Below are 57,671 nucleotides of genomic sequence, written 5' to 3' on the forward strand. Positions count from 1 at the left end.
GGCCGTTCCCCCCTCCTCCCCATCTTTTAAGTATTCCTCTGCACCCGGGTTTTGGGGGTTTCTCTCACTCCCCCACCTCCCACCCCACCGCCATGTCCGCATACGTTCGTCCCGCTGCGAGCCGCCGGGTCAACGGCGGCTCCCCACACGGGAGATCGGGAGTGCGGTCGTGCGCATAGGACTGCTTACGGAGGGTGGCTATCCGTATGTGAGCGGTGAGGCCAGGCTCTGGTGCGACCGGCTCGTGCGCGGGCTCGGACAGCACGAGTTCGACATCTACGCGCTGAGCCGCAGTGAGCAGCAGGAGGACGAGGGCTGGATCCAGCTCCCCTCCCAGGTGAGCCGGGTGCGCACCGCCCCGCTCTGGACGGCGAACGAGGACGGCGTCGCCTACGGGCGACGGGCCCGGCGTCGATTCGCCGAGTGCTACGGGGAGTTGGCGGCGGCCATGTGCGCGCCCGACGCGCTCGGCGCCGCCGCGCCCGATGCGGTGTCCGGTCCGGCATCCGGCGCGGCATCCGGCGCGGTGTCCGACATGGCGTCCGATGCGGCGTCCGGGGGCTTCGCCGGAGCCGAGGGGCGCGCCGAGAGGTATGCCGAAGGGCGGGGTGAAGGCCGGGGCGAGGGTCGGGTCGAGGGCCGGGGTGAGGGTGCCTCGGCCGGTGCGGCGGACCGTTTCGGCAGCGCGCTGTACGGGCTCGCCGAACTGGCCCGGGACGAGGGCGGCATGGTCGGCGCCCTGCGCTCCGAGGCGGCGGTGCGCGCCCTCGAACGCGCCTGCCGCGCGCCCGGCGCACTGCGCGCCGCGCGCACCGCCTGCGTGCCGGATCTGCTCACCGTCGCCGCCCATGTGGAACGCGCGCTGCGCCCCCTCTCCCTCGACTGGTACGGCGACGACGGGCTCGGCTCGGTCGACCTGTGTCATGCCACGTCCGGCGGCGCCGCGGCCCTGCCGGGCCTGCTCGCCCGCCACTTCTCGGGCGTACCACTGCTGGTCACGGAGTACGGAGTACAGCTGCGGGCGCACTACCTGGGCCCGCACGAGGACCTTCGGGGGAACGCCGCGTCGGCACCGGCGCGCGCCCTGCTCGCCGCGTTCCACGGCCGGCTCGCCGCGGAGGCCTACCGGCAGGCCGCGGTCATCACGCCCGGCAACACGCACGCCCGCCGCTGGCAGGAGCGCTGCGGCGCCGACCGGACCAGGATCCGTACCGTCTACCCCGGCATGGAGGCGTCCCGCTTCTCGGAGGTGGGTGAGAGCGCCGAACACGCCGACCCGTACACCCTCGTGTGGGTCGGGCGCATCGAGCCCGCCAAGGACCTGGTCTCGCTGCTGAACGCCTTCGCGGAGATCCGCAAGGAGGAGCCGAAGGCACGGCTCCGGATCGTCGGCGCGCCCGCCGAAGGGTCGGAGGGCGCGACCTATCTGGCGCACTGCAAGGCGCTGGCCGCGCAGCTCTTCCCCGACAGGGCCGACCGTGTGCAAGCCGTCGGCGACAAACCGGTCTCCTTCGAGGAGATCGGCGGACCGGACGTACCCACCCTCCCCGAGGCCTACGCGGCGGGCGCCCTCGTCGTCCTGTCCAGCGTCGTCGAGGGCTTCCCCATCAGCCTCGTCGAAGCGATGTTCTCCGGCCGCGCCACAGTGTCCACGGACGTCGGCGCGGTCGTCGAGGTCATCGGCGGTACGGGCCTCGTCGTCCCGCCGCGCAATCCACGGGCGCTCGCCGAGGCCTGCGTCACCCTGCTGCGCGCCCCGGAGCGCCGGTCGCGCCTCGGCGCCGCGGCCCGCGCCCGGGCCCTCGAACTGTTCACCGTCGAGCAGAACATCACGGCATTTCACGGCATTTACCTCGATATCGTCTCGCATTGCCCGGTCCGGCGGGACGTGGTCGACGCGTCGGGCGAACCCCTTCCGTTCGCCATACCCGTCGAGGCACAGGTGCCGGGCCGGTGGCCGGAACCGGGGACACGGCCGGCGGCCGGGAGACCGAGCCCGGGCTGGGCGGCAGCACCGCCGGTACGGGGTGTCCCGCTGGGTCTCGCTCCGGGCGAGCCCGTGCCCGCGGGGGAGGGGTCGTGGTGAGGGCGCGACGGATCGGAGCGGCGGACCGGACCACCGGCGGCGCCACCGAGGACACGAAGGCCGGGCTGTCGGGAGACCCCGGGGACGTGCGGGGCATGAACGCCGAGGTGGGCGAGATCAAGGTGGTGGACATCCAGCCCGGCGAGATCCGCGTGGTCGACGTCCAGCTGGGCGAGTCGAGAATCGCGGACGCCCGCCCGGGCGAACCGGGATCGACGGCCCCACGGCCCAGTTGGGCGAAGGACCCGGCCACCGGGCCCGACGGGACGCGTGTCGCGCGGGCACGGCAGGAGCCTCAGCGGGCATCGCAGCGGGGAACCCGTCCGGGGCCCCATCCCGAGTCTCAGCAGGGATCGCAGCAGGGATCCTCGACGGCGACGTACGCCCGGCTGGCGTGGGACGCCGTGACGGTCGGGGCGGAAGCCTCCCCTCCGGCTGCGGACCGACAGGCTTCCGACGAGCCGGTTTCCGACCAACTGCTTTCCGACCAGCCGGTTCCCGACCAGCAGGTCTCCGAGCGGTCGGCTGCCGGCCAGCAGGCCTTCGACCGGACGATGTCCGACCGGCGGATTTCCGACCGGCAGGCTCCCGGTCCGGTGGATGCGGTCGCCGCCCTCGGTCCGGTTCACGACCAGGTCGGCGACCAGGTCGGCGAACAACTCGGCGAGCCGGTCGTCGCCGACCGCACGCCCGCCGCCCCCGCCGCCCCCGTCGGCGCCGACCCGGTGAAGGCCCTGATGCACCGCCACCGGCAGTTGTGCGAGCGCGCGGTGGACCCGCTGGAGATCGCGGCGGCCCTGGAGGCGCACGGTGTGACCGACCGGACCGCCACCCACTTCCGGCACCGGGACGTCTTCTCCCTCGCGGAGGAGATGTACGCGCGAGTACCCCGCGCCGGCGACACGGCACCCCGGCCCGAGACACCCGACACGCCCAAGGCGCACGCCGACTGGGCCGTGCTCACCCTGCTGCCGGGCGCCCTGTGCGCGGCGGTCGTGACCGGCCTGCGGTACACCGAGGGCCGGCCGCGCCTCGCGGTGACCGTCGTCGGCGTACTCGCCGTGGCCCTCGCCGTACGCGCCGCCCGCAGCCGCGGCCCCCTGCACGCCACGCGGCCGTGGTCCCCGACACCGTCCACCCGCGCGTGGACCTACTGGCTCGTCGCCTACGCCCTCCTCGGCGACGGCCTGCTCGCCGCCGCCGTCGAGGGCGGCCCCGACGGACCGCCCACCGGCAGCCCCGACAGCTCCTGGCCGATCGCCCTCGCGTCCGTCATGGCCCTGAGCGCGGCCTGCGCGCCGGCGGCCTGGTGCGCCCACCTCTTCACCGTGCGCGCCCGCCGCCGCCTCGCCACCAGCCGCGCCCTGGAGGACTTCGCATCCTCCGTGAAACCCCTGCTCCTGGGCGTGTTCGCACTGTTCCTCTGCGTCCTCGGCGGCCTGCTCGCCCTGAGCGGAGCAGTACTGGACGAGCAGGCCGCGTACGCCGGGGCCGGCGCCCTCGGCGCACTCCTCCTGCTCGCCCGGCTTCTCACCGTGCACGGATTCAGGCACGCCCCCGCCGTCATGCTCGCGGCCGCGGGCGTGGCCGAGGCGCTGGCCCTCCTGAGCGTCTTCGCAAGCCGCCTCCCCGGCTGCGCGGCGCTGGCCGTGCCGGTCGAGACGGTGGCCGACGCCTGGGGAGTGGGCGCGATCCCGGCTCTCGGGTGCGGGGCCGCGGCGCTCGTCCTCCTGCTCCACGCGACCAGGACCCTCACCCGGGCCTCCGCCCACGCGGTTCACGGAGACATGCCGTGACCCGCCACCGACTCTCGGCTCCAGGGGATTCGTGATGGATCTCCACGCCGAGCACCCCCCTTCCCGCGGGGCCGACACCGCGGGCCTTCCGTACGACCCGAGGCACCACCCTGAAGGAGAACGCCAGATGATCACCCTCCGCATCGGAGAGTCCGCCCCGGGAGCCGCCCGATGAGGGTGCTGCTGATCGGAGCCAACGGATACCTGGGTCGCTTCGTCGCCGACCGTCTCCTCGCCGACCCGGCCGTGCAGCTCACCGCGCTCGGCCGGGGCGACGACGCGGACGTGCGCTTCGACCTCGCCAGCGGCAGCCCTGGAGCGCTCACCCGCTTCCTGGACGCGGTGCACCCCGGGGTCGTCGTCAACTGCGCCGGTGCCACCCGCGGCGGCGCCCGCGAACTCACCCGGCACAACACCGTCGCCGTCGCCACCGTCTGTGAGGCACTGCGCCGCAGTGGGTGCGGGGCCCGCCTCGTACAGATCGGTTGCGGCGCGGAGTACGGACCCAGCCAGCCCGGATCCTCCACGGCCGAGGACGCCGTGCCCCGCCCCGGCGGCCCCTACGGCGTGAGCAAGCTCGCCGCCACCGAACTGGTCCTCGGCTCCGGCCTGGACGCCGTCGTCCTGCGGGTGTTCTCGCCGTGCGGACCCGGCACCCCGGCCGGCTCCCCGCTCGGACGGCTCGCCGAAGCCATGCGCCGCGCCATGCAGGCCGGCGACGGCGACCTCAAACTCGCCGGCCTCGGTGTCCAGCGCGACTTCATCGACGTACGCGACGTCGCCCGTGCCGTCCATGCCGCCTCCCTCTCCGCCGCGCAGGGCGTCATCAACATCGGATCCGGTCGTGCCGTACGCCTGCGTGACGCCGCCTCCGTCCTCGCGCGCGTCGCCGGCTACGGCGGAGCCCTCCACGAACTCGACGGAGTTCCCGGCCCCGCCCGGCCGTCCATCGGCCACCCCCGCTCCGAAACAGAGCACACGGCCCCCGCCGCGTACCCCTACCCGGACGGCTGCGGCAGCTGGCAGCAGGCCGACGTGCGCACCGCACGCGACCGGCTCGGCTGGCGGCCCCGGATCAACCTCGAGGAATCCCTCGCCGACATCTGGATGGAGGCCGCATGCCGTATCTGACCACCACACCTACGGGCACCGCGAGCACGGACCTGAGGATCGGCTTCGGCGTCCCCGGCTATGCGCACCCCCTGGTCGCCCCGGTCGAATGGGGCGGCCTCACCCGCCCCGGCACCCCCCTGCACTGGGTCGTCCTGAACGTCTCCGACGGCCCCGGCGCCCGCCCCGACCCCCACTGCCTGGAGGCCGCCGGACGCCTGCGCAACGCGGGTGTCCGCGTACTCGGCCACCTGGACGTGACCTACGGCGCCCGCGCCTTCGGCGAACTCGTCTCCGAGGCACACCGCTATCTCGACTGGTACCAGATCGACGGCTTCCTCCTGGACCGCTGTCCCACGGAGCGGACAGCGCTCCCGGAGGTCCGGCGCACCACCGACACCCTGCGGGCGCTCCTCGGCGACGGCCACATCGTCCTCGGCCACGGCACCCACCCGTATCCCGGCTACGCCGAGACCGCAGACCAGTTGGTGACCTTCTCCGGCCCCTGGAGCGACTACCGCTGGTCGCAGGTGGCGGAGTGGACCGCGGAGTACCCGCCGGAGCGCTTCTGCCACTTCGTCCACGGCATGCCCCGCGGCCATCTCGACGAGGCTCTGCGCATCGCCCGCTGGCAGGGTGCCTCGACGATCTACTTCACCGACCGCACGGACCGCGGAGGTTCGGCCGGCCCCTGGGAGAGTCTGCCCGGCTACTGGGACGAACTCGTCTCGCGGATCGGAACGGGTGTCTCGGAATGAAGAAGGGCGTGGCAGTGTTACGGGGAGAACAACTGTAGTGATTGACCGACCAACGGAGTCCCCGTGTCGCTGCCACCCCTGGTCGAGCCAGCTGCTGAGCTCACCGTAGACGAGGTCCGCAGGTACTCCCGCCACCTGATCATCCCCGACGTGGGCATGGACGGGCAGAAGCGGCTGAAGAACGCCAAGGTGCTCTGTGTGGGCGCCGGCGGCCTGGGCTCGCCGGCGCTGATGTACCTCGCCGCCGCGGGCGTGGGCACCCTCGGCATCGTGGAGTTCGACGAGGTCGACGAGTCGAACCTGCAGCGCCAGATCATCCACAGCCAGGCGGACATCGGCCGCTCCAAGGCGGCGTCGGCCCGCGACAGCGTGCTCGGCATCAACCCCTATGTGAACGTGGTCCTTCACGAAGAGCGGCTCGAAGCCGAGAACGTGATGGACATCTTCAGCCGGTACGACCTGATCGTCGACGGCACGGACAACTTCGCGACCCGCTACCTGGTCAACGACGCGTGCGTGCTGCTCAACAAGCCGTACGTCTGGGGCTCGATCTACCGCTTCGACGGCCAGGCCTCCGTCTTCTGGTCCGAGCACGGGCCCTGCTACCGCTGCCTCTACCCGGAGCCCCCGCCCCCCGGCATGGTCCCCTCCTGCGCCGAGGGCGGCGTCCTCGGTGTGCTGTGCGCGTCCATCGGCTCCATCCAGGTCAACGAGGCCATCAAGCTCCTCGCGGGCATCGGCGAGCCGCTTCTCGGCCGCCTGATGATCTACGACGCCCTGGAGATGCAGTACCGCCAGGTCAAGGTCCGCAAGGACCCGAACTGCGCGGTCTGCGGCGAGAACCCGACCGTCACCGAGCTCATCGACTACGAGGCCTTCTGCGGTGTCGTCTCCGAAGAGGCCCAGGAGGCGGCCGCCGGCTCGACGATCACTCCCAAGCAGCTCAAGGAATGGATCGACGACGGCGAGAACATCGAGATCATCGACGTCCGCGAGATCAACGAGTACGAGATCGTCTCGATCCCCGGCGCCAAGCTGATCCCGAAGAACGAGTTCCTCATGGGCACCGCCCTGGCGACCCTGCCCCAGGACAAGAAGATCGTCCTGCACTGCAAGACCGGTGTCCGCAGCGCGGAGGTCCTCGCGGTCCTCAAGTCGGCCGGATTCTCCGACGCCGTGCACGTGGGCGGCGGCGTGATCGGCTGGGTCAACCAGATCGAGCCGGAGAAGCCGATCTACTAGCGACACCCCGTAGGGACAGACCCTGCAAGGACAGACCCCGTAGGGACTGATCCTGTAGGGACTGATCCTGCAGGGAGAGGGGCTCGGCACCGTGTGTGCCGGGCCCCTTCCCGTCGTCCGGGCAGGGGTGGCCGGGTCCGCTAGGAGCAGACCTTGCCGTCGTCCGGTACCGATCCGTCGAGCAGGTAGTCGTCCACCGTGCTGTCGACGCAGTCGCTCCCGCTCCCGTACGCCCCGTGTCCCTCGCCCTTCCAGGTGAGCTGCACACCGACGCCTTTGCCGAGCTCGTCGGCCATCTTGCGTGCGCCCTCGTACGGTGTCGCCGGGTCGCCGGTGTTGCCGACCACCAGGACCGGGTCCGCGCCGGGCGCGCTCACCTCCGGCGTCTCGTACTGCCCGGCCACCGGCCAGTCGTGGCACCACCCGGCCGTGTCCCAGCCCATCGAGTCCCCGAACACGGGCGAGATCTTCCGGAACGCGGGGAGCCGCTTCTTCGCCTCCTCGGGCGTCGGCCGCTCCTTGTCGTCCAAGCACGATATGACCCGTTGGGAATGCGTGGTCGTGCCGTAGCGGCCCGAGGCGTCACGGTCGTTGTAGCCGTCGGCCTGCGCGAGCAGTTCCGTGCCGTCGCCGTCCTCGGCCGCTTCGAGCGCGCTGGTGAGGGCCGGCCAGGACGACTTGCTGTAGAGCGGGTAGATGATGCCGGTGAGGGCGAGCTGCTGGGTCAGATCGCGGCCGCTCGTGGTCGCCAGCGGCTTCGAGTCGATCCGCTTGAGCAGGTCCGCGATCTCCTGGGAGCCCTGCTCGGGGTCCCGGCCCGTGGATTCGAGGTAGTCCTCAAGAGCGCGCTGGAAACCCCTGGCCTGGTTCTCCGCGTGGCCCACCGTGCCGGCGCTCGGGTCGACGACCGCGTCCAGGACCAGCCGCCCCGCGTTCTTGGGGAACAAGTGGGCGTACACACCGCCCAGTTCGGTGCCGTACGAGATGCCGAAGTAGTGCATCTTCCGGTCGCCGAGGACATGCCGCATCAGGTCCATGTCCCGGGCCGTGTCGGTCGTCGAGACATGTCCCATGAGCTTGCCCGCGGATTTCTGGCAGCCTTTGCCGAAGTCCGCGGCGTCCTTGAGGAACGCGATCTCCTCGGCGGAGGTGTCCGGGGTGGTGTCGACCGCCTCGGCCGCCTGGACCTCCTTGTCGCTGCGACAGCGCACGCCTTCGCTGGCGGCGACCCCGCGCGGGTCCCAGCTGACCAGGTCGTACCGCTCGTGGAGCTTCGCGAACGTCGGCCCGAACGGCGGCAGATAGTCGACGCCCGAGCCGCCGGGGCCGCCGAAGTTGAACAGCAGCGAGCCGATGCGGTCGCCCGAGGATCCGCTCGACTCGCTGCGGATCAGGGCCAGTCCGATGGTCTCGCCCGCCGGCTTCGCCCAGTCCAGCGGCACCTTGAGCGTCGTACACCGCCACTCCCCGCCCGGCGCGGGACCGGTCTCGGTGGCCTTGCACCTGCCCCAGTCGAGCTTCTGCGAGGTGAGTGAGGCGGGCAGCCCCCGCATGGCGCCCGCGGAGGATGCCGCGCCCGGCGACCTGCCCGCGTCGTCGTTCTTGTCGTTCTCCCCGTCGCCCCCGGACGAGCCGCTGCAGCCGGCCACCAGCAACGCGGCGGCGGCCAGTGCCGTCCACCGTGCGATACGCGCCATGAACTTCCCCCCTTGCATCGTCGTCCGCCGGATGTCGCGGATGACAGTCAGGCCATAGTAGGCAGATCGCCGCGAGCACAGCGGAGCCCTGTGGATAACTCTCTGACCTGCTGCTTTGTGAGGTTGTTCAGGAGCAGACCGTTCCGGTCGAGGGGACCCTTCCGTTCAGCAGATAGCCGTTCACCGCGCCGCGCACGCACTTGTTCCCGCTGTCGTACGACCCGTGCCCCTGACCTTTGTACGTCAGCTCGACACCGACCCCCTTGCCCAGTGAATCCACCATCTTCCGCGCGCCCTCGTACGGGGTCGCCGGGTCGCCGGTGTTCCCGACCACGAGGATCGGAGCCGCTCCGGGCGCGTTCACATCGGGGTGGTCGGCGTCGCCCGCCACCGCCCAGTCGGTGCAGCCGACCATGCCCCACGCCAGATAGTCGCCGAAGACCGAAGAGGCCCTGCGGAACTCAGGGAGCTTCGCCGTCACGTCGGCGGCGGTGTAACGCGGTTTGTCGTCCGCGCAGTTGATGGAGACGTTGGCGGCACTGATGTTGCTGTACTCGCCGTCCTGGTTGCGCCCGTTCATCGAGTCGGACAGCAGCATCAGGACCTTCCCGTCACCGTCGTACGCCTGCTGGAGCCCTTCGGTGAGGTACTCCCAGAACTCCTTGGAGTACAGGGACTGCGCGATGCCGCTCGTGGCGGCGGTCTGGGTGAGCCGGCGCGGGAAGATGCCCGGGATCGGCTTGCCGTCGAGGTCCTTGAGCAGGGTGGCGATCCGGTCCTTGACGTCCTGCGCGCTGTCGCCGAGCGGGCACTCCTCGGCCTTGGAGGCGCAGTCCTCGGCGAAGTTGTCCAGCGCCAACTGGAAGCCCTTGGCCTGCCCGAGGGAGCCCTGCTCGGAGTTCTGCGTCGGGTCCACGACCGCGTCGAAGACGGCCCGCCCGACCTTCTCGGGGAACAGATGCGCGTACACACCGCCCAGTTCGGTGCCGTACGAGATACCGAAGTAGTGCAGCTTGTCGTCGCCGAGGACCTGGCGCATCAGGTCCATGTCGCGGGCCGCGTCGGTGGTGCGCACGTGGGGGAGGAGCTTCCCGGAGTTCTTCTCGCAGGCCTTGTTGAAGTTCTTCGTGCTGTTCAACAGCGTCCGCTGCTCGGCTTCGTCGTCCGGGGTGGCGTCCTGCTGGAAGTACTCGTCGAGCTGTTCGCTGTCCTCGCACTTCACGCCGGCGCTGCGGCCGACACCGCGCGGGTCGAAACTGACCAGGTCGTAACGGGTACGCAGCGCGTCGTAGTCCTTGCCGAACGCGGGGAGCGTGGTGACGCCCGAGCCGCCGGGACCGCCGAAGTTGAAGAGCAGCGAACCGATGCGCCGGTCCTCGGCACCGCTCGCCTGCGCGCGGATCAGCGCGAGACCGATCGTGTCCCCCTTGGGCTTGTCCCAGTCCAGGGGCGCCTTCAGAGTCGCGCACTTCCAGCCGTCGCCGTCCGGCAGGGGCGACGGAGCGTCCCCGCCACCCTCGGACTCGGACGGTTCTGGGCAGTCCTTCCAACTGAGCTTCTGCGCCGACAGGTCCTCGTCCGCGGAGCCGCCGTCGGCGCCGCATCCGGCGAGGGCCGCCAGCAGCAGGAAGGCGGTGGCGGTCAGAACGGCGGCGCGCGGCGGGGAAGGATTCGGCATAAACCCATCCTGGGGTCGCACAGGACGAGCCGCTCGGGGCGCGGGCCGTGCGGGTGAGAATTCCCCGCCCTTTCCCGGGACCTGCCGTGACGACAGAGCCTAGAGCGCGCCCTTGCGCGTCAGGTGGTTGAAGAACAGCCATCCCGGCAGCACGGGCAGCCACAGCGTGAGAAGGCGGTACAGGAGCACGGCGGGCGCAGCGACCTCCTTGGGGAGCCCGACGGCGATCAGACCGACCGTCAGGGTGGCCTCGACGGCGCCCACGCCGCCCGGGGTGGGCGCCGCGGAGCCGAGCGCGTTCCCGGCGAGGAAGACGACGGCCACGCTGGCGATGCTGATCGCGGGCATGTCCTCGCTGCCGAACGCCCGGATCGACGCGTCGAGGCACATCACGAAGCAGGCCGTCAGCAGAAGCATGCCGCCGATGCCGGTGATCAGCTTCTGCGGACGCTGGAGCACGTCCAGCATGCGCGGGATGACACCCGCGAAAAGCGACCGCACGCGCGTGACCACGAATTTCCGCAGGAACGGCACCGAGGTCACGACGAGGACGAGGACCGCGACGGTCAGCAGACCTGCGATGACCGTCCGGGACGGCGACAAGGAGGGCGTCTTCTCGGTACCGGTCAGATAGCCGAACGACAGCAGCATCAGGATGTGGCAGCCGAGCCCGAACAGCTGCGACGCGCCGACGCTCGCCACCGCCAGCCCCGGCCGTACCCCCGCACGCTGCAGGAACCGCGTGTTGAGCGCGACACCGCCCACCGCCGCGGGCGCCACGATCTTCACGAAGGACCCGGCGACCTGCGCCGCCACGGCCCGCATGAACGGCACCCGCTCGGGCACGAAGCCCAGCAGGCTCATGGCCGCGGCGAAGTAGCTCAGCAACGAGAAGAGCGCCGCCGCGGCGACCCAGCCCCACTGGGCGCTCTCGAAGAGCGTGCCGAACTCGATGTGCGTGAGCTGCGTCAGCAGGAAGTACGCGCCGAACGCGCCCGCGATGAAACTGATCAGGGTGCGCGGCCGGATGCGCTCAAGACGGGCCGGCTCGACCGGTGCCTGCGGCCTGATCAGCAGCACCTGGTGCCGGATCTGGGTGAGCAGGTCCTCCTCGCGGGCCTCGTCCAGCGCCTCGTCGATCGCCCGCTTCTCGGCCCGCTGCTCGGCCCGTACGGTTTTCTTGTCGGGCTTCTCCAGGACGGGCCTGGTCTCCTCGGGCGTGGCCTCGTGCTCCGCGGCGCGGGCCAGTTTGGCCTGCCGGGAGGCCTCCAGGACCGCCTCGCGTTCGCGCTCCGAACGCTCCCGGGCCAGTTTGCGCAGCGTCGCGCGGTGGGAGCGGGTGAGCGCGATGGGCTGCAGCATGGGCAGGCAGTCGGCGACCGCGTCCGGGCCGAGCACACCGACGGCCGAGGCCACCGCGCGCTCCGCGCCGACGCGCAGGCCCAGCGTGGTCACCAGCTGGGCGACGTCCATGCGCAGCATCAGCTCACCGGCCGCGATCTCACCGTTGCGCAGGTCCGTGAGGATCACCGTGCCGGAACGATCCACCAGAATGGCGTCACCGGCCAGCCTGCGGTGGGCGATGCGCCGCGACTGAAGTGCCTGCACCTGGTGCCAGGTCTCGCGCAGCAGGTCGTCGGTGATCTCCTCGTCCGGCAGCGTGTCGAGGGTGCGCCCGCCGATGTGTTCGTAGACCAGCATCACGGCGTCCGGACCCAGCTCGGAGGTCGCGATCAGTTTCGGCGCGTTGGCCCCGGCCGCGATGGCCGCGTACGCGAGGAGCGCCTCCTGTTCCAGGGCCTGGCGCAGCGACTGGAGGCTGCGGCGCGTGGTGATGCCGCGCAGGGTCAGCCGGCGCCACACGCGGTAGAAGAACCCCTGCGCCTGCTGTTCCCGGTCCACCACCGTCACATCCAGTGGGGCACCGTCCTGGAGCGTCACGAAGTACCGGCGGCCGCGGTCGCCGTCCGCGGCCTCCGGGGTCTCGTCGCGCGCCGCGCTCACCGGGTGGAAGCCGACGTGCCGCAGCCCGGCCATCAGGGTCCGGCCGGTGGGCCGTACGTTCGGTGAGCCGACCGCGTACAGCGTTCCGTAGGCCACGGTCCAGCCGATCAGCACCGTGAGGATGATCGAGAAGGGGGTCGTGTAGCCGGTGACCAGCATGGAGAAGGCGTCGAGCATCAGCACGACCCACAGGACCGCACGCCAGCGCGGCCGTCGCGACATGCCGACGGCCGTCATGTAGGCGATGACCGGCGCGAGGTAACCGTGCACCGGATCGGTCAGGGCGTGGATGTCTCCGGGGGAGGGCTGGGTGAGCGCCTTCTGGATCGAGTCCGGGGCGCCTTTGGCGACCCACAGATCAGTGGCGAGCGTCACACCGTGGGCGAGGACCGCGGCCAGCACACCGTCGGCGATCCGCAGCCCGTCCCGCTTGATCAGCCGCTCGATGGCGAAGGCGACCGGCACCAGGAGGATCGCGATGCTCGACGCGAGCCCGGCGATCTTGATCAGCAGGTCGGGCGCCTCGTCGGTGCCCTTGTTGATGTCCTGCGCCAGCCCCGACGTGGTGCCGTGCGCGAACGCGGCGATCGACAGCAGCACGGTGATCGCGAGAACGCCCACGAGCAGGCGCATCAGGTCGGAGGGACGGTGCACGCGCGCGGGGAGCAGCGGTTCGTCGCCCTCGACCGCTTCGGCCGGGGCGTCGTCGCAGGCCACGCCGTCGGTCTCCGCGGCTTCGCTCTCCTTGCGCATGTCCTTCTTCTGGGACGTGTCCGGACTCCCGGACGTCACGCCTGTCCCGGACGCGACGTCCGGCACTGGCGTCACAGGCGCCTCTGTCTTCTCCGGAAGGCTTTCGTCCGAATCGTCGCCGGAATCCGGGCGCGACGAAACCTCAGAGGTGCCCTCCGCGTCTTCGGGGTGCACACCCTGCTGTTTCATCGTCTCTTCTTGGTCTCGTATCACCAGTAACCGCCCGCACGATGGTGGCATGCCCCGCTGACACAGGGGGGCATCAGGGTGCAATGCGGGGGCGCACAGTCTGCCCGAAGCGCTGTGCCGGAGCGAGGGATACACACAGTCGCCGCCGCGTCACGTTGTCGGAGGGGTGGTGCAGGATGGACCGGATGAGCGAGCAGAGCCTCCCGGCGGACGCCTTGCCGGAGTACGCGGAGCGGGTCCTCGACGTCGCCGAGCAGATCCCGCCCGGGCGCGTCATGACGTACGGAGATGTCGCGGAATGGCTGGAGGAGGGCGGTCCGCGACAGGTCGGACGCGTGATGGCCCTCTACGGAGGAGCCGTTCCGTGGTGGCGGGTCGTCCGCGCGGACGGGACCTTGCTCCCCGGCCACGAACTGGACGCGCAGGAGCACTACCGGGCCGAAGGCACGCCCCTCAAGGGTGCGAGCAGGGCCTCCGAAGGCCACCTTCCGCGCATCGACATGAAACAGGCCAGATGGGACGGCGGTGATCGCGCGGAGGGTCACACCCGACAGCTTCCGGCATCGAACCGCCAGGAGGGCGACGGGTGACCCGTTCGAGGGAATGCGGGCACGCCCGGGACATGCCGTACGTTCGTGATGCGGGAGACACCGGTGCCGGGAGGGAACACGGGGAAGCGCCGCTTCCACGGCATCCACCGGCGTAGCGTCGACGGCACGCGTCCCGTTCATCCCGCGGCCACCGCCCGCCTCGCGCCGCCGATCTTCCACCCGTCGCCCGAGCACGATCCCTCACCGACGGCGTCCCGCGCCGACAGTGACAATCCCCAGCACACCCACCAGGACCGGCGAACCACGTGAGCTCCTCTTTCTCCACCAGGCGCCTGTCGTACCCCCAGGGTCGACAGGGGACCCGTGGCGCTTACCGGCTGGTGCGTACCCCGCCGGTACGGGTGGCTCCCCCTCTGCTGGACGCAGCCCAGCGTGCGGCGGTTGACCACGAGCGGGGCCCGCTGCTCGTCCTCGCAGGTCCGGGCACCGGCAAGACGACCACGCTCGTCGAGTCCGTGGCGGCCCGGATCGCCCGCGGCGCGGACCCCGAGCGCATCCTGGTGCTGACGTTCAGCCGCAAGGCCGCCGTGGAACTGCGCGACCGCATGGCGCTGCGCATAGGAGCGGCCCGCGCGCCCCGGGCGACGACCTTCCACTCCTTCTGCTACGCCCTGGTGAGGGCCCACCAGGACACCGATCTGTTCGTGGAACCGATGCGGCTGCTCTCCGGCCCCGAACAGGACGTGGCGGTACGGGAACTGCTCGCGGGCCAGCCCGGCCTGGAGCGGCTCGGTCTCGCCCATGTGCGCTGGCCGGACGAACTGCGCGCGTGCCTGACGACGCGCGGCTTCGCCGACGAGGTCCGCGCGGTCCTCGCCCGCAGCCGTGAACTGGGCCTCGGCCCCGACGCCCTGCAGACCTTCGCCCGGCGCATCGGCCGCCCCGACTGGCTGGCCGCCTCCGCCTTCCTCGCCGAGTACCTCGACGTGCTCGACATGCAGGGAGTGCTCGACTACGCGGAACTGGTGCACCGTGCGGTGCTGCTCGCCCGGCGCCCCGGCGTGGCCGAACGGCTCGCCGAGCAGTACGACGCCGTCTTCGTGGACGAGTACCAGGACACCGATCCGGCACAGCTGCGGCTCCTGGACGCGCTCGCGGGCGGTGGCCGCACACTGGTGGCGTTCGGCGACCCCGACCAGTCGATCTACGCGTTCCGGGGCGCCGACGTGAACGGCATCCTGGAGTTCCCGGACGTCTTCCCGCGCGCGGACGGCACACCGGCCCCGGTCGAGGTCCTGAGGACGTCCCGCAGGTCGGGCGCGGGCCTGCTGGCGGCCACCCGGCTGCTGACCCAGCGCATGCCCCTGACCCGCCTCCCGGCGGAGAAGGTACGCGCCCACAGGGAACTCGCCCCCGTACGGGACGGCGGTCAGGTGGAGGTCTACACGTACCCGACCCCCGGTACGGAGCTGGACAACATCGCGGACATCCTGCGCCGTGCCCACCTGGAGGACGGCGTTCCGTGGAAGGACATGGCCGTCCTGGTACGTGCCGGCTCCCGCACCATCCCGACGATCCGCCGCACGCTCACCGCGGCCGGCGTCCCCCTCGACATCGACGGCGACGACCTGCCGCTGCGCCGCGAACCGGCGGTGACGCCCTTGCTGACGGCCCTCAAGGCGGTGGCCGCGGCGGAACTGGGGGAGCCGCCCGCCCGCGAGAGCCCTTCAGCCGAGCCCCCTTCCTCCGAGACCTCTTCCCCTGAGATCACTCCCTCCGGAGACGCGACTTCAGAGGCGACTTCGGAAGGGCCCCTCTCCGAAGAGCCCACCTCGGGCGAGGCGGCGTCGGATGGACCCGCCTCAGAGAAGCAGTCCGGCCCAGTGGAGCGGGCCACCTCGGAGGAGCGAGTCGTCCAGGAGCAGCCCCTCCAGGAGCAGCCCCTCCGGGAGGAGCCGTCCGTCCAGGAGGAGCAGGCCGTCCCGGAGAAGCCGTGGCTCGACGTCGAGACCGCGCTCACCCTCCTCGCGTCCCCGCTGGCCGGCATGGACGCCGCGGACCTGCGCCGTCTGGGCCGTGCCCTGCGCGAGGAGGAGCGCGCCGCGGGCAACCACGTGCCGCCGCCCTCCGACGAGCTGCTGACACGGGCCCTGGCCGAGCCCGAGCGGCTGGTCGCCCACGACCCCTCGTACGCGCGCGGCGCCCAGCGCCTGGGCGCCCTCCTGCGCAAGGCAAGGGAACGCCTGGCAGGCGGCGGCACGGCCGAGGAGGCGCTCTGGGAGCTGTGGGACGGTACGCCCTGGCCGCAGCGCCTGGAGCGGGCCGCCCGGCGCGGCGGCGCGGCCGGCCGCAACGCGGACCGCGACCTCGACGCCGTGTGCGCGCTGTTCGCGACCGCGGCCCGTGCCGAGGAACGCACCGGCGGCCGAGGCGCCCTCAACTTCCTGGAGGAGGTCGACGCCCAGGACATCGCCGCCGACACGCTCACCCGAAGGGCCGTGCGCCCCGACGCCGTACGTCTGATGACCGCGCACCGCTCCAAGGGCCTGGAATGGCGCCTGGTCGTCGTCGCGGGCGTCCAGGAGGGACTGTGGCCCGACCTGCGCCGTCGCGGTTCCCTCCTGGAGGCGGACCGCATCGGACGGGACGGTCTCGCGGAGCCGCTCACCCCCGGAGCGCTCCTCTCCGAAGAACGCCGCCTGTTCTACGTGGCCGCCACACGCGCGCGTGAACGGCTCGTCGTCACCGCAGTGAAGGCCCCCGCGGACGACGGCGATCAGCCGTCCCGCTTCCTCACCGAACTCGGCACGGAGCCCAAGGACATAACGGGCCGCCCCCGCCGCCCCCTGTCCGTCGCCGCGCTCGTCGCGGAACTGAGGTCCACCACGGTCGACCCCCGCGTCTCGGCCACCCTCAGGGAGGCGGCGGCCCGCCGCCTGGGCAGACTCGCCGCGCTCGGCGACGAGGACGGCCGCCCCCTGGTGCCGTCCGCGCACCCCTACCGCTGGTGGGGCATGTACGAACCCACCGAGAGCAAGGTGCCGCTGCGCGACCGCGACCATCCCGTCGTGCTCTCCGGCAGCGCCCTCGACCAGCTCGCCAACACCTGCGCCCTGCAGTGGTTCCTGGGCCGCGAGGTGAAGGCGGACGCCCCCGCGACCGCCGCCCAGGGCTTCGGCAACGTGGTGCACGTCCTGGCGGACGAGGTCGCCTCCGGCCGCACTCCCGCCGACCTCGCCGTCCTCATGGAGCGGCTCGACTCCGTGTGGGAGGCGCTCGCCTTCGACGCGCCCTGGAAGTCGGCCCAGGAGAAGGAGCACGCGCGCGTGGCGCTCGAACGCTTCCTGAAGTGGCATGTCATGGACCGCGCCGAACGCACTCCGGTGGCCAGCGAGCACGACTTCGACGTCACCCTCGAAGCGGGCTCCTACGAAGTCCGCATCCGCGGCTCCATGGACCGCGTCGAGCGGGACGCCGAGGGCCGCGCCTATGTGGTCGACTTCAAGACCGGCAAGCAGGCACCGAGCGCCGCTGACGTGGCCCATCACCCGCAGCTCGCCGTCTACCAGCTCGCCGTCAGCGAGGGCGCCGTGGACGAGGCCTTCGACGGCGAACGCCCCGAGCCCGGCGGCGCCGAGCTCGTCCAGTTGCGCCAGGGCGCCCCCAAGAAGGACGGGGGCGAGACCCTGCCCAAGGTGCAGGCCCAGGAGCCGCTGGAGGGGGAGTGGGTCGGCGACCTCCTCGCCACCGCCGCGGGCAAGGTCCTCGACGAACGGTTCACGCCGACGACCGGCCAGCACTGCACGCACTGCGCGTTCCGGGCCTCGTGCAGCGCCCGCCCGGAAGGACGTCACGTCGTCGAGTGACGGGACATGGTGACCCCGGGCAGCCGTCCGCGGGGTGTCCGCCGCATCTGCTGCGATCCGCGCCGAAGTGTCCGCGGCAATCCGCTCCAAAGGGTGTCTGCCGTGTACGAAGCGCCGCGAAGTGACATACAGCACCACGTGTGCTGACCTGCGCATCCTTCGGCCCCGCCGTCGAATCGGCACCGACTGTCAGTGGGCGCGACTAGCCTCTCTGACGTGCCAGCCCGTATCTCCGATCCCGAGCAGCTCAAGGAGCTCCTCGGCATCCCGTTCACCCCGGAACAGACGGCCTGCATCGTCGCCCCGCCCGCCCCGCAGGTGATCGTGGCCGGAGCCGGGTCCGGCAAGACTACGGTGATGGCCGCGCGCGTGGTGTGGCTGGTCGGCACCGGACAGGTCGCCCCCGAGCAGGTCCTGGGCCTGACGTTCACCAACAAGGCGGCCGGCGAACTCGCCGAGCGCGTACGGAAGGCCCTGATCAAGGCCGGAGTCACCGACCCGGACGTGATCGACCCGGACAACCCGCCGGGCGAACCGGTGATCTCCACCTACCACGCCTTCGCCGGCCGCCTCCTGACCGATCACGGGCTGCGCATCGGACTCGAACCCACCGCGCGCCTCCTCGCCGACGCCACGCGCTACCAGCTGGCCGCCCGGGTCCTGCGCGAGGCACCGGGCCCCTACCCCGCGCTCACTCGCTCCTTCCCCGACCTGGTCGGCGACCTCCTCACCCTCGACTCCGAGCTGGCTGAACACCTCGTACAGCCCGAGGAGCTGCGCGCGTACGACGCACGGCTGCTGCACGAGCTGGAGGGCGCCAAGCTCAGCAATGCCGACCTGCGCAAGGTCCCGGAGACCGCCGCCGCCCGACGTGAACTGACCGAGCTGGTGAGCCGCTACAGGAAGGCCAAGCGCGAGCGCGACCTCCTCGACTTCGGCGACCAGATCGCCCTCTCGGCGACCCTCGCCCGCACCCGCTCCGAGGTCGGCGGCATCCTGCGCGACGAGTTCCGGGTCGTCCTCCTGGACGAGTACCAGGACACGTCCGTGGCCCAGCGCATCCTCCTGGCCGGTCTGTTCGGCGCCGGCACGGGCCACCCGGTGACCGCCGTCGGCGACCCCTGCCAGGCCATCTACGGCTGGCGCGGCGCCTCCGTGGCCAACCTCGACGACTTCCCCGAACACTTCGCGCACGCCGACGGGCGCCCGGCGACCCGCCAGTCGCTCAGCGAGAACCGCCGCAGCGGAGGCCGCCTCCTCGACCTCGCCAACGGCCTCGCGGAGCCCCTGCGCGCCATGCACGCGGGCGTGGAGGCCCTCCGCCCCGCCCCCGGCGCCGAGCGCGACGGCATGGTCCGCTGCGCCCTGCTGCGTACCCACGCCGAGGAGATGGACTGGCTCGCCGACTCCATCGCCCATCTCGTACGCACCGGCAAGGCCCCCGGTGAGATCGCCGTCCTGTGCCGCACCGCGACCGACTTCGCCCAGATCCAGGGCGCGCTCGTCGCCCGCGACATCCCGGTGGAGGTCGTCGGACTCTCCGGGCTGCTGCACCTGCCCGAGGTCGCCGACCTGGTCGCCGTCTGCGAGGTCCTCCAGGACCCCGGGGCCAACGCCTCACTGGTCCGTCTGCTCACCGGACCGCGCTGGCGCATCGGCCCCCGCGACCTCGCCCTCCTGGGCCGCCGCGCCCGGCTGCTCGTGTCCCACGCACGCGTGGGCGCCGACGACGACCCCGACCTGCGGCTCGCCGCAGCCGTCGAAGGCGTCGACCCGGCCGAGGTGATCTCCCTCGCGGACGCCCTCGACACCTTCCTGGAGACACCCCTCGGCGATGACGGGGACGACGACGGGCTGCCGTTCTCGGCCGACGCCCGCGTACGGTTCGCGCGCCTCGCCACCGAACTGCGCGATCTGCGCCGCTCGCTCGCCGACCCGCTCATGGACGTCCTGCACCGGGTGCTGGCCACCACGGGCCTGGAGGTGGAGCTCTCCGCGTCCCCGCACGCGCTGGCCGCCCGCCGCCGCGAGACCCTGTCCAACTTCCTGGACGTCGCCGCCTCCTTCGCCGCGAACGAGGGCGAGGCCAGCCTGCTCGCCTTCCTCGGCTTCCTTCGGACCGCGGCCCAATATGAGAAGGGCCTGGACAACGCCCTGCCGGGCGGCGAGAACACCGTCAAGGTGCTCACCGCGCACAAGTCCAAGGGCCTGGAATGGGACGTCGTCGTGGTCCCGGGACTCGTCACCGGCACGTTCCCCAGCGGCCAGGGCCGCGAGAAATGGACCGCCCAGGGCAAGGTCCTCCCGCACCAACTGCGCGGCGACGCCGACACCCTGCCCGACATCGACGCCTGGGACTCCCGCAGCATGAAGGCCTTCCACGAGGCCATGAAGGAGCACCAGCACACCGAGGAACTCCGCCTCGGCTACGTCACCTTCACCCGCCCCCGCTCCCTGCTGCTCGGCTCCGGCCACTGGTGGGGCCCCTCCCAGAAGAAGCCCCGCGGCCCCTCCGACTTCCTGCACGCCCTGTACGAGCACTGCGCGGCCGGGCACGGCGAGATCGAGGCCTGGGAGGACGAACCCGAGGAGGACGAGGAGAACCCCGCGCTGCTGGCGGCCGGTGGCGACCACGCCTGGCCGCTCCCGCTCGACGACCTGGCGATGGCCCGCCGCCGCGAGGCCGCACGGACGGTGCTGGCCTACCTGGAGTCCGGCCACTCCCACGAGACGGCCCACCCCTCCGCTCACGACGACCCGGGCCCGTACGACGACCCGGACTGGCCACCGCCGGAGGAGGACGAGCCTCCTTACGAAGAGGCCGATTTCAAGGACGAGGCCCCGGACGACTGGGACGCGTGGACCCCGGAGCGCCCGGTGACCCCCGACCGCCCGACAGTCCCGCACCCCAGCCCCGCCCCGGACGCCCGCGCGCACCCTCCCGAGACCTCGCGCCTCACCCTGGAGGAAGCCCGCACCATCGCCTCCTGGGACCGCGACCTCGACGCCCTCACCGGGGAGCTCCTGCGCGCCCGCGAGAGCGTCACGGACGTCCCCCTGCCGGCCTCCCTGACCGCGTCCCAGCTGCTGCGGCTGGCCGCCGACCCGGAAGGGTTCGCCCAGGAACTGGCGCGCCCCATGCCGCGCCCGCCCCAGCCCGCCGCCCGCCGCGGCACCCGCTTCCACGCCTGGGTCGAGGCCCGCTTCGAAGAGCTGCGCCTCCCGATGCTGGAGCCGGAGGACCTGCCCGGCAGTGAGGCCGAGATCGCCGACGAACGCGACCTGGAAGCCCTCAAGGACGCCTTCGACCGCACCCCCTACGCCCACCGCACGCCCTACCGGGTCGAGACCCCCTTCCAGCTCGCCATCGCCGGCCGCGTCGTACGGGGCCGGATCGACGCGGTCTACAAGGAAGAGGTTTACGAAAAAGGGGCTCACAGGGAAGGGGCCGACGAGCACGGAGCCGGGCGGGCGACGACGACGTACGAGATCGTCGACTGGAAGACCAGCCGCACCCGCACCGCCGACCCGCTCCAGCTCGCCGTCTACCGGCTCGCCTGGGCCGAGCAGCGCGGCGTCCCGCTGGAATCCGTACGGGCCGCCTTCCTGTACGTGCGCAGCGGCGAGGTCGTACGCCCCAAGAGCCTGCCGGACCGGGCCGCGCTGGAACGCCTCCTCCTGGAAGAACCACCCGAAGGGGTTCCCGACGAACCGCCGGACCAGCACGCGCGCGTGGACGGATAGGCTCGTGACCATGAGCAAGACTCCGGACAGCGCCGTCCGCGCGTACACCGAGCAGCACCGCGCAGCCTTCCTCGACGACCTCGCCGAATGGCTGCGCATCCCGTCCGTCTCGGCCCAGCCCGAGCACGCCGCGGACGTACGGCGCAGCGCCGACTGGCTCGCCGCGAAACTGCGGGAGACGGGCTTCCCGACCTGCGAGGTCTGGTCGACCCCCGGCGCACCCGCGGTCTTCGCCGAATGGCCCTCGGACCACCCGCAGGCGCCCACGGTCCTCGTCTACGGCCACCACGACGTACAGCCCGCCGCCCGCGAGGACGGCTGGGACACCGACCCCTTCGAGCCCGTCGTCCGCGGAAACCGACTCCACGCGCGCGGGGCCGCCGACGACAAGGGGCAGGTGTTCTTCCACACACTCGGTGTCCGGGCCCACCTCGCCGCCACGGGCCGCACGAGCCCCGCGGTCCATCTGAAGCTGCTGATCGAGGGCGAGGAGGAGTCCGGCTCCCCGCACTTCCGTGACCTCGTCGAAGCCCGCAAGGACCGGCTGACCGCCGACGCGGTGATCGTCTCCGACACCGGCATGTGGTCCGAGGACACCCCCACGGTGTGCACCGGCATGCGCGGCCTCGCCGAGTGCGAGATCCAGCTGTACGGGCCCGACCAGGACATCCACTCCGGCTCCTTCGGCGGCGCCGTGCCCAATCCGGCCACCGCCGTCGCCCGCCTCGTCGCCGCCCTGCACGACGAGCACGCGCGCGTGGCGATCCCCGGGTTCTACGAAGGCATCACCGAACTCACCGACCGCGAGCGGGAGCTCTTCGCCGAGCTGCCCTTCGACGAGGAGCGCTGGCTGCGCACCGCCCGGTCCACGGCCACGCACGGAGAGAGCGGCCACACCACCCTGGAGCGCGTCTGGGCCCGCCCGACCGCCGAAGTCAACGGCATCGGCGGGGGCTACCAGGGCCCCGGCAACAAGACGATCGTCCCGTCCTCGGCGATGGTCAAACTCTCCTTCCGGCTCGTCGCCGGACAGGACCCCGACCACATCGAGAAGGCCGTCCGCGCCTGGGCCGCCGAGCAGCTGCCCGCCGGGATCCGCCACGAGATCACCTTCGGCGCCGCCACGCGCCCGTGCCTCACACCGCTTGACCATCCCGCCCTGCAGTCCGTCGTACGCGCCATGGGCCGAGCCTTCGAGAAGGAGATCCGCTTCACCCGCGAGGGCGGATCGGGGCCCGCCGCGGACCTCCAGGACGTCCTCGCCGCCCCGGTGCTGTTCCTCGGCATCTCGGTCCCGTCCGACGGCTGGCACGCCCCGAACGAGAAGGTCGAACTCGACCTCCTCCTCAAAGGCGTCGAGACCTCCGCCTACCTGTGGGGCGATCTGGCCCGGAACTGGCGAGATGCACACTGAAGAAGCCCCGCCGCACCCGTCCTGCCGTACAACCGGACATCCGGCTGAACAGCCCGCCGAACCAACCGTTTCACCGGGGGAGTTGGAAGCACCCGTGACCACCTGGACCGACCGCACCGCCGACCGTCCCATCTCGCTCACCGCCCCGAGCGGCATCGACCGGGCCGCCCACCACCGGCTCGACGAGGCCTGGCTCGCCGCGGCGTGGAGCCACCCCACCACCCGGGCCTTCGTGGTCTCCGGCGGTCAGGTCCTCATCGACGAGACGCCCGACGGCACCACCGAACTCGTCATGACCCCGTCCTTCGAAGCGCCCCTCACCGAGGCGCACCGCTACTTCCTCGGCACCGACGACGACGGCGTGAGCTACTTCGCCCTCCAGAAGGACACCCTGCCCGGCCGTATGGACCAGTCCGCGCGCGCGGCGGGTCTGCGCGAGGCGGGCCTGCTCCTGTCACCCCGTGACGCCGGCCTCATGGTGCACGCGGTCGCTCTGGAGAACTGGCAGCGCCTGCACCGCTTCTGCTCCCGCTGCGGTGAACGCACGGTGATCGCCGCGGCCGGTCACATCCGCCGCTGCCCCGCCTGCGGTGCCGAGCACTACCCGCGCACCGACCCGGCCGTGATCATGGCCGTGACGGACAACGAGGACCGCATCCTGCTCGGCCGCCAGGTGCACTGGCCCGAAGGCCGCTTCTCCACCCTCGCGGGCTTCGTCGAGCCCGGTGAGTCCATCGAGCAGTCGGTCCGCCGCGAGGTGTTCGAGGAGGCAGGCATCACCGTCGGCGAGGTCGAGTACGTCGCCAGCCAGCCCTGGCCGTTCCCCTCCAGCCTCATGCTGGGCTTCATGGCCCGCGCGACCTCGGCGGAGATCAATGTCGACGGCGAGGAGATCGAGGAAGCGCGCTGGTTCTCCCGCGAAGACCTGCGGGCCGCCTTCGAGTCCGGGGAGGTCCTGCCTCCGTACGGCATCTCGATTGCGGCCCGTCTGATCGAGCTCTGGTACGGCAAGCCCCTGCCGACGCGCGGAGCGGCCACCTGAGGCGGCCGACGCCCGGGACCGGGGACAGGTCCTAGGCGCCGATCTTCTGCTTCACCTGGGCCAGCGAAGGGTTCGTCAGCGTCGAGCCGTCGGGGAAGAGGACGGTGGGAACTGTCTGGTTTCCGCCGTTCGCCTTCTCGACGAACTCCGCGGACGCCGGGTCGTGCTCGATGTTGATCTCGTCGTACGTGATGCCCTCGCGGTCCATCTGGCTCTTCAGCCGACGGCAGTAGCCGCACCACGTGGTGCTGTACATCGTCACAGTGCCCGGCATGTCTCTCGTGCTCCTTCGCTGCAGGGAGGTGCGTGTTCGCAGTGAGGGGAACGTACGCGACCGGTCTGCCATTCCCGTGTGCGGGCGGGCAGGGGCGACGCGGGGACGGGCGGCGCCTGCCGTATTAGTACGACTGCAGGCGGCTGCCTGTGGACAACCGGCGCATCCGTCCCGGCCGACCTGGCAGCATGGCGGGGTGACAGCAGCATCGCACTCCACCCTTTTCCCGCAGGGCACCCACGGCTCTCAGTACCCGGCACCGCCGAGTGGGGCCGACGCGGTGCTCGAAGGGCTCGACCCCGAGCAGCGTGAGGTCGCCACCGCCCTGCACGGCCCGGTCTGCGTGCTCGCGGGAGCCGGCACGGGCAAGACCCGTGCCATCACCCACCGCATCGCCTACGGGGTGCGGGCAGGGATCCTCCAGCCCTCCAGCGTGCTCGCCGTCACCTTCACCGCACGGGCCGCGGGCGAGATGCGCGGCCGTCTCCGCCAGCTCGGCGCCTCCGGGGTCCAGGCCCGCACCTTCCACTCCGCCGCCCTGCGCCAGCTCCAGTACTTCTGGCCGAAAGCGGTCGGTGGCAGCCTGCCCCGCATCGTCGACCGCAAGATCCAGCTCGTCGCCGACGCCGCTGCCGCCTCCCGCATCCGTCTCGACCGAGGCGAACTGCGGGACGTCACCGCCGAGATCGAATGGTCCAAGGTCACCCAGACCATCCCCGCCGACTACGCGGCGGCGGCCGTGAAGGCCGGCCGCGAGGCCCCCCGCGACCGCGCCGAGATCGCACAGCTCTACGCGGCGTACGAGGACATCAAGCGGGGCCGCGGCGTCATCGACTTCGAGGACGTCCTGCTGCTGACCGTCGGCATCCTTCAGGACCAGCACCACATCGCGGAGGCGGTCCGCGCCCAGTACCAGCACTTCGTGGTCGACGAGTACCAGGACGTCAGCCCCCTCCAGCAGCGCCTCCTGGAACTGTGGCTCGGCGAGCGCGACAGCCTCTGCGTCGTCGGCGACGCCAGCCAGACCATCTACTCGTTCACCGGCGCCACCCCCGACCACCTCCTCGACTTCCGTACCCGCCACCCCGGCGCCACGGTCGTCAAGCTCGTCCGCGACTACCGCTCCACCCCTCAGGTGGTCCACCTCGCCAACGGCCTGCTCGCCCAGGCCCGCGGTCGCGCCGCGGACCACCGGCTGGAGCTGATCTCCCAGCGCGCCGCGGGCCCCGAGCCCGGCTACGCGGAGTACGCCGACGAGCCCGCCGAGGCCGAAGGCGCCGCCCGGCGCATCCGCGACCTGATGGCCTCCGGCACCCCCGCGAGCGAGATCGCGATCCTCTTCCGTACGAACTCGCAGTCGGAGATCTACGAACAGGCCCTCGCCGATGTCGCCGTGCCCTACCAGCTGCGCGGAGCCGAGCGCTTCTTCGACCGCCCCGAGGTCAAGCGGGCCATCCACGCCCTGCGCGGCGCGGCCCGCTTCGGGGGCAACGACTCACTCCTCGACGACGCCCCCGACCTGCCCTCGCAGGTGCGGGCGGTGCTGTCCGGGGACGGCTGGACCCACCAGCCACCGGCGGGCTCCGGAGCCGTCAGGGAGCGCTGGGAATCCCTCGCCGCCCTCGCGAACCTCGCCCAGGACTTCGCCGCCGCCCGGGCCGACGCCACCCTCGGCGACCTCGTGGCCGAACTCGAAGAGCGCGCCGGCGCCCAGCACGCCCCGACCGTCCAGGGCGTCACCCTCGCCTCCCTCCACTCCGCCAAGGGCCTGGAGTGGGACGTCGTCTTCCTGGTCGGCGTCGCCGAGGGCATGATGCCGATCTCCTACGCCAAGACCGACGACCAGATCGAGGAGGAGCGCCGCCTCCTCTACGTCGGTGTCACCCGCGCCAGACAGCACCTCTCCGTCTCCTGGTCGCAGTCCCGCTCACCCGGTGGCCGCGCCAACCGGCGGCCCAGCCGCTTCCTCGACGGCCTGCGACCCGGCTCCGTCACCACCGCGGGCCGCAGGGGCGCGACCGGCCCCGGCGGGCCCGGCGGCATCGAGCGCGGGGCCGTGGGCAGCGTCCCCGACGCACCCCGGCGGACCAGCCGCACCCCGGCCCGCTGCCGGGTCTGCGGTCGGACCCTCAACGACGCCGGCGAGATGAAGCTGATGCGCTGCGAGGACTGCCCCTCCGACATGGATGAAGGGCTCTACGAACGGCTGCGTGACTGGCGTGCGGTCCAGGCGCAGGGGAGCGGGCAGCCGGATTTCTGCGTCTTCACGGACAAGACGCTGATGGCCATCGCGGAAGCGGTGCCGTCCACTCCGGTTGAGCTGGCCCGCATCCCGGGCGTCCGCGCCCGCAAGCTCAACCGCTACGGAACCGACGTACTCGCCATCTGCGCAGGTCAAGAGCCTGATACCGGTGAAGACGAGGAATGATTCAAACTCGTCGAGAAAATAGTTTGCGCATGCCCCAGCAATCCCCATAAGTTCTAGAGCACGGAAACGGCGGCCTTCTCGAAGGCCCAGGTTTCGTGCTGTACTTAACAACCGACGGACCGGCTCGCCCGGTCCCAGAGACGCCGAGAGGAGGCGATTCCAGTGATCAGCATCACCACCAGCTCCGCCAGCACCGCCAAAATGACCGATCGCTCGGTCGTCTCCACGTGCCTGCTCGGCTTCTCGAACCTGGGCACCGGTCTGTCCGGCATCGCTGCCATTCGGCCGGCGTCCCCCGTGTCTCTCGCGACACTCCCTGTCCGCGAGCGCAATGAGCGACCGATGAAGGCACTGGAAGCAGTAGAGGCACAGGCGAAGGCCTATGCCTTTGAGGCGGCCGGTGCCGGAGCCAACCAGCAGACGCATCACACGATGTGGGCCTTCCGTGGGCCTGACCCCTGGAGTGATCCAGCCTGATCGACGATCAGGCCGGCGCCTTCAGGGCCGCGGAACCCCACCCGGGATCCGCGGCCCTTCTGTTTGTCCCCGACCGGGGACGACGGAGCGAAGGGGCCTCGGGACAAGAAAAAACCCCGGTACCAGCCGCCAACCGGCCGACCCGGCCGGCACGACCAGACGAGGAAGACCAACCGTGCAACTCGAAGCGCACGCCCCGTCCGTACCGCCTTCCGAAACGATCACCCCGCCCGGTTCCACGGAGGACTCCACCTTGATCCCGCTCACTGCGCTGACCGCGCTCGACGACGCCATCGAGAACCTCGGCGTGCCCGTCCCCTGCCGTTCGTACGACCCGGAGGTCTTCTTCGCCGAGTCGCCGGCCGATGTCGAGTACGCCAAGTCCCTCTGCCGTACCTGCCCGCTGGTCGAGGCCTGCCTCGCCGGCGCCAAGGAGCGGCGTGAGCCCTGGGGCGTCTGGGGCGGCGAGCTCTTCGTCCAGGGTGTCGTTGTCGCCCGGAAGCGGCCGCGTGGCCGCCCGCGCAAGAACCCGGTTGCGGCATGAACATCACAGGAACGATCGATCGCCCCCTGACGCACGACCCCAAGAAACAGGCCCCGATGAAGCCGTCCACCGGCGAGCCCACCGGCTCCGCGATCCCAGACTTCACTGCCACCGGCGCGAACGACTCGCGTCAGAACAGGACCCGAGAGATGCAACTCATTCCAGAAGCTCTCGCGCGTGCGCATATGCACGAGCGAATCCAGGAGGCGGAGCGTGAACGCCGGGCCATGCGCCTGGTGGTCGCCCGCCGTATGCAGCGCCGCGCCGAGCGCGCGTCGCTGCGTGCCCGCCGCGCTCTGGCCATGGCGGTCATGCAGTAAGGCCCACCGGCCGAGAGGCAGCACGAACAACCGCTGATCGCGGGGGCCGGTCCCAACGGACCGGCCCCCGCGGTGCGTTGTGCCTCCTGTCGGCTCCTGTCGGCTCCTGTCGGCTCCTGTCGTCTCCCGCCGCCTCCCGCCGCCTCCCGTCACTTCGCTCCGCGAACGCGCGGGAAGACCTCAGGCCCCGGCTGCCGAGTCCTCCTCCTCATCCAGATCCAGTTCCAGATCTGTGTCCAGATCCGGCTCCGCGTCCGGCAGGAAGCCGGGAAGCCACTCTTCGAGCTCCTGCCGCAGCCGGACCGTCGCTCCCAGCTGGCACAGCACGCCGATCGTGCTCAGGGTCACTCGGTGGATCAGCAGATACGCCGGGGGCAGATTGAGCTGCTTGCCCAGCTGGTGAGCGGGGGAGCGAGGGTCGGCGACCCGGGCCGCCTGGCTGCGCATCCAGCCCCGGCTGAAGGTGAACTCGTCGAGCTGGGCCGGTTCGATGATGGGGAGCAGGTAGTCGAGGACGGCGTCCGGATCCAGTTCTATGGACTCCCTGACGAAGCCCTCCTCGCGGAGCAGTTCGTAGACGGCCTCCGCCTCGCCGTCGAGGGTCATACGGAGAGATTCACCGATCGTCGACGGCAGCCCGTCGGGCAGGCGGTCCACGGTGCCGAAGTCCAGGACCCCCAGCCGCCAGCCGCTCCTGTCGGCGGAACTGCCGGAACCGCCGGAACCGCCGGAACCGCCGGGACTGTCGTCCGGCACGAGGCGGAAGTTACCCGGGTGCGGGTCGGCGTGCAGCAGGCCGGTACGGGAGGGGCCGGAGAAGAGGAAGCGGGCGAGGAGCTGACCGGCCCGGTCCCGCTCCTCCGGAGTGCCGTCGGTGATCACCTCGGACAGAGGCGTTCCGTCGATCCACTCCGTCACCAGCACCTGCTCGCGCTGATGGACCACCGCCGGCACCAGCACATCCGGGTCGTCCGCGAACTCCTCCGCGTGTGCCTGCTGCGCCTGTGCCTCCAGGCCGTAGTCGAGCTCCTCGGAGACCCGGTCGCGCAGTTCCGCGATGAGTGGCTTGATGTCCATGCCCGGGATCAGGGGCCCCAGCAGCCGGGCGAAACGGCTCAGCTGGTTCAGATCGGACAGCAGGGCTTCGCCCGCCCCGGGGTACTGGACCTTGACCGCGACCTGCCGGCCGTCGTGCCAGACCGCCCGGTGCACCTGTCCGATCGAGGCCGCCGCGGCTGGTTTGTCCTCGAATTCCAGGAACAGGTCCTGCCAGTCCTCGCCGAGCCGCTCGGCCAGCACGGTGTGCACCGTGCGCGTCGGCATCGGCGGGGCCGCTTCCTGGAGCTTGGTGAGCGCCGCGCGATAGGGGCCCGCGACCTCCTCGGGAAGAGCCGACTCGAAGACGGACATGGCCTGCCCGAACTTCATGGCGCCGCCCTTGAGCTCGCCGAGCACCTTGAACAGCTGCTCGGCCGTCCGCTGCTGCAGCTCGCGGCCCACGAGCTCCGCGGACTTGCCGCCGATCCGTTTGCCGAGTCCCCAGGTGGCGCGCCCGGCGAAGCCGAGCGGAAGCGCGGCGAGCTTGGCGGTCCGGGTGACCGCCTTCCGGGGAAGATCAGACATGCGCCCTCCAAGTACCGGACAGCCGTGCCGCGTGCGGCTGTTGCCCGGCCATTGTCTCGTGCGGCCCTTCGTCTTCCGAGGTCTGCTCCCCCTTACCTTTCTCCCCGGGCCCGCAGGGGCATGCGGGATGCTGCCACACCGGGCGGGCGTGCCAGTCGAAACCGGGGACCGAGACCTCCCAGCGGGTTCCCGCACTCGACGGTAGCCCCCCGTCCAGGAAGGCCAGCGCGTGCCCCGCGGCCAGTCCCGCGACGGTGGCCGCCAGGGTCAGATCGCACGCCGGAACCTGGCGGGGCCGCCCGGAGCGCCATTGTGCGAGAAGGCGGGGCCAGGCGGGATCCCGGTCGGTGCGTCCCAGGTCCAGACAGCCCACGCAGGAGGTCTCTCCGGGCAGGACCAGCGGGCCGACGACGCCCGTCCCCTCCACGACCCCGGCGAAGAGATGTGGCGTACCGGAGTCGATCAGCGGCTCGAAGACCGCCGGATCGGGCGCGTGGACGGCGAGGCCGTCCCGGGGCGCGACGATCACCAGGGAGTAGCCCGGGTCGTCCTGCCCGGGAGCGGATGCGGTGCCTCCTCGGCGGACCGGCCGGCCGGGGGCCGCTCTGCGCACCGCGCGCCGTGCGGCCTCGTCCCTGCGCTCGCCGACGGACTCCACGGTCAGTCCGCCCGGCGCCACGTCCCAGGGTTCGACGCAGCCGCCGTCCTGTACATCGACCCGGCCGACGCCCGCGCCCGCCAGCGCCGCGGCCAGGACGGTCCCGACCCTGCCCGCGCCCCGTACCTGAACGCGCAGTGCGTGGCGGGCCGCCAGCCGGCGCATGGCCTCGCCCGGATCGGGAGCGACGAGGGAGAGCGAGGCGGCGTCGGGCCGGAGCCGGTCCAGGACGGCCGGTTTTCCGCGCAGGGCGTCGGCGGCCGGGCCGCCGCCCGTCGCGTCGTCCAGCAGTCCGGCCCGGGACAGCCGCTCCACCAGACCGTCGACATGGCCGTCGGGCAGGCCCATCCGGCGTCCCTCGTCGCGCAGCAGCGGCAGCCCGCGTGTTCCGTCGAACAAGGTCAGGAGGCTGCCCGTCGCCGTGTCCACCGGGCCGAGCACCATCGCGTGCGCGGGAGCCATCCCGAACTGCACGGTGTTCAGATCCCGCCAGCCGCGCCGCAGCGCGGGCTTCACCATCGGATGCATGCAGCGCCCCCCGTACGTCCCCGTTGTCGTCCCGGTGTCCCGGCGTGCCGGCGGAGTTCGTCCCGCTCCGTCGGCCGAATGCCAGGATGCCCGCATTGCCCGGCGCGTGCCGAAAGTTATCCACAGGCGGTGGATGTTCGTCATACAAATCGAGCGCGTGGGGTGCGGTTCGGCATCGATGCGTACCGGAGACGGGACTTCCACCATGCGCAACGGGTAACGTCGGGGCGTGCCCGCCGACCCACTGCACCGTGCCGGAAACCCACAGCGCAGCACGACGAGCCAGCCGCCCAGCGGCTCGGGGGCGAGCGCGATCGAGGTCCGCAGGAGCGCGCGACGGCGCAGAACGGTCTCCGCGTACCGCGAGGGCGATCGCACCGTCGTGCTCATTCCCGCCCGGATGTCCGAGGCGGAGGAGCAGCGCTGGGTCACCGTCATGCTCGACAAGCTGGCCGCCCAGGAGAACAAGCGGGTGCTCGGCGACACGGAGCTCTCCGAGCGTGCCGCACGGCTCTCCGAGCTGTACTTCGACGGCCGGGCCCGGCCCACGTCGGTGCGCTGGGTCACCAATCAGAACACGCGCTGGGGCTCGTGCACCCCGGCCGAGGGCAGTATCCGACTCTCGCACCGGCTGCAGGGCATGCCCGAGTACGTCGTCGACTACGTCCTCGTCCATGAGCTCGCGCATCTGCTCGTGCCGGGCCACGGAGCCGATTTCTGGCGACTCCTGGAGGCCTATCCGCGCACCGAGCGGGCCCGCGGCTATCTCGAAGGAGTGGTCGCCGCCGACCGGCTGCCCCACCTGCCCGCGGCGCGCGGCGAGTGAGACGCGGCTGACGGCCTGACGCCGAACGCCCTGCCCGGACCGCCGGGAGCGGGTTTGTGTACCGGGTCTGTACCGGCTTCCGCCACGGCTGGATTTTGCCGTTAGCCTGACGCGACGCACTTGTATTCGGGATGGGGGACGGTCGTTACGCATGGCCAGGGAATTCCAACGCGGCCACAAGGCCAGGATCAGTGACCTCACCGCGGGCACCGATCTGTACGTGGGTGTGCAGATCACAGGTCCGGGGCTGACCTTCGACATCAGCTGCTTCGGTCTGGACGCCGACGAACGGCTTTCGGACGACCGGTACTTCATCTTCTTCAACCAGCCGAAGTCCCCCGAGGAGTCCATTCAGCTTCTCGGCGCCCAGGCGGGCGACACGGAGTCCTTCCGCGTCACCCTCGACAAGATCCCTCAGCAGATCCAGAAACTGTCGTTCACGGCGACCGTCGACGGCGCGGGGCAGATCTCCCAGATCGCGCCCGGGTACATCCGGATCGTGGCGGGCGGCGAGGAGGTGGCCCGGTACGCGTTCACCGGCGCCGAGTTCTCCACCGAGCGTGCCGTGATGCTGGGTGACTTCTATCTGAAGGACGTCTGGCGCTTCGCCGCGGTCGGACAGGGCTTCGACGGCGGACTCGACGCGCTGCTGCAGAACTTCGGCGGCGAGGTCGCCGAGGAGGAGCCGGCCGCCGCGCCCGCGCAGCAGGCCGGTGCACCGTCGTTCGCGCCGCCGGCCCAGGCCACCGCGCCGCCCGCGTTCGGGGCCCCGGCAGGCCATGCCGCGCCCGCCCCTGCGGCGCCGCAGCCCGCTCAGGGCTTCGCGCCGCCTCCGGGTCAGACGCCGCCACCGGCGCCCGCGCCTCCGGTCCACGCCGCACCGACCATCATCGCGCCCTTGACCCCGCCCGGTGGCGCTCCCGTACCGCCGCCGGCACCCGCTCCGGCGCCGTACGGACAGCCGGGCCAGCAGCCCCCGTACGGCCAGGCCCCCGGCCAGACCGCACCCCTGCCGCCCGGCTACGGACAGCCCCAGGCGCCCCACGCACCTCCCCCGCCTCCGGGGTACGGCCAACAGGGTCCGCCGCCGGGCTACGGACAGCAGCCGCCGTTCGGTCAGGTGCCGGGTCAGCCCGGCGCACCGGGCGCGCCCGCCGGATACGGAGTGCCGCAGGGCGCTCCCCAGGGCGGCGCCGGTGTCACCGCGGCACTGCAGGCCTACAAGGAGACGCCCACCGGGCAGCGCTGGACCCAGCAGAACAAGAAGATGGTCCGTGTCGACCTCGGCATGGGCGGTGACCAGGCCGTACTGGCCCGCCAGGGCAGCATGGTGCTCTACCAGGGCAAGGTCGACTTCAGTTACAAGGGTGCCGGGTTCGCCGGCCGGCTCGTGGGCAACGCGACCGGCCAGGAGATGCAGCTCATGCGCTGTTCGGGCCGTGGTCAGGTCTTCCTCGCGGAGAACGGCGCCATGCTGCACCCCATCGAGCTCCAGGGAGACGCCGTCTGCGTCTCCGCGGAGAACGTCCTGGCCTTCGACGAGACGCTGCAGTACGAGGTGCGTCGCGTCGAAGGGCACGGCATCCCCGGAGGTGCCCTGTTCACGATGCAGTTCCAGGGGACCGGCACGATCGTCGTCAAGACGCGTGGCGTGCCCGTCGTCCTGCCCGTGACACCGACGACGTTCGCCGACTGCAACGCCGTCGTCGCCTGGTCCGCCGCATCCCAGGTGATCGTCTCCAGCCAGGTGCGCATGCGCCGCAACGCCTATCCGGGCGACACCGGGGAGAGCGTGAACCTCCAGTTCCGCGGTGCCCCCGGCAATTTCATCGTCGTCCAGCCGTACGAGGTCTGAGGGAGCCCGTTTCATGATCCAGCAACTCGCGGGCTTCGCCCCGGCACCCGTTGCCGCGCGCATGGAGAACCACGGCAATCACATGCTCAAGGTCGCCATGCAGACCGGAAACGACCTCCTCGCGCGCGTGGGGTCGATGGTCGCCTACGAAGGCTTCGTCCAATACGAGCCCAATCCGCCGGCCGTGCGCCAGATCGCCAAGGACTGGATGACCGGCGAGGGCGCACCCCTGATGAAGTGCTCCGGAGACGGCCTGCTCTACCTCTCCGACTACGGGGCGAACGTCGTCGTCATCAACCTCAACGGCGACGCGATCTCCGTCAACGCCACCAACCTGCTCGCCTTCGACGCCCATCTGACGTGGGGCGTCGAGCGGGTCAAGGGACTGGCGAAGTTCGCCGGCCAGGGGCTGTGGAACACCAAGATCTCCGGGCAGGGCTGGGTCGCGCTGACCTCCCGGGGCAAGCCCATCGTCGTCGACTGCGGCGGCGGCGAGGACGAGACGTACGTCGACCCGGACGCGCTCGTCGCCTGGTCCCCGAACCTCAAGGTGAAGGGCAAGCGGAGCTTCAAGGCGCAGTCGCTGATAGGGCGGGGCAGCGGCGAGGCCTTCCAGATGGCCTTCTCCGGACAGGGCATCGTCGTCGTCCAGCCCAGCGAGGACAGCACCGACCGCCTCCGGGTACGGGGCTGAGGGGGAGGACACACATCATGCAGAGCTCGCTTTTCGCCTACAACGACCAGCAGTCCCAGGACCGCTACAGCCTGCAGAACAAGCAGATGCTGCGCGTCCTTCTGGAGGGCCACGACGACGTACTCGCCCGCAAGGGCACCATGGTCGCCTACCAGGGCCTCGTGGAGTTCGACGCCGAGTACCAGAACTCCGGCCAGCAGCGGTCGCGCGCCCACACCGGCGAGGGCCTCGACCTGATGCGCTGCCACGGGCAGGGCACCGTCTTCCTGGCCAACCTCGCCCAGCACATCCATGTGGTGGACGTGGACCAGGACGGTCTCACCGTGGACAGCACGTACGTCCTGGCGATGGACTCCGCGCTGCACCACGAGGTGATCGCCGTGGACAGCCAGTACGGCATCTCCGGCTCCGGCAAGTACCAGCTGAACATCACCGGGCGCGGCAATGTCGCCCTGATGACCTCGGGCATGCCCCTGATGATGCAGGTCACGCCGGACAAGTACGTCAACTGCGACGCGGACGCGATCGTCGCCTGGTCCACGAGTCTGCGCGTACAGATGCAGGCCCAGACGCATTCCTCCGGAGTGTTCCGCCGCCGTGGCAACACGGGGGAGGGCTGGGAGCTCAGTTTCATGGGTCAGGGGTACGTGCTCGTCCAGCCCAGCGAGATGCTGCCGCCGCAGAACGCCGTCATCGGGTCCGGGATCGGGGCCCAGTACGGAGTGGGGCAGCAGGGGGCGCGGGGGCAGAACCAGGGGAATGTCTGGAGCTAGGCCCCCCCGGGTCCGGGGGAAGGGGACCGAGCGCCGGTGGACGGGTGCCGGTCCGGTGGGGGCTTGTCGCGCAGTTCCCCGCGCCCCTGACGGGGCACTGTGTAAGGGGCGGTTGCAATGGCGACCGCCCCTTACACGTGCCTCTTCAGAGCCTTGCCCGTGTGGCGTCGAGGAGGCGGACGACCGAGTTGTCCGCCACCTGTGCCACCTCGTCGTAGGCGAACCAGCGCAGGTCCAGGGACTCGTCGCTGATCGCCTGGACGGCACCCGGCTCGGCCATGGCCGCGTACTGGACGTCGAAGTGCCAGTGGCACGGCGCCGGGATGGGATGCCGGTCGAGCCGTACGGGTCCGCCCGGGAGCAGCGTCAGACCCGAGATGCCCGACTCCTCCGTGGCCTCACGCAGGGCCGCGGCCTCCAGCGTGGTGTCCCCGGGTTCGCAGTGACCGCCCATCTGGAGCCACATCCGCAGCTTCTTGTGGAGCGTCAGCAGCACCCTGCCCCGCTCGGGGTCGATCACCAGGGCGCTCGCCGTGACGTGTCCTGCCGTGCAGGCCTTCCACATGCCGTCCGGGTGGGCCTGAAGATGGTCGAGGTAGGCCTGTCGCAGCTCCTCCTGGCCCTCGATGTCCTTCAGGACCAGGACGGCGTCGTCGTACAGGGTCACTTGTCGTTGTCGCCCTTGTCGTCGTTCTTGTCCTGGACGTTCTTGTCCTGGGGCTCGCTCTCGTCCTTGGTGAGGTTGGGCTTTTCGGGTGAACCGCTCGCTGCTTCGCCGAGCATCTTGTCGAGTTCGGAGAAGTCCAGCTGCTCGCGGTGCACGAAGCCGTCCGGGTCGTCCAGGTCGGAGGCGGTCGGCAGCATGTCCGGGTGCTCCCACAGGTTGTCCCGGCCGTCGACCCCGCGCGCGTCCGTGAGCGAGGCCCACAGGCGCGAGGCGTCCCGCAGCCTGCGCGGACGCAGCTCCAGGCCGATCAGCGTGGCGAACGTCTGCTCGGCCGGGCCGCCCGTGGCGCGGCGGCGGCGCAGTGTCTCGCGCAGCGCGTCGGCGGACGACAGACGGGGCTTCGCGGCCGAGTGGACCACCGCGTCGACCCAGCCCTCGACGAGCGCGAGAGCCGTCTCCAGACGGGCCAGCGCGGCCTTCTGCTCCGGCGTGTCCTCCGGCTGGAACATGCCCTGCTGGAGAGCCTGCTGCAGCTCCTCGGGGTTCTGCGGGTCGAACTGGCCGACCACGTCCTCCAGCTTCGCCGTGTCGACCTTGATCCCGCGCGCGTACCCCTCGACCGCGCCGAACAGGTGCGAGCGCAGCCACGGCACGTGGGCGAAGAGGCGCTGGTGGGCGGCCTCGCGCAGGGCGATGTAGAGGCGCACCTCGTCCTGGGCGATCCCCAGGTCCTTGCCGAAGGCCTCGATGTTCAGCGGGAGCAGCGCGGCCTTGCCGGCCGGGCCGAGCGGCAGGCCGACGTCGGACGAGCCGACGACCTCGCCCGCGAGCACGCCCACGGCCTGTCCGATCTGCGTGCCGAACATGGCGCCGCCCATGGAGCGCATCATGCCGAGCAGCGGGCCCGCCATGGCCTGCATCTCCTCGGGCAGGACATCGCCCATGGCCGCGCCGACGCGCTCGGCGACCGGGTCGACGAGTTCCTTCCACACGGGCAGGGTCGCCTCGACCCACTCCGCGCGGCTCCAGGCCACCGCGGAGGTGGCGCCGGACGGCAGTGACGTCGCGTCGTCCAGCCACAGGTCGGCCAGCCGCACCGCGTCCAGGACGGCGGCGCGCTCGGAGGGGCCGACGCTCGCGTCCTTCGTGCCGTCGGAGGTGCCCTGGGAGACCGTCTGGCGGGCGATCTGCTTGGCCATGTCCCAGTTCACCGGGCCGCCCTCGTACGAGAGCATCTGGCCCAGCTGCTGGAACGCGGCGCCCAGGTCGTTGGGGTTCAGCGAACCGAACATGGCTGCGAGCGGGTTGTCGCCTCCAGGTCCGCCGGGCCCGAAACCGAACGGGTTGGCAGGTCCCTGACCACCACCGCTCTGCTGGTCCTTCTTCTTGCCCTCGTCGCCGTTCTCCGGCTCCTCCGGCGGAAGGCCGAATCCGAATGGGGTGTCACTCACGGGATTCCTCGGCTGTTAAGGCCGCCGGTTCGCTCCGACGGCGGCTGCCCTGCATCACCACCCAGCGTAGACACCACAACCGGTTCGGGCCTCGGTGCGTCGCCGACTCGGCGGCTGCGGCAGGATGGATGCCACCTGGTACGTACGCGTCACTCGCGTTCTTACTGAAGACAACCGCTGGAGACGCCTGGTGAGTTCCCCAGATCCACAGGTTCGCGCAGCGCGAAACCTCTCAACCCACCCGTCACCCGAACATCGGCCCTCACCTGCGGCGCAGCGCGCCGACGGGACGTCCGCCGTGCGCGGGCCCGTCGTGGCGATCACCGGTGCCGCGGCCGGGATCGGCGCGATGCTCACCGAGCGGCTCGTCGCCTGCGACGAGATCAAGCAGGTCATCGCCATCGACGAGCGGCGCGGCGAGTGCGCGGGCGCGCAGTGGCACATCCTCGACGTCCGGGACCCGGCCATCGCCGAGAAGCTGCGCGGGGCGGACGTCGTGGTGCACCTGGCCCTCGACCTCGATCTTGAGACGGATCCGGCGGCGCGTACGGCGTACAACGTGCGGGGCACCCAGACCGTGCTCACGGCCGCCGCCGCTGCCGGGGTCCACCGCGTCGTGCTGTGCACGTCGGCCATGGTCTACGGGGCGCTGCCCGACAACGAACTGCCCCTCTCCGAAGACGCCGAACTGCGGGCCACCGCCGAGGCCACGGGGGTCGGGGACCTGCTGGAGGTCGAGCGGCTCGCCCGGCGGGCGCCCCGCGCGCACCCCGGGCTGAACGTCACCGTCGTACGCCCCGCCGTGCTCGTCGGAGGCACCGACACCGCGCTGACCAGGTACTTCGAGTCGCCTCGCCTCCTGGTCGTCGCCGGTTCCCGGCCCGCCTGGCAGTTCTGCCATGTCGAGGACCTGTGCGCCGCTCTGGAGTACGCCGCCCTGGAGAAGGTCGACGGGGAGCTGGCCGTCGGCTGCGACGGATGGCTGGAGCAGGAGGAGGTCGAGGAGCTCAGCGGCATCCGGCGCATGGAGCTGCCGTCCGCCGTCGCCCTGGGCGCCGCGGCCCGGCTCCACCGCATCGGGCTCACCCCGTCGCCGGCCGGGGACCTCGCGTACACGATGTATCCCTGGGTGGTCAGCGGGAGCCGGCTGCACGATGCCGGGTGGCGCCCCCGGTGGACCAACGAGGAGGTGCTCGCCGAGCTCCTGGGCGAGGTCGCCGGGCGGCACACCCTCGCCGGACGGCGGCTCGGCCGCAAGGACGCCACGGCGGCGGGGGCCGCGGGGGCGACGGTCGCCCTGCTGGGCACGGCCGCGCTGGTACGGCGGGCACGGAAGGCCCGGCGGCGGATCTGAGCCGGTGCCGGAGCCGGGACGGGGCCCAACCGGAGCCGGGACGGCGGCGAAAAGGGAGGCTCCGCGGGCCGGTGCCCGAACGCGGTCCTGTAGGAGGCTCCGACTCCACGCGCGCGTAAGCGTGTGAAAGTGCCGTTCCACGGGGCCGACGGGGTGGGGCACGATGGGGGCATGGCACCTATGAGCGACCATCCCGGTGAGCAGGCGGCACAGGACCCCATCAAGCTTCTGGCGATCCGGGAGACCGACCTCTCCCTGGACGAGGTCTTCCGGGCCGTCGGTGACGACGCCTCCGGAGGGACCGCGCTTTTCGTGGGGACCGTGCGCAACCACGACGGGGGAGCGGACGTCGACGCCCTCGGATACTCCAGCCACCCCAGTGCCGAGGCCGAGATGCGGCGGGTAGCGGAGAAGGTCGTCGCGGAGTACCCGGTACGGGCGCTCGCCGCCGTGCACCGGGTCGGTGACCTGCGGGTGGGCGATCTCGCGGTGGTCGTCGCCGTCTCCTGCCCGCACCGCGGGGAGGCCTTCGAGGCCTGCCGGAAACTGATCGACGACCTGAAGCACGAGGTCCCGATCTGGAAGCACCAGACGTTCTCCGACGGCACGGACGAATGGGTCGGTGCCTGCTGACCGCTCCGGTTGCGTAACCAGACCCCTGCCGTGAGCGTTAGGCAAGCAGATGGTTAATCTGCTGATCAGTCAGTTGCGGTGGTTCATGGGGTTGGGAGGTCGGCATGGCAGCGCTCGCCTGGTTGCTGATTCCGCTTTTCGCCGCGATCGGTGCCGGCGCCTGGGGCAGTTGGGCGGGGCGGAACCGCAAGACCATCGGTGACGGCCACGAGCTCGCCGGCTACACACGCTTCCGCGAGGCCATGGAGAAGTCGCACTCCGACGCCTGACCGGCCGTCGGACCCCCGGACGGGCGGCCCCGACGGTGCGTTGACAGTGCTGTCCCGTACTGTCGTTCCATGCCACGCCGCACCGCGACGATGCTCGCCTCCACCCTGATGCTGATCGCGCTCCTGTGCGCGGGAGTCTTCATCAACGTGCCGTATTCGGAGATGTCACCGGGTCCGACGGTGAACACGCTCGGCGAGCACGACGGCGAGCCCGTGCTCCACATCACCGGCCGCAAGACGTACCCGACGAGCGGTCATCTGAACATGACCACCGTCCGGGTCACCAGCGCCGACTACAACATGAACCTCGTCGAAGCCGTGTACGGCTGGCTGGCACACGACAACAAGGTGGTTCCGCACGACACGCTCTACCCCGACGGCAAGACGGAGGAGCAGTCGACGCAGGAGAACGCCGAGGAGTTCAGCCAGTCCCAGGAGAGCGCCAAGGTCGCGGCGCTCAAGGAGGTCGGCATCCCGGTGAAGTCCTGGGTGATCGTCTCCACGGTCGTCAAGGACACCCCCGCCGAGGGCAGGCTGCACGCCGGTGACGTGATCAAGGCCGTCGACGGTACGACGGTGAAGGCGTACGACGACGTCGCGAAGCTGGTCACCAAGCACAAGGCCGGCGACAAGGTCGTCTTCACGGTCGTGCCGGCCAAGGAACAGGCCGCCGCCCTGAAGGAGAAGAAGACGGCGACCAGGACCGAGGACATCACGCTCACCACCGCCAAGTCCCACGACAGCGGCGAGGACCGGGCGATCGTCGGCATCGAGGCGGGGACCGACCACACCTTCCCGTTCACCATCGACATCAAGCTCGCCGACGTGGGCGGCCCCAGCGCCGGTCTGATGTTCGCCCTCGGCATCGTCGACAAGCTGACCCCGGGGAGCCTCACCGGCGGCAAGTTCGTCGCCGGCACCGGCACGATCACCGACGAGGGCAAGGTGGGCCCGATCGGCGGTATCGAGATGAAGACCGTCGGCGCCCGCGCCAAGGGCGCCCAGTACTTCCTGACGCCGAAGGACAACTGCGAGGCCGCCGCCCGTGACGTCCCCGACGGGCTCACGCTCGTCAAGGTCGACACCATCGACGACGCGGTGAGCGCCCTCAAGGACATCCGTGGCGGCGACACGGACGACCTGCCGAAATGCGCCTAGGACACGAGGTCCGGGCGCATCGGCAGGCCGTGAACGCCCGGACTACTCCGCGAACGTCGCCGTGAGCGCGTCGGCCAGTCCCGGCACCAGGTCGGAGCCGGTGAGCACGTCGTTCGCCGAGTCCTTCTCACGCAGCCGCAGCGCCGAGTCGCGCTTCCCGCCGCGCAGCACCGCGACGGTCATCCGGACCTCCTGGCGCTCCGGGTGCTCGGCGACCCACTTGGCCAGCCGCTTCTCGTCGAGGCCGTCCGGTACGGACGCCTCCGCGGACGGCGGCAGCATCAGCCGCTCCACGGACAGCGCGCAGCCGACCACCGAGTCCGGCCACGCGATGGTGCCCAGGAACTCGTCCAGCGGGCTGCCCGCGGGAATTTCCTCCTGCTCGATAGGGGTGAGGGTGCCGTCGGGCACGTCTTCGGTCAGACCCAGCCGCTCGGCGAGTCCGGGTTCCTGAGAACGCAGCTTGCCGGTGTCGACCAGGGCGAAGAGCCGGGCGGGCTGGTCCCAGCCGAGTCCCGCGACGTACTCGTCGATTTCGAGTGCGGCGCGGGTGAGCGGCCCGGCCGCCATGGGGGTGCCTGAGGAGGCGGTGTTGGACATGGTCACAATCCTGCCTCGTTCGGCCCCCGAACCGGGAACCGAGTAAAGCATTAGTAAGTTGCATAGATGGGGCCCGGCGTTTGCAGGGCCTCCAGATTCCAACAGCGAACTTCGAGGTGCGCACCTTGGCTTTCCAGATGCCGGACCGCGGCGGAGGCCCGACAGGGCCGCGGATGAGAGTGGGCCGACCGTCCCGGCGCGTCCGGACCCTGCTCATGACACTGGGCGTACTGGCCGTGCTGGCCATGGCCTTCGTCATGTTCGCGGGGTTCTGGACGGACTGGCTCTGGTACCGGTCGGTGAAGTACTCGTCGGTCTTCACGACCACGCTGTGGACCAAGATCGGTCTGTTCTTCGTCTTCGGACTGCTGATGGCCGTGGCCATCGGCGTGAACATCTGGCTGGCCCACCGTCTGAGGCCGCCGCTCAGCGCCATGTCGATGGAGCAGCAGAGCCTCGACCGGTACCGGATGAGCGTGGCCCCGTACAAGAAGTGGATTCTTCTCGGGATCACCTCGCTGGTCGGGCTGATCGCGGGAGCCTCCGCGGCCGGCCAGTGGCGTACGTGGCTCATGTGGGTGAACGGGGTGCCCTTCAACCAGAAGGACCCCCAGTTCCACCTCGACGTGTCCTTCTACGCGTTCGATCTGCCCTGGTACCGCTTCATGCTGGGCTTCGGCTTCGCGGCCGCGATCCTCTCCCTGATCGCCGCGGCGCTGACGCACTACCTGTACGGCGGACTGCGTGTCACCAGCCCCGGTGCGCGCGCCACGGCGGCGGCCACCGGCCATCTGTCGGTGCTGCTGGGCATCTTCGTCGCACTGAAGGCGGTGGCGTACTGGCTCGACCGGTACGGCCTCGCGGTGAAGTCCAGCGACTTCAAGGCGACCGGCAACTGGACGGGCCTGAGGTACGTCGACGCCAACGCCTATCTGCCGGCCAAGACGATCCTCTTCTGCATCGCGGTCATCTGCGCCCTGCTGTTCTTCGCCACCCTGTGGCGGCGCACCTGGCAGCTGCCCGTCATCGGCTTCGGCCTGATGGTGCTCTCCGCGATCCTCATCGGCGGTCTGTACCCGGCGATCGTGCAGAAGTTCCAGGTCCAGCCGAACGAGCAGGCCAAGGAAGCGCCGTACGTCGAGAAGAACCTCAAGGCGACCCGCGACGCGTACGGCATCACGGGCACCGAGGTCACCGAGTACGCGGGCACGAGCACGACCAAGGACAAGACGAAGCTGCGCGACGACGCCGACGGCGCCGCGAGCATCAGGCTCCTGGACCCGAACGTCGTCTCGCCCACGTTCCAGCAGCTCCAGCAGGTCCGTAATTACTACGCGTTCCCGTCGAACCTCGACGTCGACCGCTACAGCAAGGACGGCAAGGACCAGGACACCGTCATCGGTCTGCGCGAGCTGAACCTGCAGGGCATCCCGAAGAGCAACTGGATCAACAACCACTTCCGTTACACGCACGGCTTCGGAGTGGTCGCGGCCAAGGGCACCACCGCCGACGCCGAGGGACGCCCGGAGTTCACCGAGTACGACCTGCCGTCCAAGGGCGACCTCGGCGAGTACCAGCAGCGGATCTACTACGGCGAGAAGACCAGCCAGTACTCGATCGTCGGCGGTCCCCAGAAGGAGATCGACTACTCCGACGACACCGGCGAGAAGACGACCAGCTACAAGGGCAAGAGCGGTGTCAACCTCTCGAACCCGGTCAACCGGGCTGCGTACGCGGTGGCGTTCAGCGAACCGCAGATCCTCTACTCCGGCGCGATCGGTGAGGGCTCGCGGATCCTCTACAACCGCACGCCCAAGGAGCGCGTCGAGGCGGTGGCCCCCTGGCTGACCATCGACGGCGACGCCTATCCCGCGGTGGTCGGCGACAAGATCGAGTGGATCGTCGACGCGTACACGACGACGAACGGCTACCCGTACGCCTCGCGCACCACGCTCGGGGACACGACGGCCGACTCGCTGACCGCCGCCAACAACCAGCGGGCGGTGGTGGCCCAGCAGAACCAGGTCAACTACATCCGCAACTCGGTGAAGGCGACCGTCGACGCGTACACCGGCAAGGTCACGCTCTACGAGTGGGACACCAAGGACCCGGTCCTGAAGACCTGGAAGAAGGCCTTCCCCGGGACGGTGAAGCCCAAGGCCGACATCCCGCAGGCCCTCATGGACCATCTGCGGTACCCGCAGGACCTGTTCAAGGTCCAGCGCGAGTTGCTGACCCGCTACCACGTGAAGGACGCCGAGACGTTCCTCAGCGGCAGCGAGGTGTGGCAGGTGCCGGACGACCCGACCAACAAGTCGGGCAACGCGGTGCCGCCGTACTACCTCAGCATGAAGATGCCGGGGGAGGAGTCGCAGGCGTTCTCGCTGACGACGACGCTCACTCCGAACGGCCGCGACAACCTGAGCGCCTTCATGTCGGTCAACGCCGAAGCCGGCACGAACGACTACGGCAAGATCAACATTCTCAAACTGCCCACCGGCAGAACGGTCGACGGACCGAAACGGGTGCAGAGCCAGTTCAACTCCGAACCGTCCATCGCCGAGTCGATCAGGCTCCTCAGAGGTGGTGACTCGGAAGTCGAGTACGGCAACCTGCTGACGGTGCCGCTCGACGGCGGACTGCTCTACGTGGAGCCCGTCTACGTACGCGGTGGTGGACTGAAGTACCCGCTGCTGCGGAAGGTGCTGGTGACCTACGGAGGCGCGACGGCCTTCGAGGACACGCTGGGGCAGGCGCTCGACAAGGTCTTCGGAGCGGAGGGTTCGACCGCCGAACCGCCGGCCGAGGACGAGACGAATCCGCCGCCGACCTCCAGTGACCCGACGGTCCAGGAAGCGCTCGACGACGCCCAGAAGGCCTTCGACCAAGGCCAGGAAGCCCTCAAGAAGGGCGACTGGGAGGCGTACGGAACGGCGCAGAAGGACCTGGAGGACGCGCTGAAGAAGGCCGAGGACGCACAGGCCGCGGCCGACAAGAAGGCGGGCGGCAGCGACAAGGCCGGCGACTCGGGCGACAAGAAGACCGAGGAGAGTGCCAAGCCCAGCAGCAGTCCGAGCAGCAGCAAGAGCCCGGACAGCAGCTGAGCAGAGGTGAGTCAGGAGCCACCCTCGCGCCGTGGTACGGTTTGAACACAACGGCGCGGGGTGGAGCAGCTCGGTAGCTCGCTGGGCTCATAACCCAGAGGTCGCAGGTTCAAATCCTGTCCCCGCTACTGATGTTGAAGGACCCGGATCCTCACAGGATCCGGGTCCTTCTGCGTGTGCGGACTGTCAGCCGAGTGTGCAAGGACGCTCCTCGTTCACCAGTGCTGCCGCGGTGAAGGCCGCGCTGGACGGAGGGAGTTGAGGAAAATGTGTTTCACTTGTCTCTCTGTGGGCATGTCGACAAAACGCTGAAGTGACCTCACTGGCTGCGGTATACCAGGTGTACCCAGGTTGCAGGTGGTGCGACGATGGACGTTATGGGGGACAAGGCAACTCTGTTGGATACAGGGCGGTTTGTGCAGCCTTCCGACCGGGACGAGACCGGTGAGGCTGTGGAGGAGGCTCGTCAACGGCTCGCCGCGGCAAAGGGCGACGCCGAGGCGATGAGCGTCCTCGGAGCCATGCTGCTCCGCCGCGGTGATCTCGACGGAGCCGAGCCGCAGCTGCGCGCTGCCACCGCGGCCGGTGACCGGGCCGCCGCCAACAACCTCGGTGTCCTCCTGCACCAGCGCGGCTACGCGGAGGAGGCCGCCGGATGGTGGCGGATCGCCGCCGTCGCCGGCTCCGCCGCCGCCGCGCACGCACTGGGCCGTTATCACCGTGAGCGCGGCGACGAGCCCGCCGCCGAGTACTGGCTGCGCCAGTCCGCCGAGCAGGGCCACCCGCTGGGCGCGTACGCGCTCGCCGACCTCCTGGAGCACCGCGGTGACCCCCGCGCCCAGGACTGGATGCGCGCCGCCGCCGAGCGAGGACACCGCGAGGCGGCCTACCGGCTCGCCCGCGCACTCGACCGGACGGCCGCGCGCGCGGACGGGACCGACTTCGACAGCGGTGTCTTCGAGACCGCGGGGACCGCGGGCGCGGCGGCCGAGCAGTGGTACCGGCAGGCCGCCGCGCGCGGCCACCGCCGGGCCGCGCTGCACCTCGGGGCGATCCTGGAGAGGCGCGGGGAGCTCAAGGAGGCCGGGCGCTGGTACCTGACCTCCGCCAAGGACGGCGAGGCACGGGCCGCCTGCGCGCTGGGATTCCTGCTGCGGGACGCGGGCGACACCGAGAGCGCGGCCGTGTGGTGGCTGCGCGCCGCCCAGGACGGCGACGGGAACGCCGCCAACGCCCTGGGCGCGCTGCACGCCGAGCGGGGCGAGACGCAGACCGCCGAGCGGTGGTACCGGGCCGCGATGGACGCGGGCGACGTGAACGGCGCGTACAACCTCGGGCTGCTCTGCGCCGAGCAGTCGCGGACCGCCCAGGCCGAACAGTGGTACCGGCGGGCGGCGTACGCGGGGCACCGCGAGGCGGCCAACGCCCTGGCGATTCTGCTGCTGCAGGTCGGGGACGCCGCCGGGGCCGAGCCGTGGTTCTCCAAGGCCGCCGAGGCCGGCAGTGTCGACGCCGCGTTCAACCTCGGCATCCTGCACGCCGGACGCGGTGAGGACGCGGCGGCGCTGCGGTGCTACGAGCGGGCCGCCGCGGCCGGGCACGCCGAGGCCGCGCTCCAGGTCGGCATCGCCCGGCTGAGGGACGGCGACGAGTCGGCCGCAGAGCGGCACCTCAGGTGCGCCGCGGGAGGCGGCAGCGCGGAGGGGGCCTACCGGCTGGCGACCGTGCTCGACGCGCGGCGCCCGCCCGCGCCCGAACACGAACTGGGGGAGCAGGCCACCGAGAAGAGCGAGTGCGAGGAGTGGTACGAGCGGGCCGCGTCCCAGGGGCATCGGCGGGCCCAGGTGCGGGTGGGGATGCTCGCGTCCGCGCGCGGGGACGTCGTGGAGGCCGCCCGGTGGTACCGGGAGGCTGCCGAGGCCGGGTCGCGGAACGGGGCGTTCAATCTGGGGCTGCTGCTGGCGCGGGAGGGGAGCGAGCCCGAGGCCGCGCTGTGGTGGGCCCGGGCCGCCGATGCGGGGCATGGGCGGGCGGCGCTGCGGCTCGCCCTTGTCTACGCGCGTCGTGGGGAGCTGGCGGAGGGGCAGCGGTGGGCTGATCGGGCGGTGTCCCTCGGGCCGGGGGAGGTTTCTGAGCGGGCCGCTCGGTTGCGGGATGCTTTGCGGCAGGAGTTGTCCGCGTGACCCCTCCGGGGGGGGGCGGGGGAGGGGAGGAGTGGCGGGGTGGGGTTTTCGCCCCCGCCGCCCCTTCCCGTTCCCGTCCTCGTATGGGGGCTTCGCCCCCTTGCCCCCCTGTCGCGCTTCGCGCTCGTCCTCAAGCGCCGGACGGGCTGGGACGGAGCCGCCGGAAGTGATTTGCGCTGGTCGGTCGGGGTGACGTACTGTTCAGACATCGCCGCGGGGTGGAGCAGCTCGGTAGCTCGCTGGGCTCATAACCCAGAGGTCGCAGGTTCAAATCCTGTCCCCGCTACTGAAACCGAAGGCCCGGAACCAGATCATTGGTTCCGGGCCTTCGGTGTTGTGCGTGACTCCGGGAGCCACGCGGAGGACGGGGGCGTCAGGCCGCTGCCGCGCAGTTCGGGCAGAGGCCCCGGTAGGTCACTTCCACGTTCGAGACCGTGAAACCGAAGCGCTCCGAGTCGGGGAGGTCCGCCAGCGGGTTGCCGTCCGGGTGCACGTCCTTGATCGCGCCGCACTGGGCGCAGACCAGGTGGTGGTGCGGCCGGTGGGCGTTCGGGTCGTACCGCTTGGCCCGCTTGTCCGTGGCGACCTCCAGCACCTCGCCGAGCGAGACCAGCTCGCCCAGGGTGTTGTAGACGGTCGCCCGGGAGATCTCCGGGAGCCGCACCACGGCGCGCGCGTGCACCTCGTCGGCCGTCAGGTGGACGTGGTCCCCGTTCAGTACCTCGGCCACGACGCGCCGCTGCGCGGTCATGCGCCAGCCGCGTCCGCGCAGTCGTTCCAACAGGTCGCTCATACCCACAGCTTAACAGCCTGCTGGACCAGAACCCGAACAGGTGTGACTTTGGAGCGTGGCTTGACTTAGACAATGTCTATTGTAGGATCGATCTCGACTTTGGCAGAGGAACGCAGGAGGCGCACGTGACGCAGGGACCGCTTACGACGGAGGCCGGCGCGCCGGTGGCCGACAACCAGAACAGCGAGACCGCGGGCATCGGCGGCCCGGTCCTCGTCCAGGACCAGCTCCTGCTGGAGAAGCTCGCGCACTTCAACCGCGAGCGCATTCCGGAGCGGGTCGTGCACGCCCGGGGCGCCGGCGCCTACGGCACGTTCACCGTCACCGCCGATGTCACCGGTTACACGCGAGCCGCGTTCCTCTCCGAGGTAGGCAAGCGGACCGAGACCTTCCTGCGCTTCTCCACCGTGGCCGGCAACCTCGGCTCGGCCGACGCCGTCCGTGACCCGCGCGGCTGGGCGCTGAAGTTCTACACCGAGGAGGGCAACTACGACCTCGTCGGCAACAACACCCCGGTGTTCTTCGTCAAGGACGCCATCAAGTTCCCCGACTTCATCCACACGCAGAAGCGCGACCCGTACACGGGCTCGCAGGAAGCCGACAACGTGTGGGACTTCTGGGGGCTGTCGCCCGAGTCCACCCACCAGGTGACCTGGCTCTTCGGTGACCGCGGCATCCCGGCCTCGTACCGCCACATGAACGGGTACGGCTCGCACACCTACCAGTGGAACAACGAGGCCGGCGAGGTCTTCTGGGTCAAGTACCACTTCAAGACCGACCAGGGCATCAAGAACCTGACGACCGAGGAAGCGGTGAAGGTCTCGGGGCTCGACCCCGACTCGCACCAGCGCGATCTGCGGGAGTCGATCGAGAGCGGCGACTTCCCGTCCTGGACCGTGCAGGTGCAGATCATGCCGGCGGCCGACGCGGCGGCCTACCGCTTCAACCCGTTCGACCTCACCAAGGTGTGGCCGCACGAGGACTACCCGCCGATCGAGATCGGGAAGCTGGAACTCGACCGCAACCCGGAGAACATCTTCGCGGAGGTCGAGCAGAGCGTCTTCAGCCCCGCGCACTTCGTGCCGGGCATCGGGCCCTCGCCCGACAAGATGCTCCAGGGCCGCCTCTTCGCGTACGGCGACGCCCACCGCTACCGCGTCGGCGTCAACGCCGACCACCTGCCGGTGAACCGTCCGCACGCCACCGAGGCGCGTACCAACTCCCGTGACGGCTTCCTGTACGACGGCCGCCACAAGGGTGCGAAGAACTACGAGCCGAACAGCTTCGGCCGGCCCGCCCAGACGGACCGGCCGCTGTGGCAGCCCCTCCCCGTCACCGGTCTCACCGGCAACGGCGAGGCGCCCGTCCACGCCGAGGACGACGACTTCGTACAGGCGGGCGATCTCTACCGTCTGATGTCCGAGGGTGAGCGGGAGCGGCTGATCGGCAACCTGGCGGGGTTCATCGCCGAGGTCTCGCGCGACGACATCGCCGCGCGGGCGATCGACAACTTCCGGCAGGCCGACGAAGACTTCGGCAAGCGGCTGGACGCCGCGGTCCAGGCCCTCCGCGGCTGATACCGGCACTGGATCGCTTGCCGTAGAGAGCGGGCCGGATTCCCCCGTACCGGGGAGCCGGCCCGCTCACCTCCGTGCCGCCGCCCCCGCAGGGCCCCTCGGGGCTCTCAGGCCGGGGTGGGCTGACGGAGCGGTGCCCAGCAGCGGATGATGTCGCGGACCGAGACGATCCCGGCCGGTTCGCCGTGGTCGAGGACGATGAGATGCCGGAAGCCGCCGTGGGCCATCGCCCGGGCGGCCTCCTCCAATGTCCAGGTCGGAGCCGCGAACACCACGTCGGTGGTCGTGTGCGCGTGCGCCCGTTCGGTGTCCGGGTTCTGGCCCAGGCCGACGGAGTTGAGGATGTCGCGCTCGGTGAGGATGCCGATCCCGGTGCCGTCGGGATCGAGGACCACGGCCGCGCCGACGCGGCGCGTGGCCATCAGGGCGGATGCCTTCCGGAGGGTGTGGGCGGGGCCGATGGTGAGGACCACCGTGCTCATGGCGTCGCGGACGAGCATGGACGGAGCCACCTCCTACGAATCCGTTCGTTAACGAATTCACAAGTTCACAAGTGGGGGAACTCTCAGAGTCGCAGTCAAAGGGAGGGTCAACAAGAGGGCGTACGCGGCTGGTTCGGGGCGCGTGTCCAGTCGCCCGTGCCCCGGACGATCCCACGCGCCCCACGAGCGCCGGTGCGCGGCGCCCAGGGGCGGACGGTGGTTGTCGGGCAGGCCCTAGTAACGCTGGTTCAAGTACCCCAGCAGTTCGTCGTGGAGGATGCCGTTCGAGGCCGCCGCGTTGCCGCTGTGCGGGCCCGGACGGCCGTCGAGGCCGGTGAAGGAGCCGCCCGCCTCGGTCACCACGATCGCGGTCGCCGCCATGTCCCAGAGCGAGAGTTCGGGCTCCGCGCAGATGTCGACCGAGCCCTCGGCGACCATCATGTACGGCCAGAAGTCGCCGTACGCGCGCGTGCGCCACACCTCGCGGGACAGGTCCAGGAAGCCGTCCAGCAGGCTGCGTTCCTCCCAGCCGCTCAGCGACGAGTACGCGAACGAGGCGTCCTTCATCCGTGAGACCTGCGAGACCTTCAGACGGGACGCGGACGACAGACTGCGGCCGGTGAAGGCGCCGTGGCCCTTCGAGGCCCACCAGCGGCGGGCCAGCGCGGGTGCGGAGACCACGCCGACGACCGGCTGGTAGCCGCCCTCGCCCGCCTCCATCAGCGCGATCAGGGTGGCCCAGACGGGGACTCCGCGTACGTAGTTCTTGGTGCCGTCGATCGGGTCGATCACCCAGCGGCGGGGGCCCGTGCCCTCGACCCCGTACTCCTCGCCCAGGATCGCGTCCCGTGGCCGTGCCCGTCCGAGGTGGCCGCGGATCAGTTCCTCGGCGGCCTTGTCGGCCTCGCTCACCGGGGTCATGTCCGGCTTGGTCTCGACCTTGAGGTCGAGCGCCTTGAACCGGTCCATCGTCGCGGCGTCGGCGGCGTCCGCCAGGACATGGGCGAGGCGCAGGTCATCGCGATAGTCGGGCATGGGGGAACGGTACCGCTCCGGGGGGTGCGGCTATAGGGCTGGGGTTGTGGAGAGGGGGTGGGGTTGTGGGGGCGGTCGTCGGGTGCGGGTCCGTCGTGGTCACCCGCGCCGTTCCCCGCGCCCCTGGGGAGGGTGGGGCCTCGGGTTTGCTTCCCGGGTGCGGGTGCGTCGTGGTTGGCCGCGCAGTTCCCCGCGCCCCTGAAGGCAAAGGATTGCGCAGTTCCCCGCGCCCCAGAGGCAAAAGACTGCGCAGTTCCCCGCGCCCCTGGACGGCGTCCCCTGGGGGCGCGGGGAACTGCGCGCTCAGTCACAGTGGGCCCGCACCCTACGAGCGGACCGGCTCTGCCCAAGGGCGCGCACCCCCGCTTTCGTGGGGGGCGTGCGCCCCGTAGGGCGTGCGAAGTCTTGACAGTGCCCGCGCGCGCGTCAACTCTGATGCGCAGAGCCGATCGCCCCAGGGAGGCGATGATGCCTGCAGCGCGGGAATCCCTACTGGACGCCGCCTACACGGCACTCGGACGCCGTCCGTGGTCCGCCGTGCGGATGGTCGATGTCGCCGCTGTCGCCGGGGTCTCCCGGCAGACCCTCTACAACGAGTTCGGGAGCAAGGAAGGCCTCGCCCGCGCGCTCGTACGGCGGGAGGCGGACGCCTATCTCGCCGGCGTGGAGCGCGCCCTGGTGAGCCGGCCCGAGCCCCGGGAACGGCTGGCCGCCGCGGCGGAGTGGACGGCGGCCGCGGCCCGGGGGAACGTACTGGTGCGCGCGATGCTCACGGGATGCTGGGGAGAGCGGCTGCCCTCTCCGACCCTGTCCGCCGTGCCGTCGTCCTCGGCCGTGCCCGCCCAGCGCCGGGCCGACGGGCCGTTGCCCTCGCCCGGCGACTTCGTGGCGCTGGTACGGGACCGGGCCGTCGCCTCGCTCGCCGCGCACGGCGGGTCGAAGACGGAGGCGGCGGAGCTGGCCAGGGCATGCGAACTCGCCGTGCGGCTGGGGGTGTCGTGCGTGCTGGCCCCGGCGGGGGAGGGAGGCACGGCCGGGCTGGTCCGCAACGCGCTCGCCACGGTGCGTTCCGTGGTCTGAGGTGCCTGCGCCGCCGGGGAGGCGCCCGCGCGGCCGGAAGGGAGCCGGCTCAGTGGGACGAGCCGGACAGCTGCAGGCCGATGACTCCAATGATCACGAACGAGATCGAGACGATCTTCAGCGTGGACACCAGGTCGTCGAGGAAGATCATGCCGTAGATGGCGGTACCGGCCGCGCCGATGCCCGTCCACACCGCGTAGGCGGGGCCCACGTCGAGCTTCTTCAGGGACAGCGTCAGCAGGCCGAAGCTGCCCAGCGCGAAGATGCAGAAGGCGATCGTCGGCCAGAGTCTCGTGAAGCCGTGGGAGAGCTTGAGGCAGACGGCGAAACCCGTCTCCAGGAAGCCCGCCACGACGACCAGCAGCCACGCCATGTGATGCCCTCCCACGCTCCGTGACCGCTCGGACTTGGTGCGATTATGCCTTTACCGTCGCGACAGGGACGCAAACAACACAGAGGTCACGCGGCGATCAGTCGCCCTCGCGCCGCTCCCTGGTGGAGAGCAGCCGGCGCAGCGAGTACAGGCGGGCCGGATCCGCGTGGCCCTCGGCGACCCACGCGTCCAGCGCGCAGTCCGGCTCGTCGTGGCTGCACGCGCGCGGGCAGCCCTCCGTGCCGGGCTCCAGGTCGGGGAACGCCTTGATGACCTGCGAGGGGTCCACATGGTGCAGTCCGAAGGACCGCACGCCCGGCGTGTCGACGAGCCAGCCCTCGTCGCCCGGCAGCGGGACCGCGCGCGCCGAGGTCGTGGTGTGCCTGCCGCGGCCCGTGACCGCGTTGACGACACCCGTGGTCCGCCGCCGCTCCGTCGACACGAGCGCGTTGACCAGCGTCGTCTTGCCCACGCCGGAGTGTCCGACGAACGCCGTGATCTTGCCGTCCAGCTGCTTGCGTACGCGGTCGACGGCCTCGCCGCTCTCCAGCTCCTCCCGGCTCGTGACGACGTACGGGACGCCCAGCGCCCCGTACAGCTCCAGGAGTTCGTCGGGGGACGCCAGGTCCGACTTGGTGAGGACGAGGAGCGGGTCGAGGCCGCCCGCGTACGCCGCGACCAGGCAGCGGTCGATCAGACGGGGGCGCGGCTCCGGGTCGGCGAGGGCCGTGACGATGGCCAGCTGGTCGGCGTTGGCGACGACCACGCGCTCGTACGGATCGTCGTCGTCGGCCGTGCGCCGCAGGACCGAGGTCCGCGGCTCGATCCGGACGATCCGGGCCAGGGTGTCCTTCTTGCCGGTCAGATCGCCGACGATGGCCACCCGGTCGCCGACGACCGCCGCCTTGCGGCCCAGTTCGCGTGCCTTCATGGCGAAGACCACGCGGTCCTCCACGAGGCAGGTCAGCCGGCCGCGGTCCACGGTGAGGACCATGCCCTCGGCCGCGTCCTCGTGCTTGGGCCGGATGTTCGTCCGGGGGCGGTTGCCCTTGCGGTTCGGACGCGAGGGGATGTCGTCCTCGTCGGTGTGCTTGCCGTAACGGCGCATGATCCCGGTCCGCCCGTCAGTTCCCGAGCATTCCGGTCCACAGAGCGGGAAAGTCGGGCAGGGTCTTCGCCGTCGTCGCCACGTTCTCGATCTGTACGCCCTCCACCGCGAGGCCGATGATCGCGCCCGCGGTCGCCATGCGGTGGTCGTCGTACGTGTGGAAGATCCCGCCGTGCAGCGGGCGCGGGCGGATGTGGAGGCCGTCGGCGGTCTCGGTGACGTCGCCGCCGAGTTCGTTGATCTCCTTGGTGAGCGCCGCCAGCCGGTCCGTCTCGTGCAGCCGCAGATGGGCCACGCCGCTGAGGGTCGAGGGGGAGTCGGCCAGCGCCGCGACCGCTGCGATGCCCGGGGTCAGCTCGCCGACCTCGCCCAGGTCGACGTCGAGGCCGTGGATCGAGCCGGAACCGGTGAACTCAAGTCCCCGTTCGGTCAGTTCGCAGGAACCGCCCATCTCGGTGAAGATCTCACGCAGCCTGTCACCCGGCTGGGTGGTGCGGGCGGGCCAGTCGGGGATCACGACCGTACCGCCGGTGACCAGCGCGGCGGCCAGGAACGGCTGGGCGTTCGACAGGTCCGGCTCGACCGTCAGATCGCGGCCCAGGAGCGCACCCGGGGTGACCCGCCAGACGTTCGGCTCGCCGCCCGACTCCGGGGTGTCCACCTGCGCGCCGATCGAGCGCAGCATGTCGACGGTCATCCGGATGTGCGGCATGGACGGCAGTGTCGAGCCCGTGTGCCGCACCTCCACGCCCTGGTTGAAACGCGGTCCTGACAGCAGCAGCGCCGACACGAACTGCGAGGACGAGGACGCGTCGATCTCGACGGGGCCGCCCTCCAGCGCCCCGCCGCCCTGCACGGTCAGCGGCAGCGCGCCGCGGCCGTCGTCGTCGATACGGGCCCCGAGGGCGCGCAGGCCGTCGATCACGCCGTGCAGCGGGCGCTCGTACGAACGGGGGTCGCCGTCGAAGCGGATGGGGCCGTCGGCCAGTGCGGCGACCGGCGGCAGGAAGCGCATCACGGTGCCGGCGTTGCCCACGTCGACCGTGGTCGGGCCCTGGAGGCCCGAGGGGATGACTCGCCATGCCTCGCCGGACCCGTCGGGGCCCACGCCCTCCTCGATCCCGACGCCCATCGCCCGCAGGGCACCGGCCATCAGGAGAGTGTCGCGGGAACGCAGCGGGCGGCGGAGCCAGCCGGGCTCGGCCGCGAGTGCCGCGAGGACGAGCGCGCGGTTGGTGACCGACTTGGACCCGGGCACGTGGACCGTCGCGTCGACGGCTCCGCTCGCGTGCGGGGCGGGCCAGAGGGCGGTGAGTGCGGGGTTAACGGGCATGCCCTCACTTTAAGGGTTCGCCACTTACGGAGATCTTGATCGAAAGCGGTGGTGCGCTCCGAGGGGGTGGGGGGTGCGCCTGAGAGCTCGGGAGGCTGGTGTGGTCGGGCGGCTGCGGGCTCGCTGTGGCTGGTCGCGCCCACGCGGCGGAGCCGCATTTCAATACAGCCCCGCGCCCCTCAGGAGGGGCTGCGCCCCGTCCAGAGCCTCACAGGTTCAGCAGCCAGTTGGCGCCGGCCAGGAGTGAGCACAGGGAGACCGCGTGGAAGAGGAACAGCCACAGGCCCGCCGGTATGTGCGTCAGGCGTGACAGCTGGTCCGCGTCCGAGTCGCCCGCTCCGCCGCGTGAGCGCTTGGCCTGCAGTTCGAAGGCCGGGCGGACTCCGCCGAGCAGCAGGAACCAGACGACGGCGTACGCGAACGCCGCCTGGACCTGGGGACCGGCCAGCCAGGACACCACCACGAACGTGCCGCCGGTGACGAGGACCGTGAGGGCGCCGTACGCGTTGCGGATCATCACCAGCATGGCCACGAGCAGCAGGGTGGCCAGCCAGAGCAGGGCGGTGATGTGACCGGCCGCCAGCAGCGCGGCGCCGCCCAGGCCGAGCAGCGGGGGAGCCGTGTAGCCCGAGGCCGCCGTGAGGATCATGCCGAGGCCGGTCGGCTTGCCGCGGCTGACGGTGAGACCGCTGGTGTCGGAGTGCAGCCGGATGCCGCTGAGGCTGCGGCCCGTGAGCAGCGCGACCAGGCCGTGGCCGCCCTCGTGGGCGATGGTGATGGCGTTGCGCGAGAGCCGCCACACCGGGTGCGGCACTATCGCGGCCAGCGCGGCCACCATCGTGGCGACGACGACCCAGGTGTCGGGGTCGGGCTGGCTCCCGAAGACCTCGTCCCAGACGGTCGCCAGCGAGGTGGCTGCGGTGCTGTCCATTGGTGGCTCGGGCTCCCTTGGGGCGCTGTCGGCGGGGGTTTGCGCGTGGGCCAGGCAGTCTGACATGTATGAGCGGACGGTATGTGAGACGCGGGACGGCCGGGGATCGTTCCGGACGGCTAAGACGCAGGTCACAGCGGTGAAGTACCGGAACGGTCCGGGATAACTGCTCTACCCTTGGCTGCTGTGCGCAGGCCCGGAGACACCTGTGAACCGCTCCGGACCGCTCCGGGACAGGGCGGGATCCCGGAAGCCGTCGAGACGGTGACTGCGACGATGTAGGTTCGCGATTGCGTCAGGTCGGAGGGGTGGTTCCAGATGTGCGGACGGTACGCGGCCAGTCGTGGGCCCGAGGACCTCGCGGGGGTCTTCGAGATCGAGAAGTGGGAGCCGGAGGACGCTCTCGACCCCGACTTCAACGTGGCCCCGACCAAAGAGGTCTACGCGGTCCTGGACCGCCCCCTCAAGGGTGCCGAGGACCCCGCGCCGGTCCGCCAGCTGCGCCGCCTCAAGTGGGGCCTGATCCCCTCCTGGTCGAAGACGCCCGAGGGCGGCGCCCGGATGATCAACGCCCGCTCCGAGACCGTCCACGAGAAGCCCTCGTTCCGACGTGCCTTCACCTCCCGGCGCTGTGTCATACCGGCCGACGGCTACTACGAGTGGGTCACCGGCACCGGCGAGCGCGACCTGGAGGTGGAGGGCAGGAAGAAGCGGCCCCGCAAGCAGCCGTACTTCGTGCTCCCCGCCGACGGCTCCGTCTTCGCGATGGCCGGACTGTACGAGTTCTGGCGGGACAGGACGCTGCCCGACGACCACCCCCGCGCCTGGTGGGCGACCTGCTCCGTCATCACCACGGAGGCGGAGACCTCGCCGCTCGCGGTCGGCCCCGAGGAGGGTCCGCGTTCCCTCGCCGACATCCACCCCCGTATGCCGCTGATGCTCACCCCGGACCGCTGGGACGCCTGGCTCGACCCCTCCCGTACGGACGTCGAGGACCTGCGCTCCCTGCTCGCGCCGCCGCCGGAGGGTCTGATGCGGGCGTATCCCGTCTCCACGGCCGTGAGCAACGTCCGCAACAACGGCCCGGAGCTGCTGAAGGAGCTGGAGGGGCCCGAGGAGGGCACACTCTTCTGACGTGACGCATGTGACGGAGACGGTCGAGACGGTCGAGACGGACGCGGGCACGGCCCGGATCACCTGGCACCGGGCGGTGAAGGCCGAGAAGCCCGGGGAAGCCGGCAAGCCCGACAGGGCTGACAGGGCTGACAGCGTCGACAGGGCGGCGAACACGGCAATGGCGGCGAAGGCGGCACGGCTCGTGCTGGCCGTCAGCCATGGCGCCGGTGGCGGGATCGAGGCGCGCGACCTCCGCGCACTCGCCGCCGTCCTGCCCGCGCACGGAGTGGCCGTGGCCCTCGTCGAACAGCCCTGGCGGGTGGCGGGCAAGAAGCTCGCGCCCGCTCCGAAGACGCTGGACGCGGGCTGGCGGGGCCTGTGGCCGGCGCTCGCCGCACCGGGGCTCCCCGTCGTCGCGGGAGGCCGCAGCGCCGGAGCCCGGGTCGCCTGCCGGACGGCCTCCGAGCTGGGCGCACACGCCGTCCTCGCGCTCAGCTTCCCCCTGCACCCGCCGGGCCGGCCGGAGAGGTCCCGCGCCGGCGAACTGCTCGGCGCCGGGGTGCCCACGCTCGTCGTCCAGGGCGGCAACGACCCGTTCGGACGTCCCGAGGAGTTCCCGGAACGGACCCGGCCGGACTCGTACGAGCTCGTCGAGGTGCCGTACGGCGATCATGGCTTCGCGGTGCCGAAGCGTGCCCCGGTCGGTCAGGAGCAGGCGTTGACGGTCATCACGGACGGCGTCCTGAAGTGGGTTTCGTCACTCCCGTGACCCCGGGAATGTTGCGCCCCGGACCACTGTTGTGCGGATCAGACAGCACGGAAGGTGTGCTGGGAGACGTCGTACGAGAGGAAGTCCGCCGCATGGGTTCGACCATCTGCCCGAGCCGTGGCAGCAGCACAGACCTGGAGTGGTCGGTGCTGCACGCGGCGAAGACCGCCCCTGTTCGGGTGGCGGGCGGACCGGATCGGCAAGCCGCCGCGACCGCCGGTCGTCTATTCTCCGATTCAGGTGGGACCGGTTTCGGCCCCATCCAGACTCTGGAGGAGGTGGGTCCGGTCACAGGGACCGACGCAGGGACCGAAAACGGCCAGGCGGAGCAGCCCGAGGACACGGGCAGCAGCGAGTCCACCGCCGAGCGCAATGTGCGCTTCGAGCGGGACGCGCTGGAGTTCCTCGACCAGATGTACTCGGCCGCGCTGCGCATGACGCGGAACCCGGCCGACGCCGAGGACCTGGTGCAGGAGACGTACGCGAAGGCGTACGCGTCCTTCCACCAGTTCCGTGAGGGCACCAACCTCAAGGCGTGGCTGTACAGGATCCTCACCAACACCTTCATCAACTCGTACCGCAAGAAGCAGCGCGAGCCCCAGCGGTCCGCCGCCGAGGAGATCGAGGACTGGCAGCTGGCGCGTGCCGAGTCGCACATGTCGACCGGTCTGCGTTCCGCCGAGTCGCAGGCGCTCGACCACCTGCCCGACTCGGACGTCAAGTCG

46 protein-coding genes and 2 tRNA genes (1 of these 48 running past the window's edge) are annotated in these 57,671 nt (G+C 71.1%); 32 read left to right on the top strand and 16 right to left on the bottom strand.

The features are described from left to right. Positions 1-169 precede the first annotated feature (169 nt). The 5 genes from ACFVH5_RS16805 (at position 170) to moeZ (ending at position 6,992) form a co-directional block, all read left to right on the top strand. Positions 170-2,086 (top strand): DUF3492 domain-containing protein, encoded by a 1,917-nt coding sequence (locus tag ACFVH5_RS16805; RefSeq protein ID WP_385834441.1) that lies wholly within the window; start codon positions 170-172, stop codon positions 2,084-2,086. Continuing rightward, entirely contained in the window at positions 2,080-3,882 is a 1,803-nt protein-coding gene (locus ACFVH5_RS16810; protein WP_385834442.1) for a hypothetical protein, read from the top strand. Before ACFVH5_RS16805 ends, ACFVH5_RS16810 begins: the two co-directional genes overlap by 7 nt. 171 nt (positions 3,883-4,053) lie before the next feature. Further along, complete coding sequence (locus ACFVH5_RS16815) at positions 4,054-5,013, top strand: NAD(P)-dependent oxidoreductase (protein WP_267027144.1); 960 nt, start codon at positions 4,054-4,056, stop codon at positions 5,011-5,013. After that, positions 5,001-5,750: a spherulation-specific family 4 protein gene (locus ACFVH5_RS16820; RefSeq protein WP_385834443.1), complete on the top strand. Its 750-nt coding sequence runs from the start codon at positions 5,001-5,003 to the stop codon at positions 5,748-5,750. The genes ACFVH5_RS16815 and ACFVH5_RS16820 overlap by 13 nt, the downstream gene beginning before the upstream one ends. A 63-nt stretch (positions 5,751-5,813) precedes the next feature. Continuing rightward, positions 5,814-6,992 carry an adenylyltransferase/sulfurtransferase MoeZ gene (gene moeZ / locus ACFVH5_RS16825; RefSeq protein WP_385834444.1) on the top strand — a complete coding sequence of 393 codons (1,179 nt, stop codon included), beginning with the start codon at positions 5,814-5,816 and terminating at the stop codon, positions 6,990-6,992. Positions 6,993-7,132: 140 nt separating this feature from the next. Here the strand turns inward: moeZ and ACFVH5_RS16830 are convergent, their stop codons facing one another. From ACFVH5_RS16830 to ACFVH5_RS16840, 3 genes are all read right to left on the bottom strand, one after another. Next, positions 7,133-8,689 carry an alpha/beta hydrolase gene (locus ACFVH5_RS16830; RefSeq protein WP_385834445.1) on the bottom strand — a complete coding sequence of 519 codons (1,557 nt, stop codon included), beginning with the start codon at positions 8,687-8,689 and terminating at the stop codon, positions 7,133-7,135. Positions 8,690-8,816: 127 nt separating this feature from the next. Next, the gene (locus tag ACFVH5_RS16835) at positions 8,817-10,367 is read right to left on the bottom strand and encodes an alpha/beta hydrolase (RefSeq protein WP_385834447.1); all 1,551 of its coding nucleotides are present in this window, start codon (positions 10,365-10,367) and stop codon (positions 8,817-8,819) included. Between the two features lie 99 nt (positions 10,368-10,466). Next, complete coding sequence (locus ACFVH5_RS16840) at positions 10,467-13,313, bottom strand: lysylphosphatidylglycerol synthase domain-containing protein (RefSeq protein WP_385834448.1); 2,847 nt, start codon at positions 13,311-13,313, stop codon at positions 10,467-10,469. 185 nt (positions 13,314-13,498) lie between these two features. On the opposite strand from ACFVH5_RS16840, the gene ACFVH5_RS16845 reads away from it, so the two are divergent. The 6 genes from ACFVH5_RS16845 (at position 13,499) to nudC (ending at position 23,930) form a co-directional block, all read left to right on the top strand. Further along, positions 13,499-13,903 (top strand): MGMT family protein, encoded by a 405-nt coding sequence (locus ACFVH5_RS16845; protein ID WP_385834449.1) that lies wholly within the window; start codon positions 13,499-13,501, stop codon positions 13,901-13,903. A 48-nt stretch (positions 13,904-13,951) separates the two neighbouring features. Then, positions 13,952-14,173, top strand: coding sequence for a hypothetical protein (locus ACFVH5_RS16850; RefSeq protein ID WP_385834450.1), 222 nt, complete (start codon positions 13,952-13,954; stop codon positions 14,171-14,173). Continuing rightward, a complete protein-coding gene (locus ACFVH5_RS16855; RefSeq protein WP_385834451.1) occupies positions 14,170-17,730 on the top strand; it encodes a UvrD-helicase domain-containing protein in 3,561 nt (1,186 codons plus the stop codon). Before ACFVH5_RS16850 ends, ACFVH5_RS16855 begins: the two co-directional genes overlap by 4 nt. A gap of 216 nt (positions 17,731-17,946) precedes the next feature. Then, positions 17,947-21,474 carry a UvrD-helicase domain-containing protein gene (locus ACFVH5_RS16860; protein ID WP_385834452.1) on the top strand — a complete coding sequence of 1,176 codons (3,528 nt, stop codon included), beginning with the start codon at positions 17,947-17,949 and terminating at the stop codon, positions 21,472-21,474. Between the two features lie 10 nt (positions 21,475-21,484). Continuing rightward, positions 21,485-22,888: a dipeptidase gene (locus ACFVH5_RS16865; protein WP_385834453.1), complete on the top strand. Its 1,404-nt coding sequence runs from the start codon at positions 21,485-21,487 to the stop codon at positions 22,886-22,888. A 94-nt stretch (positions 22,889-22,982) separates the two neighbouring features. Further along, on the top strand, positions 22,983-23,930 hold the full coding sequence (gene nudC / locus ACFVH5_RS16870; protein ID WP_199854922.1) for an NAD(+) diphosphatase: 948 nt from the start codon (positions 22,983-22,985) through the stop codon (positions 23,928-23,930). A 31-nt stretch (positions 23,931-23,961) separates the two neighbouring features. On the opposite strand, the gene ACFVH5_RS16875 is transcribed toward nudC, so the two are convergent. After that, positions 23,962-24,204 carry a mycoredoxin gene (locus ACFVH5_RS16875; protein ID WP_384804491.1) on the bottom strand — a complete coding sequence of 81 codons (243 nt, stop codon included), beginning with the start codon at positions 24,202-24,204 and terminating at the stop codon, positions 23,962-23,964. 196 nt (positions 24,205-24,400) lie between these two features. Here ACFVH5_RS16875 and ACFVH5_RS16880 point away from each other — a divergent pair, with 196 nt between their 5' ends. The 4 genes from ACFVH5_RS16880 to ACFVH5_RS16895 all read left to right on the top strand — a co-directional run bounded on the left by ACFVH5_RS16880 (position 24,401) and on the right by ACFVH5_RS16895 (position 27,973). Next, on the top strand, positions 24,401-26,632 hold the full coding sequence (locus tag ACFVH5_RS16880) for an ATP-dependent DNA helicase UvrD2 (protein ID WP_385834454.1): 2,232 nt from the start codon (positions 24,401-24,403) through the stop codon (positions 26,630-26,632). A 162-nt stretch (positions 26,633-26,794) separates the two neighbouring features. Continuing rightward, complete coding sequence (locus tag ACFVH5_RS16885; RefSeq protein ID WP_385834455.1) at positions 26,795-27,109, top strand: hypothetical protein; 315 nt, start codon at positions 26,795-26,797, stop codon at positions 27,107-27,109. A gap of 175 nt (positions 27,110-27,284) precedes the next feature. Beyond that, positions 27,285-27,653 (top strand): WhiB family transcriptional regulator, encoded by a 369-nt coding sequence (locus tag ACFVH5_RS16890; RefSeq protein ID WP_384804485.1) that lies wholly within the window; start codon positions 27,285-27,287, stop codon positions 27,651-27,653. Continuing rightward, positions 27,650-27,973: a hypothetical protein gene (locus tag ACFVH5_RS16895; RefSeq protein ID WP_189769140.1), complete on the top strand. Its 324-nt coding sequence runs from the start codon at positions 27,650-27,652 to the stop codon at positions 27,971-27,973. The genes ACFVH5_RS16890 and ACFVH5_RS16895 overlap by 4 nt, the downstream gene beginning before the upstream one ends. A 180-nt stretch (positions 27,974-28,153) precedes the next feature. On the opposite strand, the gene ACFVH5_RS16900 is transcribed toward ACFVH5_RS16895, so the two are convergent. Together ACFVH5_RS16900 and ACFVH5_RS16905 are read right to left on the bottom strand one after the other, a co-directional pair. Next, positions 28,154-29,596, bottom strand: a complete 1,443-nt coding sequence (locus ACFVH5_RS16900; RefSeq protein ID WP_385834456.1) for an ABC1 kinase family protein — start codon at positions 29,594-29,596, stop codon at positions 28,154-28,156. Next, positions 29,589-30,782, bottom strand: a complete 1,194-nt coding sequence (locus ACFVH5_RS16905; protein ID WP_385834458.1) for a ThiF family adenylyltransferase — start codon at positions 30,780-30,782, stop codon at positions 29,589-29,591. Before ACFVH5_RS16905 ends, ACFVH5_RS16900 begins: the two co-directional genes overlap by 8 nt. 229 nt (positions 30,783-31,011) lie before the next feature. On the opposite strand from ACFVH5_RS16905, the gene ACFVH5_RS16910 reads away from it, so the two are divergent. From ACFVH5_RS16910 to ACFVH5_RS16925, 4 genes are all read left to right on the top strand, one after another. Next, a complete protein-coding gene (locus tag ACFVH5_RS16910) occupies positions 31,012-31,608 on the top strand; it encodes a M48 family metallopeptidase (protein ID WP_248777468.1) in 597 nt (198 codons plus the stop codon). 151 nt (positions 31,609-31,759) lie between these two features. Further along, on the top strand, positions 31,760-33,463 hold the full coding sequence (locus ACFVH5_RS16915; protein WP_385834459.1) for a TerD family protein: 1,704 nt from the start codon (positions 31,760-31,762) through the stop codon (positions 33,461-33,463). Positions 33,464-33,476: 13 nt separating this feature from the next. Then, complete coding sequence (locus ACFVH5_RS16920; protein WP_107020137.1) at positions 33,477-34,157, top strand: AIM24 family protein; 681 nt, start codon at positions 33,477-33,479, stop codon at positions 34,155-34,157. Positions 34,158-34,174: 17 nt separating this feature from the next. Next, the gene (locus ACFVH5_RS16925) at positions 34,175-34,930 is read left to right on the top strand and encodes an AIM24 family protein (RefSeq protein ID WP_385834460.1); all 756 of its coding nucleotides are present in this window, start codon (positions 34,175-34,177) and stop codon (positions 34,928-34,930) included. Positions 34,931-35,075: 145 nt separating this feature from the next. Here ACFVH5_RS16925 and ACFVH5_RS16930 read toward each other — a convergent pair whose 3' ends face one another. Both ACFVH5_RS16930 and ACFVH5_RS16935 read right to left on the bottom strand, forming a co-directional pair. Beyond that, positions 35,076-35,597: an NUDIX hydrolase gene (locus ACFVH5_RS16930; protein ID WP_385834462.1), complete on the bottom strand. Its 522-nt coding sequence runs from the start codon at positions 35,595-35,597 to the stop codon at positions 35,076-35,078. Beyond that, positions 35,594-37,048, bottom strand: a complete 1,455-nt coding sequence (locus ACFVH5_RS16935; RefSeq protein WP_384804472.1) for a zinc-dependent metalloprotease — start codon at positions 37,046-37,048, stop codon at positions 35,594-35,596. Before ACFVH5_RS16935 ends, ACFVH5_RS16930 begins: the two co-directional genes overlap by 4 nt. A gap of 190 nt (positions 37,049-37,238) precedes the next feature. On the opposite strand from ACFVH5_RS16935, the gene ACFVH5_RS16940 reads away from it, so the two are divergent. The 4 genes from ACFVH5_RS16940 (at position 37,239) to ACFVH5_RS16955 (ending at position 40,462) form a co-directional block, all read left to right on the top strand. Next, entirely contained in the window at positions 37,239-38,402 is a 1,164-nt protein-coding gene (locus tag ACFVH5_RS16940) for an SDR family oxidoreductase (protein WP_385834463.1), read from the top strand. 171 nt (positions 38,403-38,573) lie between these two features. Then, the gene (locus ACFVH5_RS16945) at positions 38,574-39,035 is read left to right on the top strand and encodes a molybdenum cofactor biosynthesis protein MoaE (RefSeq protein WP_385834464.1); all 462 of its coding nucleotides are present in this window, start codon (positions 38,574-38,576) and stop codon (positions 39,033-39,035) included. Positions 39,036-39,139: 104 nt separating this feature from the next. Further along, positions 39,140-39,304: a hypothetical protein gene (locus tag ACFVH5_RS16950; protein ID WP_189773698.1), complete on the top strand. Its 165-nt coding sequence runs from the start codon at positions 39,140-39,142 to the stop codon at positions 39,302-39,304. A gap of 69 nt (positions 39,305-39,373) precedes the next feature. Beyond that, positions 39,374-40,462, top strand: a complete 1,089-nt coding sequence (locus tag ACFVH5_RS16955; protein WP_384804464.1) for a PDZ domain-containing protein — start codon at positions 39,374-39,376, stop codon at positions 40,460-40,462. A gap of 42 nt (positions 40,463-40,504) precedes the next feature. On the opposite strand, the gene ACFVH5_RS16960 is transcribed toward ACFVH5_RS16955, so the two are convergent. After that, entirely contained in the window at positions 40,505-41,062 is a 558-nt protein-coding gene (locus ACFVH5_RS16960) for a PPA1309 family protein (protein ID WP_384804462.1), read from the bottom strand. A gap of 137 nt (positions 41,063-41,199) precedes the next feature. On the opposite strand from ACFVH5_RS16960, the gene ACFVH5_RS16965 reads away from it, so the two are divergent. The 4 genes from ACFVH5_RS16965 (at position 41,200) to ACFVH5_RS16980 (ending at position 46,635) form a co-directional block, all read left to right on the top strand. Further along, positions 41,200-44,166, top strand: coding sequence for a UPF0182 family protein (locus ACFVH5_RS16965; protein WP_385834485.1), 2,967 nt, complete (start codon positions 41,200-41,202; stop codon positions 44,164-44,166). A 54-nt stretch (positions 44,167-44,220) separates the two neighbouring features. Continuing rightward, positions 44,221-44,294: transfer RNA gene (locus ACFVH5_RS16970), tRNA-Met, on the top strand. 240 nt (positions 44,295-44,534) lie between these two features. Beyond that, positions 44,535-46,349, top strand: a complete 1,815-nt coding sequence (locus ACFVH5_RS16975; protein WP_385834465.1) for a sel1 repeat family protein — start codon at positions 44,535-44,537, stop codon at positions 46,347-46,349. A gap of 212 nt (positions 46,350-46,561) precedes the next feature. After that, positions 46,562-46,635, top strand: a tRNA-Met gene (locus ACFVH5_RS16980). An 87-nt stretch (positions 46,636-46,722) separates the two neighbouring features. Here the strand turns inward: ACFVH5_RS16980 and ACFVH5_RS16985 are convergent. Beyond that, positions 46,723-47,142, bottom strand: coding sequence for a Fur family transcriptional regulator (locus tag ACFVH5_RS16985; RefSeq protein ID WP_107020127.1), 420 nt, complete (start codon positions 47,140-47,142; stop codon positions 46,723-46,725). Between the two features lie 125 nt (positions 47,143-47,267). Here ACFVH5_RS16985 and ACFVH5_RS16990 point away from each other — a divergent pair, with 125 nt between their 5' ends. Beyond that, positions 47,268-48,719 (top strand): catalase, encoded by a 1,452-nt coding sequence (locus tag ACFVH5_RS16990; protein WP_385834466.1) that lies wholly within the window; start codon positions 47,268-47,270, stop codon positions 48,717-48,719. 107 nt (positions 48,720-48,826) lie between these two features. On the opposite strand, the gene ACFVH5_RS16995 is transcribed toward ACFVH5_RS16990, so the two are convergent. Further along, positions 48,827-49,219 carry a cyclic nucleotide-binding/CBS domain-containing protein gene (locus ACFVH5_RS16995; RefSeq protein ID WP_385834468.1) on the bottom strand — a complete coding sequence of 131 codons (393 nt, stop codon included), beginning with the start codon at positions 49,217-49,219 and terminating at the stop codon, positions 48,827-48,829. Between the two features lie 216 nt (positions 49,220-49,435). Continuing rightward, positions 49,436-50,236, bottom strand: a complete 801-nt coding sequence (hisN, locus tag ACFVH5_RS17000) for a histidinol-phosphatase (RefSeq protein WP_265648093.1) — start codon at positions 50,234-50,236, stop codon at positions 49,436-49,438. A 465-nt stretch (positions 50,237-50,701) separates the two neighbouring features. On the opposite strand from hisN, the gene ACFVH5_RS17005 reads away from it, so the two are divergent. After that, positions 50,702-51,316, top strand: coding sequence for a TetR/AcrR family transcriptional regulator (locus tag ACFVH5_RS17005; protein ID WP_385834469.1), 615 nt, complete (start codon positions 50,702-50,704; stop codon positions 51,314-51,316). A 49-nt stretch (positions 51,317-51,365) separates the two neighbouring features. Here ACFVH5_RS17005 and ACFVH5_RS17010 read toward each other — a convergent pair whose 3' ends face one another. From ACFVH5_RS17010 to ACFVH5_RS17025, 4 genes are all read right to left on the bottom strand, one after another. Continuing rightward, positions 51,366-51,689, bottom strand: coding sequence for a DMT family transporter (locus ACFVH5_RS17010; protein ID WP_384804454.1), 324 nt, complete (start codon positions 51,687-51,689; stop codon positions 51,366-51,368). A gap of 97 nt (positions 51,690-51,786) precedes the next feature. Next, a complete protein-coding gene (gene rsgA, locus ACFVH5_RS17015) occupies positions 51,787-52,797 on the bottom strand; it encodes a ribosome small subunit-dependent GTPase A (RefSeq protein ID WP_385834470.1) in 1,011 nt (336 codons plus the stop codon). A gap of 16 nt (positions 52,798-52,813) precedes the next feature. Continuing rightward, positions 52,814-54,130 (bottom strand): 3-phosphoshikimate 1-carboxyvinyltransferase, encoded by a 1,317-nt coding sequence (gene aroA, locus ACFVH5_RS17020; RefSeq protein ID WP_385834471.1) that lies wholly within the window; start codon positions 54,128-54,130, stop codon positions 52,814-52,816. Between the two features lie 208 nt (positions 54,131-54,338). Further along, positions 54,339-55,061 (bottom strand): M50 family metallopeptidase, encoded by a 723-nt coding sequence (locus tag ACFVH5_RS17025; protein WP_384804448.1) that lies wholly within the window; start codon positions 55,059-55,061, stop codon positions 54,339-54,341. A 318-nt stretch (positions 55,062-55,379) separates the two neighbouring features. Between ACFVH5_RS17025 and ACFVH5_RS17030 the strand changes: the two genes are divergently transcribed. The 3 genes from ACFVH5_RS17030 to sigR form a co-directional block, all read left to right on the top strand. Further along, a complete protein-coding gene (locus tag ACFVH5_RS17030) occupies positions 55,380-56,195 on the top strand; it encodes an SOS response-associated peptidase (protein ID WP_385834472.1) in 816 nt (271 codons plus the stop codon). Positions 56,196-56,355: 160 nt separating this feature from the next. Continuing rightward, on the top strand, positions 56,356-56,946 hold the full coding sequence (locus ACFVH5_RS17035; RefSeq protein WP_385834486.1) for an alpha/beta family hydrolase: 591 nt from the start codon (positions 56,356-56,358) through the stop codon (positions 56,944-56,946). A 278-nt stretch (positions 56,947-57,224) separates the two neighbouring features. Beyond that, positions 57,225-57,671 carry the 5' portion of an RNA polymerase sigma factor SigR gene (gene sigR, locus ACFVH5_RS17040; RefSeq protein WP_055507026.1) on the top strand. The gene runs 234 nt beyond the window's last position, so 447 of the gene's 681 nt are visible here — the first part of the coding sequence; it begins with the start codon at positions 57,225-57,227; its stop codon lies off the right edge, out of view.

The organism is Streptomyces sp. NPDC127119 (genome assembly GCF_042677425.1).
Lineage (GTDB): Bacteria > Actinomycetota > Actinomycetes > Streptomycetales > Streptomycetaceae > Streptomyces.

What these genes read in the sequence shown, in the direction of transcription:
- ACFVH5_RS16820 (WP_385834443.1), top strand. Translation starts at nt 5,001, where the DNA reads ATGCCGTATCTGACCACCACACCTACGGGCACCGCGAGCACGGACCTG.
- ACFVH5_RS16895 (WP_189769140.1), top strand. Translation starts at nt 27,650, where the DNA reads ATGAACATCACAGGAACGATCGATCGCCCCCTGACGCACGACCCCAAG.
- rsgA (WP_385834470.1), bottom strand. Translation starts at nt 52,797, where the DNA reads ATGCGCCGTTACGGCAAGCACACCGACGAGGACGACATCCCCTCGCGT.
- ACFVH5_RS16995 (WP_385834468.1), bottom strand. Translation starts at nt 49,219, where the DNA reads ATGCTCGTCCGCGACGCCATGAGCACGGTGGTCCTCACCATCGGCCCC.
- ACFVH5_RS16905 (WP_385834458.1), bottom strand. Translation starts at nt 30,782, where the DNA reads ATGCATCCGATGGTGAAGCCCGCGCTGCGGCGCGGCTGGCGGGATCTG.
- ACFVH5_RS16845 (WP_385834449.1), top strand. Translation starts at nt 13,499, where the DNA reads ATGAGCGAGCAGAGCCTCCCGGCGGACGCCTTGCCGGAGTACGCGGAG.
- ACFVH5_RS16875 (WP_384804491.1), bottom strand. Translation starts at nt 24,204, where the DNA reads ATGCCGGGCACTGTGACGATGTACAGCACCACGTGGTGCGGCTACTGC.
- ACFVH5_RS16850 (WP_385834450.1), top strand. Translation starts at nt 13,952, where the DNA reads ATGCGGGAGACACCGGTGCCGGGAGGGAACACGGGGAAGCGCCGCTTC.
- ACFVH5_RS16915 (WP_385834459.1), top strand. Translation starts at nt 31,760, where the DNA reads ATGGCCAGGGAATTCCAACGCGGCCACAAGGCCAGGATCAGTGACCTC.
- ACFVH5_RS16835 (WP_385834447.1), bottom strand. Translation starts at nt 10,367, where the DNA reads ATGCCGAATCCTTCCCCGCCGCGCGCCGCCGTTCTGACCGCCACCGCC.
- ACFVH5_RS16900 (WP_385834456.1), bottom strand. Translation starts at nt 29,596, where the DNA reads ATGTCTGATCTTCCCCGGAAGGCGGTCACCCGGACCGCCAAGCTCGCC.
- ACFVH5_RS16920 (WP_107020137.1), top strand. Translation starts at nt 33,477, where the DNA reads ATGATCCAGCAACTCGCGGGCTTCGCCCCGGCACCCGTTGCCGCGCGC.
- ACFVH5_RS16955 (WP_384804464.1), top strand. Translation starts at nt 39,374, where the DNA reads ATGCCACGCCGCACCGCGACGATGCTCGCCTCCACCCTGATGCTGATC.
- hisN (WP_265648093.1), bottom strand. Translation starts at nt 50,236, where the DNA reads ATGCCCGACTATCGCGATGACCTGCGCCTCGCCCATGTCCTGGCGGAC.
- ACFVH5_RS16975 (WP_385834465.1), top strand. Translation starts at nt 44,535, where the DNA reads ATGGACGTTATGGGGGACAAGGCAACTCTGTTGGATACAGGGCGGTTT.
- ACFVH5_RS17025 (WP_384804448.1), bottom strand. Translation starts at nt 55,061, where the DNA reads ATGGACAGCACCGCAGCCACCTCGCTGGCGACCGTCTGGGACGAGGTC.
- ACFVH5_RS16965 (WP_385834485.1), top strand. Translation starts at nt 41,200, where the DNA reads ATGCCGGACCGCGGCGGAGGCCCGACAGGGCCGCGGATGAGAGTGGGC.
- ACFVH5_RS16985 (WP_107020127.1), bottom strand. Translation starts at nt 47,142, where the DNA reads ATGAGCGACCTGTTGGAACGACTGCGCGGACGCGGCTGGCGCATGACC.
- ACFVH5_RS16830 (WP_385834445.1), bottom strand. Translation starts at nt 8,689, where the DNA reads ATGGCGCGTATCGCACGGTGGACGGCACTGGCCGCCGCCGCGTTGCTG.
- ACFVH5_RS16865 (WP_385834453.1), top strand. Translation starts at nt 21,485, where the DNA reads ATGAGCAAGACTCCGGACAGCGCCGTCCGCGCGTACACCGAGCAGCAC.
- ACFVH5_RS16960 (WP_384804462.1), bottom strand. Translation starts at nt 41,062, where the DNA reads ATGTCCAACACCGCCTCCTCAGGCACCCCCATGGCGGCCGGGCCGCTC.
- ACFVH5_RS16925 (WP_385834460.1), top strand. Translation starts at nt 34,175, where the DNA reads ATGCAGAGCTCGCTTTTCGCCTACAACGACCAGCAGTCCCAGGACCGC.
- ACFVH5_RS17005 (WP_385834469.1), top strand. Translation starts at nt 50,702, where the DNA reads ATGATGCCTGCAGCGCGGGAATCCCTACTGGACGCCGCCTACACGGCA.
- ACFVH5_RS17010 (WP_384804454.1), bottom strand. Translation starts at nt 51,689, where the DNA reads ATGGCGTGGCTGCTGGTCGTCGTGGCGGGCTTCCTGGAGACGGGTTTC.
- ACFVH5_RS16815 (WP_267027144.1), top strand. Translation starts at nt 4,054, where the DNA reads ATGAGGGTGCTGCTGATCGGAGCCAACGGATACCTGGGTCGCTTCGTC.
- ACFVH5_RS16945 (WP_385834464.1), top strand. Translation starts at nt 38,574, where the DNA reads ATGGCACCTATGAGCGACCATCCCGGTGAGCAGGCGGCACAGGACCCC.
- ACFVH5_RS16840 (WP_385834448.1), bottom strand. Translation starts at nt 13,313, where the DNA reads ATGAAACAGCAGGGTGTGCACCCCGAAGACGCGGAGGGCACCTCTGAG.
- ACFVH5_RS16950 (WP_189773698.1), top strand. Translation starts at nt 39,140, where the DNA reads ATGGCAGCGCTCGCCTGGTTGCTGATTCCGCTTTTCGCCGCGATCGGT.
- ACFVH5_RS17030 (WP_385834472.1), top strand. Translation starts at nt 55,380, where the DNA reads ATGTGCGGACGGTACGCGGCCAGTCGTGGGCCCGAGGACCTCGCGGGG.
- ACFVH5_RS17035 (WP_385834486.1), top strand. Translation starts at nt 56,356, where the DNA reads ATGGCGGCGAAGGCGGCACGGCTCGTGCTGGCCGTCAGCCATGGCGCC.
- aroA (WP_385834471.1), bottom strand. Translation starts at nt 54,130, where the DNA reads ATGCCCGTTAACCCCGCACTCACCGCCCTCTGGCCCGCCCCGCACGCG.